The organism is Enterococcus ureasiticus (assembly GCF_001730285.1).
Lineage (GTDB): Bacteria > Bacillota > Bacilli > Lactobacillales > Enterococcaceae > Enterococcus_L > Enterococcus_L ureasiticus.
In genome coordinates, this window is sequence record NZ_MIJZ01000015.1 from 288,357 (window position 1) to 346,027 (window position 57,671).

Below are 57,671 nucleotides of genomic sequence, written 5' to 3' on the forward strand. Positions count from 1 at the left end.
CGTCGGCCAATTATCCATTTCCTCTAATAATTTTTGCTGACTTTCGTTGCCAAAATAGATATGGAAGTGTGCTGCTTTTGATGGCGCAATTCTATGATCTGAAAATTGAACATACTTATATGGCGTATCTTCCGTTGCTTCAAACAAAAAGCGAACCCCACGATTTCCTGCTTTGTAAGTTAAGATTTCTTTTCCTACATATTTATATTTAGATGAGTATTTTTTATCACCCACTATAAATATCATACTATCCTTACTAATATCGATTCGATCCACATCCGTTTGATAGCCTTTTTGATAATAGTCTTTGTATTCTTCTGCAGTCATTTTTTTCGTTAATTTCTCTTTATAATCAAACACTTGGTCAAACGTGCCCTCTTCCAAATAAGGGAATACTGATTGCCACTCACCTGCATAATCAGAAAGGTCACGATCTTTAACATCCTTATCATCAAAATAGCCATTTGAGATAGTTTTGTTTACTGTCGGCTCAGCTACTTCTTTTTTAGGCGTAACGTCCGTTGATTTTATGAGTGCCTCTAAATTCTCTTTCATTACACTGATATACGTTTTACCGGCTTTCGTATCCTCTTTGGTAAGACCTTCTAATGGATTTAAGACAAGCAATTCAACACCTGCTTCGTTTGCCAAGGTTTTCGCTACTCGGTCATTTGCATTTTCTTCAAAATAGATATAGTTGATTCCTGTTTCTTCAACTAACTTTTTCAGTTCTGCAATTCGTGAAGGTTTTGGTTCTTGATCTGGAGAAATCCCTGCGATCGGTACTTGTTTTAAGTTATAATCTAAAGCCAGATAAGAAAAAGCCGTATGTTGAGTAATAAAATTCTTTTGTTTGGCATTCAGCAACTTTGATTTGTATAACGAATCAAGCTCTGTTAATTGTTTGATGTAAGCCGCCGCATTTTTTGTAAATATCTTTTTTTGTTCTGGAAACTGTTTAATCAATCCATCTCTGATCGTCTCAACTTCTTTGATTGCTCGAAAAGGACTCAACCATAAATGAGGATCATAGTCATGAGAATGCCCGTCGTGATTTTTCTCAGCAGAATGGTCATGATCTTTACCCCCAGGTAAAAGAACCATTCCTTCACTTGCTTTGATACTGGTCACATTCTTTAGTGATTTCTCCATCTTAGGAACCCATGTTTCCATATATTCACTATTGTAAACAAAAGCATCTGCGTCTTGTAAGTTAGCGATATCTTTTGCAGAAGGTTCATAATCATGCGCTTCAGTTCCAGCAGGTACCATTGAAGTGACATCTCCACTATCTCCGACAATATTTCTTGTAAATTCATACATTGGATAAAAAGAAGTGACAATTGTCAGCTTTTTTTTGTCTTTATTCTTTATTTCAGTTTTTGGTTTAGTACAAGCAGTTAAAATAACCGTTAGTAAAAATAAACCTGTAATAATAAGTGTTAACTTCTTTTTCATCCTTAATCTCCCCAATCACTTTATTTATGATCTACTGCAAAAAAATGCATTATTGTGATGAATTTAATCGTTCATCTGACCGCTCCTTTCCGATTCGCATAACCTAAAACGTAATTATTACGTTTTATCCACGTGAAAATATAACAATATTTTTTATCGATGTCAAGAGACAAATAAAAGACCAAAAAAAAACAATTACGTTTTTTTGGTCTTTATATCATTCTATTTTTTTATATTATTCCATATAAGTACTATTTGTAGACACAATCTGTGCACCAAACGGCATCAACGCTAGCTTAGCTAATTTAAATGACTGCATACCAAACGGAATTCCAATGATCGTCACACATAAAAGAATTCCACTGATACAATGTCCTACCGCTAACCAAAATCCGCTGAGAACCAGCCAAAGAATATTCACTAAAAACGAACTCGTACTTGTGCTATAAACAACTCTTTTACCAAACGGCCAAAAACTCAATCCTGCAAGCTTGAAACACTGTAACCCAATTGGGATTCCAACAATCGTAATACACCAAAGAACTCCAGCTAAAAGCCAAGCTAAACCACCAGCGAAACCGCCAAAAATAAACCAAATAATATTTCCAAGACACCCCATAAATGAACCTCTACTTTCTACTTAAATTTATAAAAATAAATTATACTACAAAAGTACAAAACATAAACTCACTCGAAGTACAAATTTACTAAATCATATGAATTTTCTTGTGAACTTTTAAAAACTTAGTTACTATTATTATTAAGAACCTCATGATTAATCACAAAGGAGAGATTTTATGAGCACAGCAATCGTAGTTTATCAAAGTACACCAATGTTTGGAAAAAGTACGTTACCAGACGGAAATATCCTAGGTACGTTTAAACAAAATAAACTAGTAACAAAGTTGAATCAATCGTTGGAAAAAAGAAATAGTCACTGGATCGCTGTTCTAGACGATTCAATAGCAGATATTGACGTGATCGCTCAGGAAGCAGATGCCATTATTTGCGTTCCAGGCTTGCAAAAACAGTTTGAACTAAAAGATTACCCCAAAGAAAAAGTATTCTACTTTGATTCTTTAAGTTATCATGATTTAGCACTGGATAAAGTAATTGATTTTCTAGAATCGATTCAACAATAATTTTCCTAGAAAAATGAGAGGATTGATTTTCGTGCATTTATTAGATTATTTAAAAATCGAAACAACTGAACTATCTAAAGAAAAAGTTATTCTAAAAATGAACATTGAAGATTTTCATAAACAACCTTATGGCGTTTTACATGGAGGAATGAATGGGGTTTTGATTGAAACAGCTTGCAGTTTAGGCGCTAATGAACAACTGGATGAGAATTCTTATGCAGTTGGAGTAGATCTTCAAATCAATCATCTAAAAAGTGTCCCAAATGGAACCTTAACAGTGATTGCGACAGCAAATCGTGTCGGACAAGCAATTCAAGTTTGGGAGGGCAACGTATTTAATGACGCTGGGGAACTAACAGCTGTTGGGCGCTGTACGTTAATGGGTAGAAAATTTGAAAAGTAAAGAGAATCATTGGCGAGACAAAAACAGCTTATTACTTGGAGTTAACGCTTTTGCCTCGACCACTTTCAACTAGATTATTTCACCTGTAATTACTTTCAAATTCATCAGTAAAGAGGTCATTATATCCAATTCTCGTTGATCTACTTCTGAATATTTTTGATTTAAAATTTTTTCTCTTTCTTTTTTTACGAGTAAATACATTAAATTCAATTCCTCTGAAGTTAAATTTGATAAATAAACATGATTCGGTTCAGAGTATGCAAATGCTTCTATTTCGAATGTTTCCGGATTTCTCTTTAGACTCGTTCTGATCTGAAAACCATTTGAGAAAGTGATCATCTCAACATAAAGATACTCTGAAAAAGTAATCGGTCTACGTTCATAAACAGTCGTTTTTCCTCCAAATATTTCCAGTATATTTTCAATAAAGTTAGATAATGCCGTTCCAATATTTAATTGCTTTGAAAAAGTTTTAGATAGTAATAATTTTTCTTGTGTCATCATTTTACCTCTCACTTCTTATTACTCTTATTATAATCATACTTTTTTTCAAAACAAAGCAAAACGATATTATGTTTTTTTTAAATATACAAACTATGCAAAAAAGAACATCTCAGCATTCCGCTGAAATGTTCTTTTTATTTATTCTTCCGTCGTTGTATCTGTTTCAATTGTTTCAGTTTCAACAACTGTTGTTTCTACACCTTCAACTTCTTCAACGATTTCATCTGGCTCCGGCTCTACAACCGCCATCGTCACAACTTTTGCATCCTCTTCCATTCTCATCAAACGAACCCCTAATGTAGCGCGTCCTGTTTGAGAAACTGAATCGACATTGAAACCAGAAAACTTTATATTAAATTACCAATTAAACTCTTTAAGCATTGTAATTCTTACCAAGAGATGTTAAACTTGTATAAAAATCTGAATATTCAGAAAAAAAGAGCGAAGTATTTATGTGTGCTTTAATTATTTTAAATTTTAAAAAATGCAAGGTTAGGCTTACATAAAATAATAGTGGACGGAGCTTTTATTATGAATTCGTCAATAATTGATTTATCTCCTAAGATATTAAAACTTGTGACTTTTTTATTTATTTTCTTAATTGCAGGAAATATTTTGATGGATTTGATTTATAAAAAAGATATTGATACTGGAAATATCTTCTGGATGATTATTTTACTATTTTTCATTAATTAACAACAAATGTAAACTAAAATATTTTAGATATTGGAGGAAAATTTTATGGAGAAGTTCAATTCTTTAAACACATATTGAAGCTAAGTATGACTTACTTGATTCAGATAAAATGTATGATACAAATGGTGCTTAAACTATTGTAATTGCTGGTATTGTCTTTGTTGGTTGGAAAGCAGCCGCTTAGGCTTTTGGAATGGGTATCATGATAATAAAAAATAAGTAGACTGTAGGTGATTAGTATGCTTAAAATATTAAATAAAAATATTAATTTATGGACATTTTCGTACAGTATCGTTTTAATAGTGTCTCTTTTAATTATTGGCTTACAAATAATTTATTATTTTGTTTATGGTAGCAAATTTTTAGATAAATATACTTTAATCGGCTTTGTATTATTAACCTTCTCATACTATAATTTATTTTTAAAATAATTTATGGATCGTTAGGTATCTTAGCAAAGAAAGAATTACAATATATCCATAGAAATTAGAACATTTAGCCTGTACTACACAAAGTTACATGTTCTAATTTTTTCTTGCTAAAAAACCTCGTTTCAGTCTAATGTTGACTGAAACGAGGTTCTTACTTTTTATTCTTCCGTCGTTGTATCTGTTTCAATTGTTTCAGTTTCAACAACTGTTGTTTCTACACCTTCAACTTCTTCAACGATTTCATCTGGCTCCGGCTCTACAACCGCCATCGTCACAACTTTTGCATCCTCTTCCATTCTCATCAAACGAACCCCTAATGTAGCGCGTCCTGTTTGAGAAACTGAATCGACATTGAAACGAATAATGACACCTTTATTGGTAATCACTAGAATATCTTCATCACCGCGAACGGTAGTAAGTCCTGCTAGTGGACCATTCTTCGGTGTGATATTGGCTGTCTTGATCCCTTTACCACCACGGCCCTTCACAGGGTACTCAGAGGCTTTTGTACGCTTACCGTAACCATTTTCCGTCAACACTAGAACTTCCGTGTCAGCGTCGAGTAAAGAGGCTCCTACGACGTAATCTTCTTCTCTTAGACGAATACCACGCACACCTGATGCTGTACGGCCCATATCACGGACTGCTGTTTCAGCAAATGTCACAGAATAACCATTATGCGTTCCGATGATCATGTTTTGTTCGCCATTTGTTAAGACAACATTGACTAGCTCATCCTCTTCTTTTAGACCGATTGCGATCAAACCATTGCTTCTAATATTAGAGAATGCTTTGACTGCTGTACGTTTAACAGTACCTTTACGGGTCGTGAAGAATAGATAATGTCCTTCTTCTGCTTGTCCTTCAACAGCGATGATCGCTTGGATCTTCTCACTAGAATCAATACCTAGCATGTTGATCACAGGGATTCCTTTAGCTGTTCTGCCGTATTCAGGAATTTCATATCCTTTAGCACGGTAGACTTTACCGTTATTCGTAAAGAATAGTAACGTATCATGAGTTGAACAAGAAACTAGGTTTTTCACGAAGTCATCATCATGAACGCCCATTCCCTGAACACCACGACCACCACGGCGTTGTGCTCTAAATTCACTGTTCGCTAAACGCTTGATATAGCCATTGTTTGTTAGTGTAATAACAACTTCAGCTTCTTCGATCAAGTCTTCATCTTCTAAACTTAGGACTTCACCCACTAATAATTCAGTGCGGCGAGCATCGCCATATTTATCATGAATCTCACCTAATTCTGTTTTGATGATCTCAACGACACGTTCTGGTCGAGCTAAGATATCATTCAAATCAGCAATGAATTTCAATAATTCTTGGTACTCATTTTCGATCTTATCGCGTTCCAAACCTGTCAAACGGCGTAAACGCATATCCAAAATCGCTTGTGCTTGACGATCTGAAAATTCAAAACGTTCGATCAAAGAAGCTTTCGCTTCATCATCTGCTTTTGAATTTCGAATAATTGCAATGATCTCATCAATGTGATCTAAAGCAATTCGCAAACCTTCTAAGATATGAGCACGTGATTCTGCCTTTTTCTTATCAAATTCTGTACGGCGTGTAATAACTTCTTTTTGGTGCTCTATATAGTTTTCAAGAATTTCTTTCAGACTTAGAATCTTAGGAATCCCTTTTTCGATTGCTAACATATTAAAACCAAAAGAAGTTTGTAATGCAGTCATTTTATAAAGGTTATTCAAGATAACAGAGGCACTGACATCGCGACGAACGTCAATGACGATACGCATACCTTCACGAGAAGATTCATCACGTAAATCAGTGATTCCTTCAATCCGTTTTTCACGATGTAATTCTGAAATTCGTTCGATCAAACGCGCTTTGTTGACCATATATGGCAACTCAGATACTAAGATACGTTCTTTACCATTCGGCATATCAACGATCTCAACTTTAGCACGAATCGTAATTGATCCTCGACCTGTTTCATAGGCGCGGCGAATTCCTGATTTCCCCATAACTAAACCACCTGTAGGGAAATCTGGTCCAGGCAATACTTCCATTAACTCATTCGTTGTCGCTTCTGGATTTTCCATCAGCAAGCTTGCAGCTTCGATAACTTCAGCTAAATTATGAGGCGGAATATTTGTTGCCATCCCAACAGCGATCCCTGTTGTTCCATTCACTAAAAGGTTAGGGAAACGTGCTGGCAGTACATCTGGTTCTTGTTCTGAGTCATCATAGTTTCCATGGAAATCAACTGTATTTTTATTGATATCACGAAGCATTTCCAACGCAATTTTACTCATTCTAGCTTCAGTGTAACGCATTGCAGCAGCGCCATCACCATCGACAGAACCGAAGTTTCCATGTCCATCAACGAGCATACTGCGGTAACTAAAAGGTTGAGCCATCCGTACCATTGCTTCATAAATGGATGAATCTCCATGTGGATGGTACTTACCCATAACATCCCCAACGATACGAGCTGATTTTTTATGTGGTTTATCAGGTGTTACACCTAACTCATTCATTCCGTATAAAATACGACGGTGAACTGGTTTTAACCCATCACGAACATCTGGTAATGCACGAGCCACAATAACGCTCATCGCATAATCAATGAAGGATTCTTTCATTTCACTGGTCAGATTGACGTCTTGAATGTTCTCTTTCATTTCTTCACTCATGAATTTATCTCCTTCTTAATTAAATATCTAGATTTTTCACGTAATGGGCATTTTCTTCAATAAATGCTCGGCGTGGTTCAACACGGTCTCCCATCAACATTTCAAAAATTTGATCGGCTTCGATCGCATCATCGACACTGACGCGTGACATCAAACGTCTTTCAGGATCCATTGTTGTTTCCCATAATTGATGATCATCCATTTCTCCAAGACCTTTGTAACGTTGAACACTTGGTTTTGGACTAGCTGGTAGGTTCTCTAAAACTTGAGCTAGTTCTTCCTCAGCATTTTTCCCTGGTTGAACATAGGTGATATTTTTCCCTTGTTTTACCCCATATAAAGGTGGTTGAGCGATATATACATATCCCGCTTCAACAACTGGGCGCATGAAACGATAGAACAATGTTAACAATAGTGTACGGATATGTGCACCATCGACATCGGCATCGGTCATGATTACTAATTTGTGGTAACGAGCTTTTGATACATCAAAATCAGCCCCAAAACCTGTTCCCATCGCTGTAAATAATGAACGGATTTCTTCATTCGCTAAAATTTTATCCATGCTGGCTTTTTCAACATTCAAGATTTTCCCACGAATTGGTAAAATCGCTTGGAATTCACGGCTACGGCCTTGTTTCGCTGAACCGCCGGCTGAATCTCCTTCGACGATGAAAATTTCACATTTTTCAGGATCTTTACTTGAACAATCGGCCAATTTACCTGGTAAATTACTGATTTCAAGTGCCCCTTTACGACGCGTCACTTCACGTGCTCTTTTAGCAGCCATACGGGCTTTAGAAGCTAGTAGGCCTTTTTCTACAATTTGTTTCCCAACAGTTGGATTTTCCATCAAGAATTTATTGAAATACTCAGAGAACAAACGGTCCGTAACAGTCCGAACTTCTGAATTTCCTAATTTTGTTTTGGTTTGTCCTTCAAATTGAGGTTCTGGGTGTTTGATAGAAATAACAGCTGTTAATCCTTCACGAACATCTTCCCCTGTTAGGTTTTCATCATTTTCTTTCATGATCTTTTGTTTACGAGCGTAATCATTGATTACACGCGTTAATGACGTTTTAAAACCTGATTCATGTGTTCCGCCTTCATACGTATGGATGTTATTGGCGAAACTTAATAAATTGGTGTGGTAACCATCTGTATATTGCATGGATACTTCAACGATGATGTCTTGTTGTTCCCCTTCAATAAAAACAGGTTCTGGGAATAAAACATCTTTATTCGCATTCAAATGTTCTACGTAGCTCTTGATCCCGCCTTCGTAATGAAATTCTTTCAAGACAGGTTTTTCTTCACGTTTATCTTCAATAGAAATTTTTAGCCCTTTATTCAAGAATGCTAACTCTCTAACACGTGTTGCTAATTTATCAAAATTAAAGACAGTTGTCTCTGTAAAAATTTCTGGATCTGGAACAAAATGGACTGTCGTCCCATGACGCTCTGTGTCACCGATCACTTTTAAGTCATCTTTTACAGCACCTTGATGGAATTCTTGGTAATAAATTTTGCCTTCTTTGTAGACTTTTACGTCTAATGTTGTTGATAAAGCATTAACAACAGAGGAACCTACCCCGTGAAGTCCGCCGGAAACTTTATATCCGCCACCGCCAAATTTTCCTCCTGCATGGAGAACGGTAAAGACTGTTTCTACAGCAGGTCTGCCTGTTTTGGCTTGAATACCGACTGGGATTCCCCGTCCATCATCGACAACAGTAATACTGTTATCTTCTTCAATTATTACTTGGATACTTGATGCGAAGCCTGCCAAAGCCTCATCGATCGAATTATCAACGATCTCCCAAACTAAGTGATGCAAACCTTCCGAACTCGTTGATCCTATGTACATACCAGGACGTTTACGAACCGCTTCAAGACCTTCTAATACCTGAATCTGACTGGCATCATATTCTTGTGCACGTTCTTTCATGTTTTTTTCTTCTTCTGTCATATAGATGCTTCCCTCTCTATCTCTCCCTGATGAACATAAAATATATCTGGTTCAACAGTTAATTTATTGTTTAAATGATCCAAACTTGTAGTTGTTAAAAAAGTCTGAACCTTTCCTTCAATCGTTTCTAGCAGGTGTAATTGTCGTTCATTATCTAACTCACTCATGACATCATCCAATAACAACACAGGATATTCTCCTGTTTCTGAATACATTAAATCAATTTCCGCAAGCTTTACGCTAAGAGCTGTGGTTCTTTGTTGACCTTGTGATCCATATGTTTGGACGTTTTGTCCGTTTACATTAAAAATCAGATCATCTCGATGAGGACCTAAAAAGGTATTTGCCTTAAACAACTCACGTTTTCGGTTATCAAGAAGGCTCTGCAGCAGTTGCTTTTGGATCTCTTCTAGTGAAAAATTTTCTTTATCTAACGGGATACTTGAAAAATAATCGATCGCCAATTCTTCTTTTTCATGGCTAATTTTCTTATGCAGTAAATTCGCCCAGTGCTCTAATTTTTGGATAAATTCTAGACGAGCAAACAAGACTTTTCCGCCAAATTCTGCCAATTGTTCAGTCAAAATATCTAAATAAACAAGATCCGACTGTTTTTTTTCAGCTAACTGCTTTAAATATTGATTACGCTGTTTTAAGACAGACTGATATTGAACCAAATCATACAAATAAATCGGATTGACTTGGCCCAATTCCATATCGATAAACTTACGACGTAATTGCGGTGAGCCTTTGACAAGCGAAAGATCTTCTGGCGCAAATAAAATGACATTCAGCTGACCAATGTATGAACTCAAACGCTTTTGTTCAATATGATTGACCTTTGTCTTGCGGCCTTTGTTAGAAATAATGATCTCAAGCGGCACCGTTCCTGTCTTTTTTTCAATAACTCCGCTGATTCTTGCTGAATCAGAATCCCAATGAACCAATTCTTTCTCGTTACTGGTTCTATGACTACGGGTCATCGCTAAAACATAAATACTTTCTAAGAGATTTGTCTTGCCTTGTGCATTTTCCCCTAGAAAAATATTTAAGGTTTTAGGGAAATCTAAGGTCAGCCCATCATAATTACGATAATGCTGCACCTCGATTTCATTCAGTCTCATCGACTACCTCGCCTTTTTTGACCATAAAAAAAGTACCTTCTTCAGGTATTTCGAGCATCATACCAGCATATAATTTTCTACCGCGGCGATTCTCTAATTCTCCATCTACGAATACACTATTATCAGCTAAGTACCATTTGGCAGCGCCGCCACTACTGATAACGTCGACTTCTTTTAAGACTTGACCGAGTGTCATGTAATCTGTTTCTAAAACAATCGTCTTTTTCAAAATGCATCCCTCTTTTTTGTTTTCACTTTTACTCCAATATTATACTCTTTTTTACATCAAAAAACAAATTTATCCGTCTAATTTTGTTTCTAAGCAATTTTGAAGACAATCGACAAAAAATATTCTAACGATTAAAAAAGGCTTAAAATGCATTTTAGGAATAAATTTATAAGTTTTGCCTTATGTAAATTTTTTTTGAATAAATAATTGACTTATACAGTCAACCGATATACAATTCAATTGTACAGTCAAACTGTATATAATAATTATAAAAAAGGTGTACGATAAATGAATATTAACAAGATTCTACCTCTAACAGAAACAACTTTTTATATTATGATGTCACTAATTGAACCTTCTCATGGATATGCCATCATGCAAAAAGTAGAGGAAATAAGTAATGGTCGAGTACGTATTGCAGCGGGCACAATGTATGGCGCAACAGAAAATTTATTAAAGCAAAAGTTGATCAGTGAGGTTCCAGGAGAAGATAAACGTCGGCGCATATATCAATTAACAAATACTGGTAAAAAAGTTTTAATGCTTGAAGTTGAACGATTAAAAGAATTAGTCAAACTTGCGGATCAGTTATTATAGGAGGGACATATGAAAAAAATAAGAATGTTTGTTGACATGAAAAAAGAAGAGCTATATTTACATGAAATGGCTGAACAAGGTTGGGGACTGATAAAATATAGTACGTGGGGAATCTATACATTTGAAAAAATAATACCAAAAAATTTGAATTACAGAATTGATTATCAGATATTCAAAAAGAAAGCTGATTATCTTGCTTACCTAACTTTGTTTGAAGATAGTGGTTGGCAGCATATCAGTGGGACGAAAAGTAGTGGTTTTCAATTTTTTACTCCGTTAAATAGTAAAAATCAAGATTTAGATATTTTTTCAGATACTTCGTCAAGCAACGAACGCTATAAACGGTTATATGATCAAGCTATTTTATGGGCGACATTAATGTTCCTTTATTTCTTTATGTTGCAACCTTCTTTTGAAAAAATATCTTCATGGTACTTAACCTCAAGTATTTGGGAATATACTGGTCTGCAATTGTTTGGAATGATTGTTATGCAAACATTCTTTTTGATCATCCAGATAATGCCAGTGATGTTTTTTATGTTTGGCGCTGTCTACTTTACGATTATGGGAACCAAAACAAAAAAACTTATCAAGAAGTATGAAGCTGGATAATCATTCCTATTTTAATTTTAGCTACAATAAATATAAAAAGAGTGTGTGAAAAACCAAATTTTAGGTTTTTCATACACTCTTTTATCATAAATTTTCAATACTTTTTGTTTTTTTAATTCGTACGAACTGGCGTAATCAACTGAATAAAGTCTAAATCAGTTTCTGTTGGTTCTAACGTAAATGGGCGAATCGCAGAAATAAATTTAACTGTAATACTCATATCACCAAATGCTCGTAAAGCATCTTTCATATAATCCGGATTGAAAGAAATTTCTAGTGGGTCACCAGTTACTTTTTCATAATTTAACGGTTCTTCTACTTTACCGATTTCTGGCGAGTTTCCGTAAAGAACAACAGAATCAGAAGCAATCGCTAAGCGAACGATATTATTGCGACCTTCATGTGACAATAAAGATGCACGATCGATTGCAGATAATAATTCTGGCACATAAAAATCAATTTCAGTATTAAAACTTGTTGGAATCAAACGATTCGTATCAGGATAATTTCCTTCTAACAAACGAGAATAGAAATACATATTTTGTGTTTTGAACAATACTTGGTTTTCCATGATGCTGATTTCGACCATTTCTTCTTCATTCGTAAATGAACGAGAAAGTTCAGTCAAACTTTTTCCTGGAATGACAATATTGAAATTTTCAGCTGCTTGTTCGATTGGAATGATTCGTTGGCTCAAACGATGTGAATCTGTTGCAACAGCTAATAATTTTTGATTTTCTAAAATAAAATGAACACCAGTTAAAATCGGACGACTTTCATGGAGAGAAACAGCAAATCCTGTTTCATTGATAATTTTTGTCAACAGGTGAACGGGTAATTGAATTTGATTTTTAGCATCGATAACGGGCAGGTGTGGATAATTATCTGCATCTAGTCCATTAACCGTAAAGTCAGCTTTTCCTGAAGTAATCGCGACTTGATTATTTTCCAATACTTCTAAGGTGAACATATCTTCAGGTAATTTACGAATGATTTCACCAAAGAAACGTGCTTGTAAAACAATACTACCTGTAGATTCAATTGTCATCTGAGCTTTTTCGTCTTCTTTACTTAGAAAACTTTCAATAGAAATATCTGCATTACTACCTGTTAATGATAACCCTTCGTCAGTTAAAACGATTTTTACACCTGTTAAAATAGGGATAGTTGTTTTAGAAGAAATAGCTCGTTGAACGGTTTGTAATTCTTGTAAGAAGGTATTTCTTTTCACGGTTAATTTCATAATGATTGAACTCCTTTTTTAATTGATTTTAAAAGTATAAATTTTGCTAAGACAGTTTTGTATTTATATATAAATAAATAATAAAAGTAGTAGGTCCTGTTAATTCTGTGGAAAAGTCAGGAAACGAAATAAAAGATAAGTTTTCCACCTGTGCATAACTTGTGGAAAACTTTTTACTATTTCACTTTTTTATCCACAGGCTACGAATTAAGCAAGTTTTTGATTTCGCCAACTTCTTTTTGAATTGTCGGATCTTTTTGCATTAATTGTTGAATTTTTTCATGAGCATGAATAACTGTAGTGTGATCTTTTCCGCCGAACTCGGCACCGATTTTTGGTAGAGAATTTTCGGTCATCTCTCTGGAAAGGTACATCGATATTTGTCTAGGAACAACAATCGATTTCACACGTTTTTTGCCTTTTAGATCTTTTAATTGGATATGGTAATACTTTGCCACTTCTTCTTGGATTTGTAAAATCGACAAATGATTTTGACTACCGACAGATTTTAAAGATTTCAGAGCATCTGCCGCTAGACTAGTTGTAATATCTTCCCCATTGATCGTGGCAAATGCTTGAACTCGGACCAAGGCGCCTTCTAATTCACGAATGTTGGAATCAATTTGGCCGGCGATGTAACTGAGTGTATCGTCAGGAATTTCCAAGCGTTCTGCATCTGCTTTTTTCCGTAAGATGGCAATTCGTGTCTCTAAATCAGGTGGTGTGATATCAACAGAGAGACCCCAAGCAAAACGAGAAACTAAACGCTCAGGTAGCTTTGGAATATCATTAGGCGGCCGATCACTGGTGAGAACGATCTGTTTGTTTTCATTATACAGATCATTGAAGGTATGGAAAAATTCTTCCAATGTTGCTTCTTTCTCAGCTAAAAATTGAATATCATCGACTAGTAGTAAATCAACATTTCGGTACTCTTTTCTAAATTGTTCAGAATTCTTAGTTTGGATCGAATTGATAAATTCATTTGTAAATGTTTCACTGCTGACATATTTTACTTTTGCATCTGGCCGATTTTGCAGCATTTGATGACCAATAGCATGCATCAAATGGGTTTTTCCTAAACCAACACCACCATAAAAGAATAGTGGATTATAGATAGAACCAGGATCTTCTGCTACAACTAAAGCCGCTGCATGAGCCATTTGATTTCCTTTTCCGATAACGAATGTGTCAAAAGAATACTTTGGATTCAATAAAGCTTTTTTCCCATGTTCCGCAATTTTTTCCTGCGTTACAGGGGCTTTTTTTTCTTCTTGAACCGGCATTGTCTCTTTTTCACCAGTAACAACAAAATGAGGCATCACTTCAGCACCAGTCAATTTAAAGCCGGTTTCGACGATTTTTGCGGCTAAATTCTTTTCCCAATAGTCTTTATGAACAGCAGAAGGAACTTCTAACCATAATTGATTATTCTCCAACTTTAGCGGTTGCGTTGTTTTTATCCAAGCATCAAAACTTGGCGCAGACAAAACAGATTGGTAAGTATCTTCTAGATCTTTCCAGAAACTTTCCATATCGGGCATATGGTGACCTCCTTAGTTTAAAAGCGTAGTGCTAGCCCGGTAAGCTAGATAGTGTACAGAAACAATATTTCGTGTGGCTTCGCCTTGTACCAATTAGTATTAACGTATAACTACGTTGTATTTCTTGGCATGTTCAAAGCAAAAGCGTAACGGATTTGTCCAGTTTCGACAGAAAAATAGAAAAAATGAAGCGGACGTTGTTCACCACAATCTTTTTCAAGTCTTTTTTTCCAAATTTAATCGGAAGCTGATCCATAAAACGGAACAAATTTTTCTATATAAAAAATCAGAACAAATATAAATAGATAAGCAAATAGAATTTTAGCATTTTTTTGGAACTTTTTCCACAGGCAAATTGTGAATTGTGGAAAAAAAATTCACAGAGGGTTATAAACTTATCCACAAACAAGAAAAAAACAGTGGATTTCTTTTTGTTATTTTATTTATCCACAGCAAGTTCTGTAAAACAAACCCAAGCAATTCAATCTTTTTAGGAAGTTATGCACAATTGAAAAATCGAATGTGCATAACTTTTTAACAGCCTGTTTTTTTGTGCAAAAGTGTGGAGAAAACTTAAAATGAAATGTGATGGCTGAAAAAACTATCCACAAGCTATCCATAAATTTTTCTCTTTTGTGGATAACTTATTTTGATAAGAAGAATAATTTATTCCAGAAAATTTATTGACAAATCGACCTAATACTAGGTATACTATCAAAGTATGTCTATGTATTGATGGATAGTTACAATTTCAGGAGGTGGAACAAGAGATGAAAAGAACGTATCAACCAAACAAACGCAAACGTCAAAAAGTTCACGGTTTCCGTAAACGCATGAGCACAAAAAATGGTCGCAACGTATTAGCGAGCAGACGTCGTAAAGGCAGAAAAGTTATTTCAGCATAATTTATGTTGACTTTAAATAACGAATCAAGTTTAAACTAAGAACCCTTTATTATCTTCACAATGTATGTGTGGAAATAATAAAGGGTTCTTTTGTTGTGAATCACTACGACTGGCTTCGCCAGAGTAGATGATGAACAATACTTGGCGAACGTAGTGAGAGAAGTTTCCTAACTAGTGAATCACGAACTCGTTTCGACCGCATCAATCTAAGGACTAAAGCACTAAGAATACAAGGACTAAGCCAGGCTTCGCCAGAGTAGATGATGAACAATACTTGGCGAACGTAGTGAGAGAAGTTTCCTAACTAGTGAATCACGAACTCGTTTCGACCGCATCAACTCTCTAAGGGCTACAGAACAAAGAATACAAGGACTAAGCCAGAATTAGCCAGAGTAGATGATGAACAATACAAGGCGTGCGCAGTAAGAGAAGTTTCCTAACTAGTGAATCACCAAACGTCTAACACTAAAAAAGTAGTACAGTAGTAATGAAAAGCAATAGCAACAATATTAATCAGACAAAGCTAACAGTCATATTCTAAATCACCCCATTTCGATTCGATCTTACCCATTTGTATAACTTAAACGTTAAGAATTAAATCCGCACACGCTAAAACCAGATCAACCTCAAAAAATTCTCTCAATCCCATAAAATAAAGTGAAAAAAAACTAAAAAAATGATAAGATATGAAATTAGGGTCATTATCACCAAAATCTCTGGATATTTTCCTTTAATTTTGAAAAAAAATGACTAAAATATGCTATCATTGTAGAGTGAGTAAAAAAGAAAGATAGAAAGAAACAAAGGGATGCAGATGAAGAAATCCTATAGAGTAAAAAAAGAAAAAGAATTTCAAGCAGTGTTTCAACATAAACAGTCCTGTGCCAACCGAAGATTTGTCGTGTACGTATTAGAAAAACCAGAACAAAAGCATTTTCGGGTAGGAATTTCAGTAGGGAAAAAAGTTGGGAATGCGGTTGTTAGAAATGCTGTAAAGCGCAAGGTTCGTACGTCGATCTATCAATTAAAAGATTCAATCGATCCTACTTGTGATTTTATTATCATCGCAAGGCCTGGCGTCGACAAGTTGAGTTTAGAAGAAATTCATAGCAACGTGACGCATGTGTTAAAACTTGCAAAAATTTTGAAATAAGAGAGGAACAGTTTTGTGAAGAAGTATAAACGTCTATTATTGATGGCAGGTTTACTAGCACTTGTTTTTGTGTTGTCTGCCTGTGGAACAGCCCCGATTAACGCGAGTAGTACAGGAATTTGGGACCGCTACATTGTCTATTATTTCGCTGAAGCAATTAAATTCTTATCCATTTCAGCAAATACTGGTATCGGGATTATCCTATTTACATTAGTAATCAGAATCATTTTATTACCATTGATGCATTTCCAAACGAAAAGCATGCGTAAGACTCAAGAATTACAACCAAAATTAAAAGCGCTACAAAAACAATATTCATCAAAAGATCCAGAGACACAACGTTTATTCCGTGAAGAACAGCAAAAATTGTATGCCGAAAATAATGTAAATCCTTATGCAGGGTGTTTACCGTTATTGATTCAAATGCCGATCATGATGGCGTTGTATCAATCGATTTCACGTGTACCAGAATTGAAGCAAGGAAGTTTTCTGTGGTTGAATCTAGGTCAACCCGATCCATATTTTATTTTACCGATTTTAGCAGCGGCATTTACCTTTGCTAGTACGTATTTGACTAGCATGAGCCAAATAGAATCAAATGCATCGCTAAAAATCATGAACTTTGTAATGCCAGTTATGATCTTTGTAATGGGTATGAGCTTAGCCAGCGGATTATCACTTTATTGGGTGGTTTCTAATGCCTTCCAAGTTGGTCAAACATTATTGATCAATAATCCATTCAAAATCCGTAAAGAGCGTGCAGAAGCAGAACGACAAGTAAAAGAGCGCGAACGAGCATTGAAGAAAGCAATGAATCCTAAGAAAAAAAATAAGAAAAAATAAAAGGAGGTTTTCCAGATGCCGGTATATGAGGGAAACACAATTGAAGAAGCAACCACTAAGGGCTTACACGCACTGAATTTGTCAAAGGAAGAAGTAGAGATCAGCGTAATTACAGACGCTAAGAAAGGTTTCTTGGGTTTTGGTAAAAAACTTGCTCAAGTGTCAATCGAGCCAACTGTCAGCGAACAAATCGCAGAAGCAGTTGCAGAGACCGTCGAAGATATCATCGTGGCAGATGAGGAAGTAAAAGTAGAAACAGCTGTTGAAGAATTGTTAGCTGCTAAAACCTCAGATTCCTCTGAACCGAAAGTCTTGGAAAATCTAGAAGATGAAGAAGCGATCACTGAACTAGCGATGTATTTAACAACTATTTCAAAAGAATTGAATGCACCGGCTTTAGTCCGTTTAGAACGTAAAGATGGTTTGTTGGTTTTCCATTTAGATACAGATAAACAAGGAATCTTGATTGGAAAACATGGAAAAGTCTTAAATGCGCTTCAATATTTAGCACAAGTTTTCGTTCATCGTGTTGCAGAAAATAAGTTATCTGTTGTGGTGAATGTTGGTGATTATCGTGAAAAACGTCAAGCGATCTTGCAACGTTTAGCAGAAAGAACAGCTGAAAAAGTCAAACAAACTGGCCGTCCTGTTTTTCTAGAACCAATGCCAGCATTTGAACGAAAACAAATTCACTTTACCTTGAGTAAAGACGATCATATCAAAACACATTCAGAAGGTGACGAACCTTATCGTTATTTGGTTGTTGAACCTGTGAAAAAATATTATTAAATAGTAAATGCCCCTTTGAAATTATTTTTTTAAAGGGGCATTTATTGTTAAAATAGGATAGTTTTGTAAAAAAAAATACATTGACAAATACAGTTAAACAAAGTATATTTTAAACGAAATCATTCTTATCAACGTACAAAATACGATGATAAAGTAGTTGGAGCATTCGTGCTTCTTCCAGCCTGGTTCTTTTAGAATCAGGTTTTTTTATTTTGCCAAAAATAACAGAGAAAAAAGGAAAAGCTTAATCGCCTTTCCTCTTTGAATAGTATTTAACCAATATTTGTTTGTGTAAACTGAACGACTGTTCCATAAGCAAATATTTCTACGACCCATTTCCCTTGATATTCTACATATTTTTCTTCAAAATGACAATTGATCACAGCATCTGCTTCATATTCAAACGCAATTACTTTCAGCTGACGATAAACACCACTGAAAATATCATTTGGATTGACATCTGGTGAAAATAAGTCTGTCTCGATTCGATCTGTTGCAAAAACAATATCCCGAACGATATATTTTTTACTGACATTTCCTGTAGATAATGTGATTCCACTTAAACGATTTTCTAATTCTTGTTCATTGAATTCATCTTTTTTTGTTCGTTTCATCATAGGAACCTCCTTGCCTTATATATGTTTATTTTAAAGATAAAACAGAAGAAATGCAAAGTTAACGAACGCTTTTATCAAATAAATAATGTTGCGAAAAAAATAAAAATATGCTATTCTATGTCAAGAAATTAATAGGAATTGACGCAGTGAAAGTGCTAGATCCAACCTGAAAAAATAGGGGTGGAGTGGGCGCTTTTTTTGTAGCCAAAAATAGATGCGTACATAGTTTAAAAGAGATAAGAGCGGTTTAACGTAGTAATAATTACACGAAAAAAGCTTAATCTATTAATGAAAGGAAGTCAGTCAACCATGCAACAAATAACGCTAGAATTTGATACAATCGCCGCAATTTCAACACCTCCTGGCGAAGGAGCAATCAGTATTGTCCGTTTAAGTGGTGATGAAGCAATCGCAATTGCAGATAAAGTCTATCGCTCAGGGAGTAAGCAGCTGCTAGATGTGCCTACACATACGATTCATTATGGTCATATCCTTGATCCTAAAGACGATAGCTTGCTAGATGAAGTGATGGTTTCTGTCATGCGGGCACCGAAAACTTTTACCAGAGAAGATGTTGTTGAAATCAACTGTCATGGTGGAATCGTAGTCGTTAACCAGTTATTGCAATTGTTGTTAAGAGAAGGCGCTCGTTTGGCTGAACCTGGTGAATTTACGAAAAGAGCCTTTTTAAATGGTCGAATGGACCTATCTCAAGCTGAAGCTGTGATGGATTTGATTCGAGCAAAAACAGATCGAGCGATGCATGTTGCCTTGGATCAATTGGATGGAAATTTATCTTCTTTGATCCGTTCGTTGAGACAGGAAATTTTAGAAACTTTAGCGCAAGTCGAAGTAAATATCGATTATCCTGAATATGATGATGTAGAAGAATTAACAACAAAACTATTACTTGAAAAAGCTGGATTCGTCAAAGCCCAGATCGAAGGATTATTGACAACAGCGAAGCAAGGAAAAATCTTGCGTGAAGGCTTAAGTACAGCAATCATCGGTCGTCCAAACGTTGGTAAATCAAGTTTATTGAACCACTTATTACGTGAAGAAAAAGCGATCGTAACAGATATTGCAGGAACGACACGTGATGTTATCGAAGAATACGTCAATGTCCGCGGAGTACCATTGAAATTGATCGATACAGCTGGAATCAGAGAAACAGAAGATATCGTAGAACGAATCGGTGTTGAACGTAGCCGTAAAGCATTAGCTGAATCCGATTTGATTTTGCTCGTTCTGAATCAAAATGAGCCACTTACAGACGAAGATCGTCAATTATTAATAGCGACAGACGGATTAAAACGAGTGATCCTACTGAATAAAATGGATTTACCTTCTCAATTAGATCGAGAAGAATTAAAACAGCTCGTTAATGATGAAGAAATATTACCCGTATCGGTTTTATCCAATACAGGGATGGAACAATTAGAATTAAAAATCGCAGACTTATTTTTCGGCGGACAAACTGGGGAAAAAGATGCGACATACGTATCCAATACTCGCCATATCGCATTATTAGATCAGGCAGCTATAGCACTGGATGAAGTGATCCGAGGAATCGAAGCTGGAATGCCAGTCGATCTCGTTCAAATGGATATGACCCGCTGTTGGGACTTTTTAGGTGAAATCGTCGGGGACAGTGTCCAAGATGAACTGATCACCCAATTATTTAGTCAATTTTGTTTAGGAAAATAGAGAGGAAGAGTCGATGAATCAATTTAAAGCAGAATCTTATGACGTAATCGTAGTTGGAGCAGGACATGCTGGTTCAGAAGCAGCTTTAGCATCTGCTCGCATGGGCAGCAAAACCTTACTTTTAACAATCAATTTAGATATGGTCGCATTTATGCCGTGTAACCCATCTGTGGGAGGCCCAGCCAAAGGAGTTGTGGTTCGAGAAATCGATGCATTAGGCGGCGAAATGGGTCGTAATATAGACAAAACATACATCCAAATGCGGATGCTAAACACAGGAAAAGGTCCGGCCGTTCGCGCGTTGCGCGCCCAAGCGGACAAACATGCTTATGCTACTGAAATGAAGCACACGATCGAACGCACGGACAACTTATCATTACGTCAAGGAATTGTGGAACGCTTAATTGTAGAAGATGGGATTTGTAAAGGTGTCATTACAACAACAGGTGCACAATACCAAAGTAAAGCGGTAATCATTACAGCTGGAACAGCACTTCGTGGTGAAATCATCATTGGTGAACTGAAATATTCTTCAGGACCGAACAATTCATTACCATCAATTGGTTTAGCAGATCATTTGAAAGAATTAGGACTTGAAATGGATCGGTTCAAAACAGGAACACCACCGCGTGTGAAATCTAGTACGATCGATTATTCTGTCACAGAAGAACAACCTGGTGATGAAGAACCCAATCATTTTAGTTTCAGCACACCAGATGATGCGTATAATTTAGACCAACGTTCATGCTGGCTGACTTATACGAATGAAGGAACCCATGAAATTATTCAAGAGAATCTACATCGTGCACCGATGTTTACAGGAATCGTTGAAGGTGTTGGCGCGCGTTACTGTCCGTCGATTGAAGATAAAATCGTTCGTTTTTCTGACAAACCTCGCCATCAATTATTCTTAGAGCCAGAAGGACTGAACACAGAAGAAGTTTACGTTCAAGGACTTTCTACTTCATTACCAGAAGATGTCCAAACAGATATCTTACATTCGATTGCAGGGTTAGAAAAAGCTGAAATGATGCGTACAGGATATGCGATCGAGTATGATGTTGTTGTGCCGCACCAATTACGTCCAACCTTAGAAACAAAAGTGATCGATAGCTTATTTACAGCTGGACAAACGAATGGTACCAGCGGTTATGAAGAAGCAGCAGGGCAAGGCTTGATAGCTGGAATCAATGCTGCACTTAAAGTCCAAGGAAAAGAACCTTTCGTGATGAAACGTAGTGATGGTTATATCGGTGTGATGATCGATGATTTAGTAACAAAAGGCACAAATGAACCTTATCGTTTACTAACATCAAGAGCTGAATATCGTTTGATTTTACGCCATGATAATGCAGATCTGCGTTTAACCGAACAAGGGCACGAAATTGGTTTAGTCAAAGAAGACCAATATACAGCGTATCTTGAAAAGAAAAAAGCAGTCGAAGCTGAAATAGCTCGCTTGAACTCAGTTAGAGTGAAGCCTACAGCAGACGTACAAGCGTTTTTAGAAGCGAAAGGTTCTGTTCCGTTGAAAGATGGGGTCTTAGCTGGAGACTTCTTAAAACGCCCAGAAATGAGCTATCATGAAGTGACACAATTTATCCCAGCTTCTGAAGTAGATTTGGATGATAAAGTCATTGAGCAAGTTGAAATTCAACTAAAATATGAAGGCTACATCAAGAAGGCATTGGAAAAAGTCGATAAACTAAAACGGATGGAAGCCAAACGAATTCCTGAAAACATCGATTATGCTGCAATAAATGGCTTAGCTACTGAAGCAAAACAAAAATTGCAAAAGATCCAACCAGAAACGATTGCTCAAGCAAGCCGAATCAGTGGTGTGAATCCAGCTGACGTATCGATTTTGATGGTGTATATTGAACAAGGGAAGATAGCAAAAGTACAGCCTTAAAAACAGTCGTTTTAATAGCTTACAAACCAAAGTAAATAACAGATAAAAAAGAGGGAGCTCATAATGTAGCTGCCTCTTTTTTTGTTTCATGTGAAACATTCTGTATTTCTCCGTTTTAAATCAGGCTTTTTTGGGAGAGTTTTAACAGTAAGTTAAAAGTTAATCGGCATAAATATAGAGTAAGATCAATATATAAATAAAAATCAAAACAAAGGAGTAAAACCTATGCGTACGATAAAAACAATCAACGATTTTTGGGAAGTAATCGATGAAATAAGAATGAAAAAAGAACTCAATTGGACAGAATTAGTTGGAGGAAAAGCTAAATTAGCTGCTAGTCAACGATGGAATCCTCCATTGACATATATTCTTCAAATACAAAAAAAGCTAGACATAGATATCATGAACACATTTGTCTATGAGTTAGTTGAATCTGAACAATTAGTTGATAAAGATCCCGAAACGCCCAATAAAATGAAACTGATACACCAATGGATTCAATCCGACAATTGGATGGAAGACGAAGAGCTCATTCAAAAAGTTCAAGAAGTTGCTAAGACGATTTTATAAAATAACAAATTAAGGGAGTAAAAAAGATGGCGAATATAGAAAATATGATTAAATGGATGACGGACCGCAAAGGAAGGGTCACTTACTCAATGAATACAAGGCTAGGTCCTAATAGCTATGATTGTTCAAGCGCGGTTTATTTTGCTTTGATCAGCGGCGGTTTTTTGACTAGTGGAGTGATGGGTAATACGGATACTCTTTTCTCACATTTGGAAAAGGCTGGCTGGACTCAAGTAACGGCGGATGCTTCCGGTAATTATCCCGCAAAAAAAGGGGATATTTTTATCTGGGGAAATCGGGGAGCATCAGGAGGAGCGGCCGGTCATACAGGTATTTTTATAGATGATCAAGATCGAATTATTCATTGTAACTATGGCTATAATGGCATTACAATCAATGATCATGATACGATTTGGGAATTAAATGGCTGTCCAGCAGTAACTATCTATTCTTACGGGAAGAATGAAAGCAGTCAGCTGAAACCACAGCCAAATCCTCCAAAAGCAAAGCCCGTGCCACAAGAGCAACCATCAGGATTAGTTTCAATGGTAGGTACATTTTATCCAGATAGAAAATTAGCAGTTAGCCGAGATACTGATCCTGATGATACGAAAAGTCCAGCACTTGATTATTATTTGCCTGGTATGGCAATCAACTACGACCACTATCTTCATAGTAACGGTTATGTTTGGATCAGTTATATCAGTCAAGGTGGTGTCCGTCGTTATATTGCTGTGGGACCAGATGATGGACAGACAAAATCGACTTGGGGGACGGGTTTCTTTAATTAATCAATAAGATACAAGCTGGTAAAAGTTACCTGTTTGTAAAAATCGGTAGAATCTTGCTATAATGTTGGAAAAGTGACGATAGGTGGAGTGACAATTAATGAAAACAAATTTTGTAGAGAGTGAATTTGCTCCGTTAAAAAGAGTTGTTTTAGCGCAATCACAATTTTATTTACCAGAAGGGGAAGAGGAATTAGATACAAGTTTTCTATCAGAAGAAAACCTCAATCTTTTCAGGAATAAAGTTGGTGATGTAGGCGATCTTTACCCAGATATGCAAAAAAAATGGGAAAAAGAAAAAGAGCAGATGCTTCAACTGTTGACATCGTATGGTGTAGAAGTGATCAGGCCACGACTGTTAACAGAATATGAAAAGACGTTAGGCAAGGAGAGCGGAAGTGGATATGCTAATTTCTTTTCGAGAGATCCATTTTTTACAATTGGCCATTTCATCATTGAAGGAAACTTGAGATTTGCGCATCGTCGTTTGGAAATATTGCCAATTCGAGACATTTTAACTGCGGAATCAAAACATTCTGATGCTGTTTATTTAGCTGCGCCGCAACCAGATATTTCTGAAGGATTGGATAGTGAAATTGGACCATTTTTAGAAGGCGGGGATGTTTTAGTTTATGGTAAAACAATATTTATCGGGCATTCTGGATTGGCGAGTAATCTAAATGGGATTAATTGGCTGAAATCGCTGTTAGCTCACTGGGATTATGACGTTATACCAGTACGTTTGCATCCAGATATCCTGCATCTAGATTGTGCACTGAGCATGGTGAGAGACGGCTTGATGATTTACTGTGAAGAAGCTTTTTTAGATGGTTTACCTGAAGAGTTAAGTAACTGGGATAAGATAAATATTTCGTTAAAAGAAGCGTCTCTATTGATGGCTAATGGTCTGCCAATTAATGAGTCTGTATATGTTACAGACCAGTCATTTACAAAGTTGATTACAGAGTTGGAAAGCCATGGAATGAAGGTGGAAACGTTAGATTACGAGATCTCAAGAATATTCGGCGGTTCTTTTAGATGTACGACACAAGCATTATTGAGAACAACTAACTAGTCAAAGATTATAAAAATCTAAAAGAAATTCAGATTTTCGGCAAACATTTGTAATAAAGAATCCAAATTTTCAACATAAAATAGTCACAATTTGGAGTTATTATATATTTATACCAAACAAACAACCCTAACAAAACACTTTTTCATTTTTTAACTCCTTTTCCCACTCTTCCCCAAAGAGTGGGTTCTTTGTTGTGAATCACTACGACTGGCTTCGCCAGAGTAGATGATGAACAATACTTGGCGACCAAAGGGAGAGAAGTCTCCCTACTAGTGAATCACCCCGCTTTGTTACGAACACATCAAATTCAAAGTTCTAAAGCACAAAGAATGGAAGGCCTACGACTGGCTTCGCCAGAGTAGATGATGAACAATACAAGGCGTGCAAAGGGAGAGAAGTCTCCCTACTAGTGAATCACCAAAACGCCTACGTCTAAAAAATAGTAGAAGAAAAGATTAACTCAAAAAAGGGAAAATATGTATCATCCTGAATTTGAATCACTAAATATCTTTTTGATATCACCAATTTCAAATAATTGCAGGACTACAAGAGTTAGGTCTTTAAAATAGAAAAACCCTGAGAATCAATCACTTTGAAGCGATTGATTCTCAGGGTTTTTGTTATTCAAATAATTCTTAGAGTACTAAACTATTGGGTAGAAAAAGAGCATTTATTTACTATGTTTTCCTTTTTTTCTCTTCCAGAAAAGAAGTGATCCAGCGGCTCCTGCCATAAAGGTGCCCATTCCTTGTCCCATTGAAGAAGTCTCTGATCCTGTGTTTGGTAATCTTCTTCCAGAACGTGTATTTGGAAGTTTAGACTTTGAAGGATCTGCGACTGTATTCGTTTTAGAACTTGCAGTCATAGGTAAAATCTTTTCTTCTTCCTCCTTCTTAGGAGCTAGTAACGATACAGGCGCTTCGGATTGCTTTCCTGCCACAGGTGCTTCTAATGTTTTAGGTTCTGTTGGCGCAGTAAGTTCAATTGGCTGTTCTACTGTTGGTGCTGCAGGATCCACCGTTTCTGGCGCTGTAAGACCTGGAATAATTGGTTCTTCGACTTCTGGTGCTTTTTCTAGCTCTTTTGGTGGTTCTAATGGATCTACGTTTGTAACATCTTCGAAATTGTTTAATTCAACAGGGGCTTCAGGTTTAATGCTACCTTCAGCTTCGTCACTATCAAATTCTACATTACTCACATCTTCTGAAGTGCCTAATTCTACGATTGAATCAGGGGGAGTAGGTGTGTGTGTTATTGTTAGCATTGGTAGGTTGATTCCTGTGATCTCTACAATTGTTTTTGTAGAGGCTGGAGCAGGTGCAGGAGCTAGAGTTCCTGGTATTGCTGCAGGATCTACTTTTTCAGGTTGGTTAATTCCTACTGGTTCCACAGGAGTTTCAGGCATACCAGGTACTGATGGGATTACTGGAGCTGTGAGCTTTCGAAGTGTCAATGGACGTAAGTCAGTTTCAATTGTTTTAAGTGTAATAGGTGGAATATCGACTAAGTCTTCCATCCGTTGCCCTCCAAGACTGCCGTCGAATCCTGAATAATTATTATTGTACTCGGTAATCCATTCATAAACTGATACACCGCGTTTAGAATAAAGGACATAACGACTTATAGTATCTTTAAGGTACTGTAAATTGTTATTATAAGCAGAAAGGAGTTGATGGTACATGTTAGTTGTATTAGCTGTAAGCATTCCATCATCAAAGATAACCTGAATATCATCCTCATTAACGTTTGTTGCGGCTATAAATTTGGCTATTTCATTTTTTAAAACAGTTTGAGCAGCACTCCATTGTGTATCTACGTCCTTTATATAATTCTCAATATAATCGGAAATATTTGAAAGAGCTGTACTTCCATCTTTTTCATATGTAGCTATAAAAGTTTCAAATTGTTCAACAGTATTCATCATTTTTAATTGTTCGACAGTATAACCTAATAGCTCATAGTTACGATCTTGTATACGCAAAGCATTAATTGTAGGTTGCCAAATAAGCATTAAATTATTTTCTGGATCACCTTGATTTCCAGCTTTCCATTTATTTTTATAATTATCAAAAGCATCTAAATAATCTTCGTATGCTATAAAGTATTGTTGATAAGCTTTGGCAGTATTCACATTTTCTTGCATTGTATCTTGAGCATTTTGAATATAATTTGATAATTTAGTTTCAAAATCAGTAGGATTATAGACACTATCCAGTTGTTGTGAAATATCAATTAGACCGGATTTATTATAAAGAATATTAGCTTTTTGATAATCTTGAATTATAGGCCACGAAGATTCAAATGCGATATTTAATGCTTTTATTGCTGGGTCGTATTTGGCTTGCCATGTATCTAAGTCAGCTGTAATGTTTTCAAGATTGGCTTCTGTGATTTTATCAGCAGGAAATGCATCCATAACTTGATCCATAGTAGTAACCGCAGCATTAATTTTCCCTTCAGCAATTACTGCCTTCTCATAAGCTTCAAGTGCATCCTGATAAGGTTTTCTAGCTGTACTAAAACTTTCTTTTGCAAGATTATACTTTGTTTGTAGATTATTAAAAAGTTCAAGTGCGGTATCATAGTTATCTTTAAGAGTTTTTAGTTTGTCATTGGCAACTTGATATGCAGGATCGGCTAATTTCCACGCATCATTTGCGGCTTTGTATGCTGTATTGACCTCACCATATTCTATATGAAGCGCTGCAAGAGAGTCTTTTAACTTTTCATACTCTTGTGAAACAGCGGTGTACTCTTCCTCATGGGCTTTTTGCTCTTCTGTGACTTCAATTAATGCATCCCAAGTTGCACTATAGATTTTCATAGTTTTTTCATATTTCGTTTTAAGATCAAGATAGTAAGCAGCTAGAGCTTTATATTCATCTTCATGAGCTTCGAAAGTTTCTTTTGCTTTCGAAATTGCTTCAGCTGCGGCTGTATAAGCTATTTTAGCAGTAGTATAGTCCACTCCTAGATCAGAAAATTGCTTTTTAACTTTTTCGTAATCAGCCATTGTTTTAGTATATTGTGTTTTTAAATCAGTGTATTGGTTTTGCGTAGTCTCTAATATTTTTCCTAGATTAGTAAAAGATGTCTCAGCCTTTGAAAGCTCAGTTTTTAATTGTGCTAATTCATTTTTTAGCGTTTGATATTCCGGGAAAAGACGGTCATATTCGGCGCGAGCTAGTTCAAATTTTTGAGTAACTGCTTCGTATGTGTCATTTGCCTCAGTATATTTCGTTTTAATCGCATCAAAAGCTTCTGATCCACTTGTAAATTTACCAAAGATAGTTTCATAAGATGATTTTACCTGAGCAAATTGAGTTTTTACTTCATCAGATTCTTCAAGTGCAGTTTTATGGGCTGTTTCTGTTTCAGTATAGACACTCATTACGTGAGTATAACTAGCACTGATGGTTTGATAGTTTTTTTCTAATTGCTGATAATCACTTTTTGCTTGATCATATTGTGTTACAAGAGAGTCATATTTCTGCTTGATAGACTGGTAGGATTGAGCAATGACTTGATACTCAGTTGTTGCAGTTTCATAAGCTATCGTGACTTCTTTAAATTTAGCAGTTAGTGCATCTGCTTGTTCTTTTACTTGTTGATGTTCTTTACTCACTTCATTGTAGCGATTATTGTTTTCCGTGTAGACTGCTAACGCAGCTGAATATTCTGCAGTACCTTCTTCATACTGTTTTAAAATTGCTTCCGCTGCCGCTCGTTTTTCATTATAGAGTTTTAGATCTGTTTCGTAAGCAGCAAGTTTCGTATCATATTCTGATTTTTGTTGATCATACGCTGTTTTCGCTGTTTCATAAGTTTTTGTTTTTTGATCAAAGGCTGTTTTTTCTGTTTCATATGTTGTGCGTTGTGTTTCATATTGGTTTGCTAATTCTTTTAATTGGCTTGATAGAGTATCATATTCAGATTTTGCTTCTTCATAAGCTTGTTTTGTTGTTTGATACTCAGCTTTGATTTTATTGTACTCAGCCAGTTTACTTTCGTAATTACTTATTGAAGTGTTTAATTCTGACAGATGTTTTTCATAAGCTGCTTTGTCAGTTAAGTAACTGTCTTTTGCTTTGTTATACTCAGCTAGCAGTGTGTTATATTCCTTAAGCGCCTGATCATACTCTTTTTTGATGTTAGTGCAGTCAACTTTAGCTGTTTCAAGTTCTGCTTTTAGCGTGTTATATGATATAGCTGCTAGGTTGAATGCTTTCGCTTTAACATCATAAGTGTTTTTTTTAGTAGTATAGGTGTTAAGTAGATTTTCGTAAGAACTTTTTTGTGAATTATAGTCTTTCAATTGGGTATTATACGTATCTTTCGCTTTGTTATAGGCTGTTTGAATCGTTCTATACGCAGTTGCAGCTTCTTCGTAAACTTTCTGTTTGTCTTCATATGCGATACGTAAGGTTTCATAGTCGGTTCTTTTTTTCTCGGCATCCTCGTTTAATGTTTCATATTCTGCTTGTGCTGTTAAATACGCAGTTTGCTTGTCTATAAATGTGGCTTCTGATTCTTCATAACTCTTTTTTTCTATTTCGTAAGCGTCTTTGGCTGTATTGTAATTTTCAATATGTGCTTCATAATTAGACTTATTTGTTTCATATGTAGCCTTGCTTACGTTGTAACTCTTAGTAGCTTCGTCAAATTTCGTTGACTGCGTTTGATAGGCTTCTTTTAATCCATCTAAAGTTGTTTTAAGTTGATCAGCTGCTTTATACGTTTCATCCGCTGTGCTTTTTAGCGTATTGTAATCGTTTAATGCAGTATCATAACTTGCTTTTGTTTGCTCGTATTCCTCTTTGGCTGTTAAATATTCTTGTAATACAGTCTGATAGTCTTTTTCCAAAGCTGTTTTGGCTGAGTTGGGTTGAGTTACCTGCTCTACAGTTGCGGCCAATCCTGGTATTGAAGTATTAACTGCTATGATAAGCGTACTTGAATACAATAAAAATTTAAACGAACCTTTTCTCCATGAATCATTCATTAAAATACACATACCTTCCTTTTTTGTAATAATGTTCATATAGTAAAAATATAAAATCTTTAAGAAAATTATATTTTCATAAATGTAATTATACAACATGAAAAAGTAATTTATTTATCATAATTTTCTCAACGGTTCTAATTTTTTGATAAATATGGAATAAATAGTAAGTTATATTTTATCGAAATAGATTGAGAATACGTTTAAATTAGTAAAAATAGGCTTTAGTAGGAAACCATTGAGATAGATCAATAAATGTCAGCAGTCAGATCAGATTTACATAGAAGTATTGAAACAAGTAGAGATATAGAACGTATGTTTATTTAAAATATATATCAATTTTTTAAAACAAAAGAGTTTTATTTGGATAGATTTATTATATATAATTTTGATTTAGAAGGAAGTAATATTCGTTTAAATAAGAATTTTTTATACATATGAGTATGTATTTGTAATTTTATGTAAAAAATGATATTATTGTATAGGTTGAATGACAAAAAGAAATGAAAAACACTCTTTGGAATTACCGCTTGTGATATTATGAACAAAACATGATTTTAAAAAAGGAGCGAAATAATGAGGAAAAAAATAATTAATTTATTTATGCTTGTATGTTTAACAATGCCTATTTTCTTAGGTCCGATAAATGCTTATGGAGTCGCTATAGCTGCAGAAGAAATTGGCCTATCTAATGAAAATACTCAAAACTTGTTGGAAAATGAACATCAGCAGGAGGTAGTCGCTGAAAGTGATAAAGAAGTGGAAAATGAGGATAGTCAAATACCGATTCTCAATACTGAAACAAATCATCAGCTTAACATGATTTGGGTATCCGCTGATGGAGTAGAGACAGATCATTTGAGCGAAACGTTTACACAAGAGTATTGGAAAGGACGATTACGTATCAGGGGAAACATTTCCACTAATGAACGTTCTGAATACCAGTATATTATTGATATGGGCAGTGATTTTAATGGAACACTATCTAGTAAAAATCCTGAAATATCAGTACATAATCTACCGCAAACGGGTCAATGGGAAATAAGTAGCTCGCGATTATCCAGTGAAGCAACTGAGTACCTTGAAGAAATCGATGTAGTAATTGAAAAGCCAAATATAGATTCTCAGAAAAATAGTCTTGATTTTAATTCAATCAATTTAATTTATGAAGGAAATGATGAGGTCTCAAAACTAGCTTTATCATTAACAATTCCTACTGAGAATCCAGATTTAATAAAAATCCCTGAATTAAAACCAGATAAACAAGAAACGCCGCCAGCAGCGATTGAATCAAAAAGTGTCCAAAATAGTAACCTGCTGGTAGCGAACCTTTCCGTTTCAGAAGTGTATTCTAATCCTAATCCACTGGCTGGAGAATATTTTGATATGACAGTCCGTGTCAATAGCGGGAGTATCGGTGATTCACAAGAGCAAATAAAACACACAAAAATTGCTGTTACATTACCTGATACTATAGAGATTATTTCATTACCAGAAAGCAATAACTATCAGATAACTACAGAACAAGTGGGACTAGATAAAAGAATAACAATTAACTATTTAAAAGAACTGCCAGTCGGCAAGATGCTTGCTGTTCCATTTGGGTTGCGATTTAAAAAAGGAATCAGTCTCCCTGCAACAACCTTAACTGGACGAATTAATGTCACGGCAAGTAATGCAAATGGGAAAGAAAAAGCACTTGATGGCATTCATCCGAAAATCAAAGAACCAGTTAGTCATTTGATTGCTGAAAAAGATCCAGATGCAGAACCAATCGAAATTCATACATCAAAAATAAAAATTGTTCCAGAATCAGAAATCGGCGGTGTAAATATCAAAAATGGCAACTTGCGTATTGAATTTCCTGCTGAAATCGAATTATATAGTGTAACGTATAAAGGAACGAATTATCCTGTTGAAGGGCCTAAAAACGGTATTTACAGTGTCGATATTCCAGTCGGTGATATCAATGTTGAAAATGCCGAGACCACAGTTGAGTTAACCTATGAATACCCATATTCTACAACTGGAAAACCTAAAATTCATGAAATTAAAGCACGCTTGACTGGTAAAAGGCTAGACGGAACACTTGTAAATGAGGAAGTTCTTTTACCTGAAACAGTTCCAGCAGTTGGAGATTTAAGTGGTTACCCTGGAATCAAATTTTTTACCAAAATCGCTCCTAATAAAGTGCTTAAAGAAAAAGATCAAACCTTAGCCTACACACTCTCATTCTCACCAAAACTGGATATGCGGGATGTTTACTTAGTGGATGATCCGATCCGAAGCACTGATGAGCTGGACTTTTTTGAAGGATTCCGCTACCAAAGTTTTTCTTGGTCAGCGCAAAAAAGTAAAAATCCAGCAATTACAGGATTAGTCAGCACAGAGTTATTCTACCAAACGAAAAACGATAACAATTGGCATTCGATGGGAGCAGCAAGTCCGGCTAATACGATCCAAGTATCAAGTTTAGGCCTATCATCTGGTGATTATATCACTACTGTGAAGTATAAATTTACTTATCAAGGATCAAATAAGCTACCTAAAGATGCTGGAAAAGTCTCGATTTCGGCAATTGGTAAAACGATGGAAGGTGTGAAGGACGCTACTTTGTCATTAGCAGATGGCTTGACGAATACATTGTATATTTACGGTGACCGCAAGCATGCTAACGCACCAGATAGCTCATATGAACCTTTTGTTCAAGGTGGTTATGAAGCGAATCAAGACAATAAAAACAATACCCAAACGGCAACAACGCTTTTAACAGGCGAAGGTGCATTTCCTGGTTATTATGAATGGGGCGCTCCTTTTTCTCCAAGTGTCAATGATATCGGGGATACTTTTATTTACCAAATCGGTGTCAATAATGTCTATGGCTCCGGAGCTTTAAAAGACGCTATTCTTTTTATCACAGTTCCAACGAGCATCAATATTGAAAATGTTGAGCTGGTAAATCCCCAAAATGATCCCAATGCCCAAATTGAGATCAAACAGATCGGAAATTCATTGCAATTAGTGACGATACGTTACAATAACAATTGGCTTAATAATGAAGGGTGGAACAATAATCATGCGATAAGGATTACGGCAAATGGCTCTGAGAGAGTCAAAGGTGTAGAGAAATTCAGTAATTATTTAGTATCAGGAGATCCAAAGCAAAATTATGACGATGGTGTAGCTTGGACGGCAGTTCCTGGGGCGGGAAGTTTTTCAGCAGCACGGTCGCAGAATCTTCCTGTTAACTTCAATCGTTCCGTCGGTTTAGATAGTAAAAAGGAAATTTCGAGCAACGGTGTTGATTTCTCTCGTGTGATTAATCTATTAAACCAAGGTGTAGGCAATGATGTTACTTATCGCATTACAGTTCCAAATAATGGTGATATTAAAATTAATGAATTACATGTTATTGATAATCTTCCTAGCAATAACGATACGATGACTATTTCAGGCGATGGACGTCATTCTACGATTGGAGGACAACTAAAATCCATTTCATTAGCGGATGGTTCGTTATTGAGTGAAAACTATGAATTATATTATTCCACAAATACAAATGCTGAAAATAATCTAACAGAATTAAAGAACCTAACAAATGACCAATCAACCTGGCAAATTTGGGATGGTCAAACACCACTGGATCCATCAGCTTCGGCAATCAAAATTATCAAGAAAGATGGATTAGACGCTAAGCAGTCGGTTTCTTTCCACCTTTCCTACCATGTTCCAGAAACAGCTAGTGAACTTTCCACTCTTTGGAATAGTTTTGCTGTAGGGGGAAGCTACGTGGATGGTGCAACGAAGCCAACTTTAGAAGTCGGTGAACCAGTGAAATCTGGTGCCTATGTTGCGCAAGAAGAACCAACCAAACAAATAGCAGGAATTCTTTGGTTAGATGAAAATGCTAATGGATTAAGAGAAGAGTCAGAAGCGAGAATTCCTGATGCTGAAGTTGCGCTCTATGATTGGAATAACGACTTAGTTGCCACGACAAAAACAAAAGCAGATGGCTCTTATGCGTTTAACCAGTTATACAATAAAAAATATCACGTAATAATCAAGCGCGTAAATTCAACCTTCAATTTAACGTCATATCAAACAGGATCTGAAAAAACGATCAATAATGACTTTTTAGAAATAGATGGAGACGAACAATACGGAGAAGCGGTTGTTGATCTGGCAACAGAAGAAAAACCGTTGAATATCGATGGAGGGTATATAGAACCAACAACAATCGATGGATATATCTGGTATGACAGCGATCGAGACGGTCGGCAAACGGCTGGTGAAGCGCCCGCGAGTAATGTCACGGTTTCTCTTTATCGAGTAGAGAATACGAGACAAGAAACATTTGTAAAAACGGTTAAAACAGGCACAAATGGAAAATATTTCTTCACTGGTTCAAAAATCGTACCAGGAAACTATGTGATTCATGCCGAAATTCCTACTGATTATGCGACAACAATCAAAGGGCAAGCAACGGAAAAACAAGTTTCAAAATTCAATCGTAATGGAAAAACAGATATCATCGAAGTGAAAAAGGGGATCAATAGTGATTGGGACTTAGGTTTAGTCTTAGATTTACCAACCTATACCAAGATTGAAGGGAAAAAAATCTGGAAAGAGGATCAGACGAAAAAGAGTCAACGACCTCAATCAATTAAAATTCAGGTTTTTCAAGATGGAAAAACCTACGGAAAGCCGCTTAAAGTAAGTTCGAATCAGACTGATGAATGGACATTCTTAGTAGATGGACTGCCAGAGTATCGACCTCAAAGCGACCAAAAATATGTTTATACGATCAAAGAAGTAGATATTCCGGTGAATTATACAAGTAAGGTTGATGATGCGACATTCACGATCACGAATACGTATACTGCTAATAGTACAGAAAAAGATCCAGAATCTAGTAAGCCAAAAGAACAAACAAGTGAATCAACAAAAGAACCAACTAGCGGTCATACTGGGTCTAGTGAAACAATCGCAGATCCAAATGACCGCAATATAGTAACGAGTTCATCTTACACAAAAGATAAAAATGTTGGGGCTAGTGGACCCCCAAAAAATAAACTTCCAAAAACAGGGGAGCAAATTCAAAACCATATTTTCTTAGGGATTGTACTAATAGCTGGAAGTATAGGCTTTACGTTAATGCATAGAAAAAAATATGGAGAATTTTGAAGAAATAATGAAAAAAATCCATAAAACAACTAAAAAGTCTAACTTTGACTAAACTATCATGCTAAATAAACCAACCTTTTCACACAAAATAGTCACAAATTCGGGTTATTATATATTCATACCAAACAAACAACCCTAACAAAACACTTTTTTCATTTTTTAACTCCTTTTCCCGCTCTTTCCCCGAAGAGCGGGTGTTTTTTTGTTACCAAAGATTCTGTCATTTTTTCATACATAAAAAATAAAAATTGATGTTCATTTTTCGAAAGAACTTTCTAGGAATCAGCAGTACACTAAAGAGACCAAATGAAGGGATTGAGGATTGATGAACGAAAATAAACCAACACAATTCAAAAATGCACACAGAAAAGACAAACCACTCGTTTTACTAAATATTTGGGATGTAGCAAGTGCCAACGAATTGACAAAGAAAAATATTGCCTTGGCCCCAACTGGTAGTTATGCAATGTCAAATCATTATGGCTATCAAGATGGTGAAAATATGCCTTTTGCTGAAATAGTAGATTATATCAAACAAATGAACCCGGAAACTAATTATATCACCGTAGATATCGAATCAGGTTATGCCGAAAATAGAACAGATTTGGTGAGTAACATTGAATCACTCATAAACACCGGGGGCGTCGGGATCAATATTGAAGATAAACAACCAAACTCAGAAACACTTTATTCCATCGATGAACAAAACGAGAGACTGCATAGTATCAAACAAAAACTCCGCTCCATGAAAAAAGAGCTATTTATCAATGTGAGAACAGATACTTATTTTATCGGAGATATTGCTGAAAACAACCAAAATGAAGATGTATTAACCCAAACAATCACTCGAATCAAAGCCTATGAAAAAACAGGAATCGATGGTATTTTTATACCAGGTTTAAAAAATAAAGAACATATCAAGAAAATAGTAGCTGAAACAGCGTTACCGATCAATATTATGCTAGATATCAAAGAAGATTCAATTGCAGAATATCTAAATACAGGAATTTCAAGAATCAGCTTTGGTCCTTCGATCTATATGATTTATAATGAAAGTGAAAATACTGATTTAGATGCATTTTATACATCGTTACTAGCAGATTTGGCTCAATATGAGGAACAAGATCTTATTGAATTGTTCAGAATAAAATAGGAAGGAGAATGTCCAATGATCAGCGAAAAAGAACAAAAACATTACTATCAAGCACTATTGGCGAAAGATTCTACCTATGACGGTATCTTTTTTGTCGGCATCAAATCAACAGGCATTTTTTGCCACGCAACATGTCCTGCAAGAAAACCGAAGTACGAAAATTGTACTTTTTACGAAACAGCAGAAGAAGCCCTTTTATCTGGTTATAGACCATGTAAACGATGCAAACCGTTATCTTTTCCAAGAGAAATTCCGCCTTTGGTTCAGCAAATGGTGGAACTAGTGGAAGAAAACCCAGAAAAGCGTTGGAAAGACCAAGATTTCGCGGAGTTGGGCATTCACTCAATGACAGCCAGAAGACAATTTAAAAAAGTCTATGGCATGACATTTGTTCAATATGCACGTTCAAGAAGGATGGGAATGGCGTTGAAATCAATCAAAAATGGTGAAAAACGGATCGATACCCAGTTAGATGTGGGGTATGATTCTTCTAGCGGATTTTATGATGCTTTTTCAAAAATCATGGGCAGAAATCCGAAACAATCAAAAGACATCAAGGTATTATCTGCTGATTGGATCGATACGATTCTTGGACCGATGATGAGTATTGCAGATGACGAATATTTATATTTGCTGGAATTTGTCGATCGCCGTGGGTTGGAAAGAGAAATAGAGCGGTTGCGAAATCGAATGAATGCTTCAATCGTTCCTGGAAAAACGAAAATCAATGAGCAAATAAAAGAGGAATTGGATTTGTATTTCGAGAAGAAACTGGATGAATTTCAGACACCTTATATTTGTCTAGGTTCTGACTTTCAGAAAAGTGTGTGGCAGGCTTTGACGGACATCATGCGTGGTGAAACGTCTTCTTATAAAGAATTGGCTACTGTAATCGGAAGTCCGAATGGAATGCGTGCGGTTGGCAATGCGAATGGCGCGAATCAATTGGCGATCATTATTCCGTGTCATCGAGTGATACAGACGGATGGTAGTTTAGGTGGCTATGGTGGCGGAGTTGAGCGCAAGAAGTGGTTGTTGAAGCATGAGCGGGAGTATGATTTGTGAGTAGAATAAAAAGAGCGATAGCCATATCTTAAGACTTGGCTATCGCTCTTTTCTATTTACCAGCCTCCAGAAAAGCCGCCTCCGCCTGATGAACCACCGCCACCCCCGGAAGATCCGCCAGAATCACTACTTCGATAACTTGAGGTACTAAAATATTGTAACGTTTGATAACTTGATAAATTCATGCCAGGTATGGCACCAAGAAATAAGCATTTATCAAGATCCGTGATCGCTTTTTGATAATAGTCAGACTCGATTTTTTTAAAATCCTTCTCACCCTTTTTAAAAGCTTTAGGCAATTCATTTTCAAAATTACCTGCTTCTATTAAAAAATCTTCCTTACTGGTATCTTGACCTTTTAACAGATGATAGGAAACAAGTAAAACCAGTAATTTTTCTTTTTGTTTTGTGTAAAATGATTTTGATACATGTTTTTTTACAAAGACTTGCACAATCTTTCTCGTTTGCATGAAAGCAACTCTGGCTTGAACGATTTTTTGTAAAATTTCTAAGTAGTCACTATCTGATTTTTTCAGTCTTGTTTGTAGTTGTTCATTAGCCTGAGTGATGTTCTGTGGTTCTGTTAGGAAATCACCTAAACTCTGAGAATACGCTTCATAGTACCGCTCACTGATTTCTAAACACATGGTGCAATACGTTAGCTTGTTGGCTGCAGTAAGGTGATGCATACGATATTTACCAAGTTGTGTTGTGTAATCAATGACATCGCTTGTAAATAAAATCTTAGTTAAATAGTGTTGTAAAGGTTTATAGTTATCAAAATTGGCTAGAATCAATATCCTAATAGGTGTTTCTTTGACATAAAGCATAATCGCTTTTTCTCTCACAGCTACTTTACCTAGCCAACGTACTTGTAATTCTTGGATCGAATCAAACAGGGGCTTTTTTAAAAGCCGTTCTTCTAAGAAACTCCTTAAGAAAAGAAAGCCGATAAATAGACTCAAAGCAACCAACGTTGATAGGACAAAATGATCCATGATAAAAGCAAAAGCGCTCCCAATATAGTTTGAAAAATTCTTTTTCGGTTCTACATAGTGATATTCAGAATCGTCATAAGAATTACTTGCCTGTTCTATATCTTGAATTTCCTTTTTCGCTGCTTCGTAATTGCCATAACGTTCATTGACGATCGTTATGATATTGTGGCTGATGATAGTCAAACCTTGATCATACTTTTCCTCACGAAACAATTGTTCCACGCTTGTAGGCACAATGGCACGTTTCATGCTATCTGTGATCACGTCTTCTACACCATACCCAACTTCTAAACGATATTTTCGGTCAGAGACGGCAATGACAAATAGAAAGCCGTTGTTTAGGTCTTTATCACCGATACCTAACGTTTGGAAGGTTTCATTTGCGTAGGTTTCAATCGTTTCGTTTTTGGGTAATTTTTTTATCGTTTTTAGGACGAATTGCGGGCTGCCAGGTAGTTGTTTGAAATCTGATTCGTTTGCTTGGATGATCGCTTGTTTTGTTTCCTCGCTTAATAAACCAGCTTGATCGTCGACGAAGAAACTTTCGGCTGAGCTGGTTTGTGGGGTGGATAGTGTGAATAGAAAGATTGTAGTGAGGAGTAGGATTGTTTTTAAAAAGTTTATTTTGGTAAATTGTGTGTGTTTTTTATGTGTGTGATTTGAGTTCATTTTGCTCCTTTTGATTGTGTTGTTTTAGTTTAGGTGTTTAGAAAAGGATTGCTATTTTTTCTTTGTTCTTTTTTGTATTCCTTAGATTTAGAGCCATACCATATTCCATTATCTACACCAAATTTTTTTCTGAAGTCTTCTGAAAAATAGTTTAGGTAGAATAGCTTTACATAAGATTTATAGATACTCGTCCAAAAAAATCCAGCTACAATAATAAGTATCGGAAAAAACCATAGTAGAATTAAATAGAAGTTTTGTTTCAAAGTACTATTATTTTGAAAAAGTACGCTGTATATCATAGTTACTGAAAAAAGAATCCCGATTAACTCGCGAATTTTTTTCCAATTTTTTGATATAAAATCGTCTTCTTTCTTTTCTCCATACAGCAGTTCATTAATATTTTTTTTTGTTTTAAAAATGATTAGAAAAATACTTATAATGAACAATATAGAATAAAAGTAACGTAAAATTTTGATACTGATAAGAAGTTGACTAACAATAAAGGATAAAGCATACAAAAATATAGTTATTGCCATTAGCCACTTTGCACTGAACAGAGATAATTTTATATTAAGTCTTTTTCTATAAAAGGTACCACCAAAAACCAAAGTGAAAAAAAGTATACTAGAAAGTATAAAAACTATTGACATGGGAGTAACAAAATATTGGTACTCATTAGTAGAATCTAAGGTAATAGTGGCAGAGTGAAAATGTGTAATGGCGTATTGAGAGAAAAACCCTAACATTAATAGTAATGTAGAGAAAAATCCTCCTACAAGAAATCTTCTGAAAAAACTGAATTTTTCACTCATTTCACAACATTCTAAAGCAAAATTTTTGGTTATTATTTCTTCTATAGCATTAAATTCTATTTTTTTTGTAGTCATATGAGATTCTCCCTCATTAATGTTTTATCAAGCAAATGATTTATGTAAATCATTTCAAGTATTTGATCAATTAATTTCATGTTATTAAGGCTATTACTTATGGGATATATAAGCTAAGTTACTAATTATTGTTTCTAGTTTTTTTGTATTCTCTGGATTTTTTACCATACGAAGTACGGATAGAAAAATTACTTTCATTTCTAAATTTTTCTTGATTACGAAGGATTTTTTTAAATCTACCATTCGTTCTAATTGATATCCTGTATAGAAAACCAGTGCAACAACTATAAATAGCGGTGATAAAATTGCTATGAGTGAGAAATTTCCATTATTTAGAAAAATAAAATTCGACACCCATCTAATTATGACTATTAGAAAAAATATAATCGCCCCAAATTTTTCGCTTGTTCTTGTCGAGAAAATTTTTTCTTAATATCAAAAGTAACTTTTAAAACCCCTAATAGGTAGGGAAGAATTAACAGAACTTTAGAGAAATAGTCATTAATAAATAAAACTATACCAAAGTACATACCTGATAATAAAACCAAAAGCAAGATTCATTGTGTAAAATCAAAAAGTATTAAGGAAAATATTTTCTTCTTTTCTTTTAAATTGTAAGAGATAAAAATTAAAAGAAAGAATACTATTTCTATACCAATCAAAATGTACTGCCAAATTTGTAACCACATAAGGGATTGAAAATGTGGATAGGTATCTTTCATTGCTGATATAAAAATAAGAGGAATTCCTATACAGAGAAAAGATAAGCTTAAAAAAGTTGTAAGGAAATACTTGGTATTTTGAGAATTATAAGTTTCGATATAACTATTTATTTTCTTCTTTTTCATTATGATATTACCTCATATTCATTATCCAATTTTAGTTTAAGAATTTTGGGGCAGAACAATGTTACTAATAAAGTTAATTTTAACATAAAGAGTGAACCAATATTTTCATTCAAGAGAAAAAGTCAAAGATTACTTGAAAAAGTAACTTCTGACTCTGAAAGGTAAAAAGTAATTAAATTTTTTCTTTTCGGCGTAGTTCTTCAATTTGATTTTCCATTTTGGGAATAGTCTGTAAAAAATCAGATTGAAAAGCTGAAAAAATTTTAGAACAGGCATAATAGTCACTAGCGATTTTCTTCTTGTTCACGGGGCGTTTTTTGTCACTGAAAAAATCATTCAATAACTTTAGTGCAGCTTGCCATGAATTAAGTTGTTCCAACATGTCATGCAGAGAGTATATTTCCTGATGACTTACCATTTTAATAGGTTGATTATTTTTTGTCTCTAGCTTTTTAATTTCCATAATGTTCCTCCTTTTTCACGGCGATGCTTATAAGAGCACCACTTCTTTTTTTATTATACTATATGATGTTCGTATGAGCAACAAAAGGGTGGAGGAAATTTTATGGAAAGAAAAGTAGAAATTTGTTTGAAACAATTGGTTAAAGATAGAGGTATATCATTAAGAGAGCTTGCACGTTTATCTGATATTGAGCCTTCAATTGTTAACAAATTAGCAAATAATAAAAGAGAAAAGATTTATTTACCGCATATCGAGAGGATAGCCGATGCTTTGGATATTAGTGATATATCTGAGATAATTCGGTTGAAGTAAAAAATTGTGCAAATATCGCATTTCTGATATTTGCACAATTTTTTATTCTATATTTCTACTTTTGTTATTTTAGTCACCTTATTATCTTCTAATTCTATAGATAAAGATAGATACCCTTTTTCTGATGTATCATCCCATCGCAATACAATTAGTCCATCTCCATTTTGTCTCATTTTGTCTGGTTCACCAAGTTCATTCATAACCTTATCAAATGAATCTTCTTCTGCTATGTTTTTAATCTTCTTTTCTTCAGGCATCGTTAAATCATTGCTATTCATTTTAATAAACGATAATTCATTTTCTTCAGGAGAGTATATTAAATTTTGAATATAGTCCTTTGAAATAATAGAAATTTTAGAAACATTCTTATCTTTACCTTCTTGGAAAATATACTCATTTTTTTCAGCAAATCTTTTCAATGTTTCAATATTGGATTTTTCATTTTTTGTGGAAACATCCATTGTTTTAAAAATGTCTGGAAAAGAGTTATATGTTTTCTTATTGGAAGATACGAATAGCCATCCTCCAATGATAGCAACAAGGGAAACGCTAATTAAAATAATAATAAAAACTTTTTTATTTTTCAATATTCTCTCCGTTCTGATTTAACAGAAAAGTTTATGTTAGATTACCTATCTCTTGAATAAATTGAAATTTTCTATTCGATAATTTCAGGTTTTCTAATTGGTAAGAGTTATTCTTCCTGTTGTTTGTTCTTTTTTTCTTCGTATTCTATCCGAACAGCTTTTATATAAGAGTAGTGACGAAATAGAAAAACAATGCCACATATAATTAGTATTAATTCTAAATTTCCCCAAGTAAACGAACTATAACTAGAAAAAATATTAGTAAAACCTGAAGCTAAACAGCAAACAAATATCCACCAAGCAGTTGAGTTTTTTGGAAATTTCTTTTCTTTATTTACTAACCAAAACATTACGATAGTTTGAATAACCGCACGAATAAGCATACCACTTAAGAGTAGTCCGTATAAATAGTATTGACTACCTGCCCAAAATCCAAAAATAACATTAAATATTGTCATTATTACTTGGACAAAAAGAAGAATATTAGCTATAGTATCTAGCTTATCTCCGGGATGTTTACTTTGCACTATCTTGTAGCTCCTTTTCAGATAATTCATCTATATCATAGTCTATTTCGTTACAATAGTGAATGACTAATTGGTAGTTATCGTTTGTTAATTCTTGATTATCGTATCGATCGTTTCCGAAATCGATTAAATCTAATCGCACATCATTTGGTGGAAGTTCTTCATAGCAATTTTTATTAGTTCTTAAAGCACCTTTGAAGTATTCTTTTCCAAATAAAGATAATGTAACGCCAAATTCAATTTCTTTGACTGGTTTCTCAGTTTGATTGAGTAGAGCATACTCTAATACCATATTTTCATTTTTAATGGTCATATTTCCAGTAATGATTACTAAGTCATTGACAGGAAATTTTTCTTTATTCTGTTCTAGAAATTCTTTCCAAGCTGCAATGTAATTTTTGTCAATGGTCATTACGTCATATTCAGGTGTTTCCTGTAGGTACTTTGCCCATTTAATGTTCATTGGTGTTGTCCACCTTCTCTCCATTTATTTCTAAATCTGTTATTTTAAAAGTGATATCTGGACCTTTATTTTCCATTAATAAATCTGCTGATTTTAAAGGAGCATCTCCAGAGATAGCTAATGTAAAAAGACTTTTAGGTGGTAGTTCAACCAAATCATCACCCTCAAAATTAGATTTTATAGGTTCTACATCTCCAATATTTTTGAATGAAGGAGTAAGGGTAAAACTTAATTTTTTGATAGTCGTATTTGTCGTATTTATTAGAAATGTTCCTAAGGTGTAGCGTTCTTCTTCAGGAGAATAATGCAATCCGTATAATATAATATTTATTTTTTTAGATAAATCTATATTGTCTTGTATTTTTTGGAAATTTGCTTCAAAAAAGTTGTTATCAATGAAAGTTTGTTTCTCATTTTTTTTCTGATTTTTTGTTAATAGGAGTTTGTAATCTCCAATTTGATAGCCGTTTTTTAGATAATCTTCTTGCTCCTTAGTAATTGTTTCTTCGCTTGCGCTATTTGAAATAACGGTATTAGTAGTATTTTTACAACCAACAAAAAATACACAAGTGATAATTAATATAAGTATAGAACCTATTCTTTTTTTAAAAAAATGCATGACACCATTCTTCCCTTCAAATTAAAGATCAGTATCTAAATCTATTAGGTCAACTTTTTTCCCAGAAACACCGATACCAATTAGACCAAGAGTACCTATCTCTATTCCATCTGAAGCTAAATTGGCTTTAATTTTGGCAGATATTATGGAGATGTCAAGTTTACCCACATATCTAGACTGATCATCTTCCCAAAAAGTAACTTGCATACCTATCTCTGCCATATTTCCGCCGAGAGATACTTCAGCGCCATCCTTATTGACAGAGCCTTTAAGTTCGGCATTTCCTATTGACCAGTCAACTTCATCTAAGGTTCCGCTAACAGCACTTGCTTTCATAGACCCACTTGCCCCAAGTCCTGATTTTACTGAATTTTTACTTTCTCCATTCAAATCAACATTTGAATTCAATCCCGGTTTCAATAAAGCGCCTTTCATAGAACCTTTGACATTAAAGAAATCTAAAGTAGCGTTGTTTACGTACTTAATTATATACTGTCCATTCTCATATAATAACACAGCATCTCTTCCCATTGTAGACGGTGGTCGGTTTATTAGAGGCCATGATTTCATATTTTTAAAGGTATAGTATTCACGCAAAACTTTAATTTGTTCATCTGATAAATTGCGATATAATTCTCTGATTTTTTCTTCTATTTGTTCTGGGGATAATAATTTGTTCATTTTGACTTCGTGTTCTAATCGTTTGTGACGTCCTTCATTGACACCAGGAATTTTATCAATGTTCCCAGCCTTACCTATTGCTTTTAAGCTAGAATTAAGACCGGGTGAAGTAAGAGAAGAAGCACTTTGGATTTGGCTTTTATATTGGCTTATTATATTCTTAAGCTGTTTCACTTCATCGGAGCGATTAGAGATATTTTCTTTCAATTTTTGATCGTTAGTTTTTGATTTTTCCTCTGCTTCTGTTAAAGCAACTTTTATTTTTCTAAATATCTAGGGAAGATGATTCTACAAGATCGTCTGATTTTTTAGATTAGATAGCATCTAAAATGATAGATACTATTCTTGAGTTTGTTCCTCTTTATATTCTTTAGACTTAGAACCATACCATAATTTTTTGTTTACATTGAATTTTCTTCTAAAGTTCTCAGAAAACTTATTTAATAAAAATAACCGTGTAACGGATGTAAATAACCACGGAAAGGCATAGATGCTAAAAAAACCAAAGAGGATAGGCAAAGCAGGTATAAGAGAAACCAATACCTTTCCTTCTAAATTTTGATTAGGAGTATTGTTTGAAAAAATATTAAAAATCATTGAAGTGATAAAGAGAACCCCCAGTATTGCTTTTATTAATTTTTGATTTTCAGTTGTAAATTTAGTAAATCGATCCAAGTCTTGATTTTTTTTTGTAATGTTTTTTGATTTTTTAATCGATTTAAAAATGCTATATAAAAAGCATACTGAAACCACTATTAAATTAACTAGTCTTAAATATCGATTCTCTATGAGAAGCTGTAAATCAATTAATATGAACAAATAAAATACTACAGCAAGTTCTACAAGCCAGATATTAGATTTATAAGCTAACAGTATATTTTTTCTTTTTCTATACATACCACCTAAGACAAGCATGTTAAAAGAAAAGTATAAACAAAATAATAAGACTATCCACCACACAGATGTTACAAATTGATATTCATTATTTTTATCTAAAAATTTTGAATCAGCAACTAAAAAATATCCGAACCAATAGATTCCTTGTAAGGAGCCTGCAAAAAAAATTGAAGCAATCAATCTTTTTCCGAAAGATAAGCTCTCGCTTTTGGTATAACATTCTTCAGCCATTTTTTCTGGAACAATATTCTCTATTTGTTCAAATTGAATTTCTTTTTTCAATGCAATAACCCCATCCCTCTGCTACCAAGCAAATGATTTACACACACCATTCCATGCGTTAGATATATTATTTTTCATGTTGTTAACATTCTTACCTATAGATTTTCCGGTATCATTTAGCCATTTACCCGTTTTATCAGTGATTTTCTGTGCACCATCAGCCAATTTATCTATTCCTCCATTTACAGTTTTCTTTAAATCAGAGTACATATTTGGCCAGAAGAATTGAACCATTTGGTTTGCTCCGCCAATACCTAAGCCGATAGCTACTCCTAATCCTGTTCCGACAACAGGAAATACAGAACCTTTTAAAGATTGAAAAAGGAGAAACAATTCCTCTAAGTACGACTCTTTACGCGATTGCATCTTCATTAGGTACAACAGTAGAGACTCTTTTTAGTGAAAATATTGAGCTTAGTCAGGCTTCTGAAAATATGGTTTTAGATGTTTTGAGGAAATAAGCCTCATTTAATTAACTACATAGAAATATTTTGGAAGACAATAAAAAGAGTGGATTTGATAAAGTAAATTTAGAGAAGGAGAGGAGGCTTCTTCTTTCGGAATTAGATATAAATGATATGAGTAATAAAGAACTATATAAGTTGATCTTGCTAAAGCAAAAAGCTGATTTAACAACCGCTTGCAAAAAAAATATTTAGAAATTAAAATAAATTGTGAAATGTTTTAAACCCTTATGTGTTCATAAATAAAGAGATTTTTGTTTTCTTTTAGCTCATAGCAATAGACAAAGAAAGGTTTAAAATAAAAGAAGATTCCTCAATAACCTTATGAGAAATCTTTTTTATTTTAAGTTAGCTTACAAATAATGATAATGCTAACTCTATAAACCATTCCATTTAGTTTTGTAATTCTTCTTTGTATTCTTTAGAATTTATACCATACCATTCTTTAGTGGACATACCCATTTCTTTTCGGTAATATTCTTGGTTTTTAAATAATTTGACTAAAGTTGAAACTCTTCCAAAAGAATATTCTACTAAAAATACTTCTAGAATAACTATAAGCAGTGGAAACAATGTTCCTATGATAGATACTTTTTTATCCTGACCACTAAGAAAGCCAATAATCCATCTTGTAATGATGACAATTAAAAATAGAATACTTCCATATTTTTCCGTTACTGACATTATCCCCGAAGCTTGTTTTTGCCGATCCTTTTTATTTTTAATATCTTTGTATACTTTTCCGACACCAAATATAAAAATTAAAATTGAAATCATCTGAATCCATATATCTTTAAGTGCCAAGATAAATAGAAAATGAAAATGTTTAAAATAAGTGATTGACTAATTTCAAAAATTAAAAGGGATAAAACTTTTTTTGATTTTTTTAAAGCTATTGCTGTAATGACTCCTGAGCAAAATAGGGCTGCAATAATTATTATCAAAAATTGCAACTGATCCATCCAATTAATTTGAGGATATACATCTTTTATGAAAAGTGTTGCGATGAAAGGGAGCAATGTACAAATTATTAACAATCCAATCATTGAAGTTAGTAAAAATTTAGAATCTTCTTTATCATATTTTTTTAAGTAATTCTTTTTAATGGACTCTATATCCATTTTTTCCACACCCTACTAACAAAGAAGCTTAGTTGTTGCTTTCAATTTCTTTAGACTCTTTAGATTTTTTACCATACCAATTACTGATAGATAAATTACTTTCATTTCTAAATTTTTCTTGATCACGAATAATTTTTTTTAAATGTACTATTCGCTCTAATTGATATTCTGTATAGAAAACTAGTGCAGCAACTATGAATAGTGGTGATAAAATAGCTATGAGTGAGAAATTTTCATTATTTGGGAATAAGAAGCTTGAAATCCATCTGATTACAATTATTAAAAGAAATGCAATTCCACCAAATTTTTCTGTAGCATTCATTAGTCCTTCACTTTGTGATTGTCTAGAAGTTTTCTTCTTCATATCAAAAAGAACTTTTAATAACCCGAATATATAAAGAATTGACAACATAGTTTTTGAAAAATTATTATCTAGAAATAAAACTATAAGAAAATATACTATTGACGAAATCACTAGAATAAATATCCATTGTGTAGTTTCAAATACTAATAGGGAAATAATCTTTTTTCTTTCTTTTAAAAAATATGAAATAGCGATTAAAAGTAAAAACGAAACTTCTATTCCTATTAAGAGCACTTGAATATTTGTTATCCAACTAATAGCATTTAGATGAGGATAAGCATCCCTCATTGCTGCTATGACAATAAGAGGTAATCCAATACCTATAAAAGATAGGCTTAAAAATGTTGTAAAAAAATATTTTGATTTTTGAGTATTATAATTATTAATATAGTCTTCTGTTATTATTTTTTTCATCCTTATAGCTCCAAATTTATTTTTTATGAAAACCAACTATTAGCAACTTGGGCAGAATTAACCTTAGGAACATTAAACCAATTTTTTATGCCACTCCAAGCGGATTTTATGCCGTTTCCAACAGCATCAATGCCGTCATCTATGACTTTCCCTACTACTCGAGCTCCTTTTTTTACAGAATTTTTTATATTGGCATGCTCCTCTGGCCAGAAAAATTTGGTTATTTGATTTACTCCACCTGCGATACCTCCAATTACAGCAACTCCCACATTTCCTGTTGTCGCCCCTAATAAAAAGCCATCAATAGGACCAACATTAAATATAGCATCTACACCGGCATCTGTAATAGATTGTCCGATCTTTCCTTTCGTTTCACTTTTGTCACTAAAGAAGTTTCGTGCTCCTTTTAGCCCGATTTCTATTCCCAACATACCCCATGGACCAGGTAAAACTTTACCCAGTTTGCTTAAAGGTTCCTTTAATTTAGAAGCATAACTTAATAAATCTCTTTTTAATGCTGGGGATATCCAACCGTCCACTTTTTTAAGAAAGCCACCTGCCTTTGTAAAAACTTCTACAGCTGTTTTACTAGCAGGATTAGCTTCTATAAACATCGCGGCACTTGCTAAGAAACCAGCAAAAGCGTTTCTAAATTTGGGGCTTTTTTCTAGCAGTTTTAGAAAATCTGGTGAATTAGCTAGGCTTTCCATTGCTTTTTTGGGATTCAATTTTAAAATAGCCATTAATCGACTATATTCATTTGAATCTAATACCCCTTTTGCCATTTCTGAAATAGAATCATAAAATTTATCAAATTGTATTGCTGAATACTTATTTGTAATAGTTTGATTTAAACTATTCAATCGGTTAGTAACTTCTGCGCTATTCGTCCCATTAGCTATCGCATTAAACTGTGAAGCAAACTCTTTGTCATTATTTTCAATCGCATATAACGGATTCTGACCATTAAAACTAGACATATTATTTAAGTTTTTCATATGTGTTTCTGTTAGCTTGGTATAAAGTTTTTTAGCAGAAGTATATGCACTACAACCTTCTAAGAAACTTTGATCTTGACTATCTAATTCACTAATATTATCAGATATTTTTTGAAAAAAGTTAGATTGAACACTTTCCGTAACTTCTGTAACACTATCTTTTAGACTCTTTGATTTGCTATAATACTCACTCATTGGAATGGTATAACTTCCTGCACCCATATTTAATAATACCCCCTCTTAATAGATTTTTCCACCTTTACCTTGACTATAAGGTTCTTGACCTTGCATTACTCTCTTAGCATTTCTATCACTTTCGACAAAAGCTTTTCCTACTTGTCCAGCATTGTCAATTACAATAGACCAATCCTCTTTTTCTTTTGTTAATTGACTAATTTTTTGTTCTAAAGCGGACTGCAAAGCTGTCGAAGCTTCCCCTTTAAAATCGGAACTCACAACACTTTTAACATTTTTATATGCTGCTGTTAACTCATCAAAGTTTGTTTGTATCTCAATCATTATATTTTTTAATTCAGCATGTTTGGTTGGATCATATTGTATTTTATCTGCCATTTATCTTCACCTTTCTTTAACTAGGAAACGAAACAGATGATTCAGAATCTGTCATAGTGTTATTGTAATGATGTATTTTTTCAGATAGAATTTCACATTCGACAACTAATTTTTTTTGCGCATCAATTTTTTTCGATACTTGTGTTAACAATTCATCGTATCCGCTTCCTAACAAGACCTCACCCATTTCAGTAAAAGACAACTCCGCACGAATTACTTTTTCTTTATATTCTGTAGATTTTTTGTGAGCTTTTTCAGCTGCGACTTTCAAACTATCTTTTTGTATCTTTATTACAGTCAATTTTTATTCCTCCTCACCAAAATTTCTATAGAAAATCTTGTCTGATCTTAGCCTTTACACTGTCATCAATAGATAATATATTTAATTGCTGCCTTTTCTTTTGCTTATCTTTTATTGGGTCGGATTCATGTTTCATTTTGAAGTACCAGCTGTTTAAGTTATATTCTTCGTTAAATTTAGCTTGAATAAAGCTGATTCTTTCGTCAATTTTACTGGTGAAGGAATCACGCTTTCCTGTGATTTTTGCAGTGTCAGCTTTAACTTTATTTACATAGCCATCGTAGCCGTTTTTAGCAGTTTCCCCGCCAACCCAACCAGGAATTTCTGTAGTAAATGAAGCTGCTGAATCTTCAATTGCTCCACCAGAAATACTTGCTTTAAAAGATTCTAGAGCAGAAATACGTTCTTTATAATTCATTACTGTTCACCTTTCTTTTTAGCTAATTAATTTTTTTCTTAGGAATAGTTATGTCACTTTCCCATTCTTCATAGACTTTTACAAATCGCTGTTCTTCTTCATCGGAGAAGCCTTCATGAACAACTTGATCAATATTTTCTTCATTGAAAAATATAGTTTGGTTTGGATCGATTCCCTCAGGATATGAACAGCCCATATAATCTACAAAGACCTCAGATTGTGTTTCTTCATCTTGATAAACTACACCACGCCCTACAACCATGATCTTTTGAGTTCCTTCTTTTAAATAAATAATTGTTCCTAATGGGTATAATTTTTTTTCCATGTTTTTTCTCTCCTCTAAAGTTAGAATTTTATGTAGAAGAGCGAAATAAATATTCACTCTTCTACTTGATGTTATCTGCAACATTTCATTTTGTAGTAGACATTATTGGTATAGAAATAAGCTTCATCCACTTCAAGCAAAGGTTCATTTGCTTGGTATGGTTTCTCAAACAATGTTTGATCTGCTTTTCGTAATCCTAAAATTGCTTGTTTTGTATTTGTTTTGATATATTTTGGAATTGCTTCGTAACCACTTAAGAAATTCAAGTAAGAGTACATCACTAAATGGATACCAACTTTTGGTGCACGTTCGTAAATAGCAATAAATTCATCGTCTTTAATTCCTGACTCTTTCACGAAATTCGCCATATTATCAATTACGACAACCCATGCATCCGTATTGCCATTTTCTTGTCTACGCTCGATTTCAGCAAGTAACATTTCTGAAAATTGTCCAACTTGTTCTCCAGAAACATAAGTTGAAATACGTTCTTGATATTGATTTAATGCACCTTCTGTATCAATGGCTAATAATTTTACATTATCCATTTGACTAACAGTAGAGATCATTTGTTTTTGCAATAACGTTAGAACTTCTTCACGATCACTGAAAGCTACAAGGTGCTTCATTTTAGCTAGGTCAATTGGGACAGCTTCAACCTCTTCATAATCAACGCCTAGAGGGATTAGTTGATTATTCATAGCATATTGAACTGATTTTTTCCGCTTGAAGCTTTCAAAATCAAGGATATCAGGCACCATCGGGATTGGTTCAGGTCTAGCGCCAGTCCAATGTTCATCCATTTGGCTAACTTCCTCTTGAATCGCTTCGATAATTTGTAATGTATCTTCACCATCGGCTGGTAATGCTGCTTGGAACAATTCTGGTTCTTCCAACTTGATCAATCCGCGACCAGGTAGGTCATCGATGGTCAATGTTGTCCGTCCAACGATGGCTCTAGGCTCACTATCATCAATCATTTTCAAAACAATTTGTGTTTTGATATTACTTGAAAGTGTTGCTCTGATAGAGTTTTGTCTACCTGCAGAAAGAAGTAGATGAAGTCCAACACCAGCACCTTCACGCGCCACTTGTGTAATGACCTTTTCAAGGATATCGTTGAATTTTGTATCCTTCATTCCTTCAAAACCATCTAACAGAATAAGGATAATCGGTTCTTCTTTCCCACTAGCTCGTTCATACATATCCAAACTAGCCACAGAAAACTCACTCAACAACTTCTTACGACGTTTCAATTCATCATTGATCCGTCTCGCAAATTTCTCGATTTTCTCTTCTTCATCAATACTCATCGTATCCGCCACATGCGGTAATTTCTTCAACGGCAGTAAACCATTCGTCCCAAAATCAAGCAAGTAAACATTTAACCGCTCAGGATTATGCACACGCGCTAAATCCATCACAACCGTCTGCATAAACGTACTCTTACCATATCCAGGACTACTAAACACAGTCATATGCCCTTCTTGCGTCATATTCAAACGCAAGGTATTTTGTGCCTGCATACTCGGCACATCCACCACACCAAGAACTGGTTCAAGCGGCTGTTTCTCTGTCAACCATTCTTCTCTAAAGTCGACTGGATGCAGCGTAGAAGAAGCAATTCGTTCTTCCAACGGCGGTAACCAAGGTCTCGGTAGTGGGGTGATATTTTCACGTTCTGCCACTTCATGAATTCCATCAATAATGGCATCGAGTTCTGTCGGAATCTGTTTCACATCATCCGCATTTTCCAAGCCACTTAAATCTTCACTTAAAATTTCATACTGACCAAGGTCGTTAACCAAGTAAATCGTATGATCTTCAATCTGTTGGTCATCTTTCTCAGGCTGATAATCGGCACCACTCCACGCACTTTGGAACAATTCATAAATCTCATTATTCCCCACTTGCAAGTACGCACGCCCAGCTTGCGTGATTTCCGCCGCATCTGGCGTTTTCAACATTTCCATCGAATCGGCTTTATCCGCCACTTTCAACGCTAATTTAAATTTCGAGTTACTCCAGATTTGGTCGTTGACCACACCACTTGGTTTTTGCGTCGCAAGAATCAAGTGAATTCCCAATGAACGCCCAATACGAGCCGTGGAAACAAGTTCCTTCATAAACTCAGGTTGTTCAGATTTCAATTCGGCGAACTCATCTGAAATTAAGAAGAGGTGAGGCATAGGCTCTTCAACATCGCCATTTTTATATAATTTTTGATACTGATTGATATGATTCACGTTATTCTCCGAGAAAAGGCGCTGACGGCGTTTTAGCTCGGCATTGATCGAGATTAAGGCACGCATACTTTGAGCGCCATCTAGGTTGGTAATACTTCCTAATAAGTGGGGTAGGTTACGGAACAAGTTCGCCATTCCTCCACCTTTGTAGTCAATCAGTAGGAAAGCCACATCATACGGGTGGAAATTCACGGCTAAACTCAAAATATAACTCTGCACAATCTCAGATTTACCAGAACCCGTTGTCCCAGCGACCAATCCATGCGGTCCGTGGGCTTTTTCGTGTAAGTTCAAGTACACGATATCGTCTTTTCCACGTAAACCAAGTGGTACAGCTAAGGTTTTATGAGGAGAATGTTCTGCCCAACGTTGGGTGACATTAAATTCCTCGAATTTTTCGATGCCGTACATTTCTAAGAAGGTCACGGCTTCAGGAATACTTGATTTCAAGTTCTGTAAGTGATTCAATGGTGCCAACAAACGTGGCAATTGTTCTTTATTAAACGCAGTAGGGAAGTGATCCAATTGGAACGGCGTATTTTTCAATTTCCCTTCTTCCAACAAGAGCACCCCAGTATTACGGTCACGGATATCGATAACGGTTTTGATATTATCCGATAAACTACTCATAACATCTTCCACGAAAATCACGCTACAACCCAATTCACTCGAATCTTCATTGAAGAATTCCATGATCACATGATCTAAAATCAGCTTCTCATCAGTGATCATCACCACATAATGAGGGGAGAAGATCGTACTATCACGGCTATTGCGGTTTTCTTCCATAGAATTTTTACGGTTTTTCAAGATTTGATTCAAACTATTCAATACTTGATCACGACTCCGTTGGTTATAGACAAACCCGCGCACATTCACATCTTGCATTGTTGCATGAGGCAACCAACGCATCCATTCCCATAGGTCTTTTTCTGCTTCTGGGAAAATCGAGATAAACTGTAGATCATGGTAACTATGGAAGACAGATAATTGATTCACCAATAAATGAAGCTGTTCCAACACTAAGTTTCTAGGCCCAATATACCCAACAGGTCCATTGACTAAGTTGGCAACAATCGGCATATCCTCTAGCTCTAAACTTTTCGTATAAAGCTCATACCCACTTTTTTCTAAATCATCCGTTTCTTTGCCACGTTCTTTGTTGGAATAGGTAATTTCACTTGATGAACCAAGCGTTCCCAATCCTAAACGGTAGAACAGAAAGTCAAAGTGTAACGGTGTTTTTTCATAAATTCTTGGGCTATAAGTTTTCGTCATTTCCAACAATTCTGAAACGGTTGGATAATGATACAGCTGCCCTTGTTTTTGTTCTTGATTTAATTGGTGCAATTCCACCGATTTATCGACTAAATATTTTTTATAGCTGACTTCACGGTCGATCAAGCTTTGTTTGTGCTCTTTTTTCCCTTTAAAGTAATTCGTGATCGAGAAAATAATCGTGATCAAGGTCGTTGCCGCACTGGCTAATACGAATAACCCGTTCGGTCTGAAAAAGGCCATTGCAACTGTCACCATCAGCATCACGATTGGTGGTAAAATCGTTTTGATTAGTTGGTCTTGTTGTTTACTATTTGGTTCACTTGGGGCATTAATCATCATTTTTTCTTCTGGTTCACGGTAAATGATTCGTGGTGAACGGTGGAAATCTGGGTAATCTTCATATACGTCATAACGAGACGTATAGATTTCGCATAAATCAGATTTGATGATCGTGCCTTCTGTCGCATGGATTTCATGCGTAAAGACCTTCAATGTGTGGTGCAAGAAAGACAGTTCGTCTCCTTTACCAAGTAAATACTCTGTGCTGGTAAATAGCTGATTATTGATCATCAACTCACCAGAAAGGACTGTCAACAACCATTGATCATCTTGTTTTTTCAAAATAGCAGAAAGAGGCTCAGCTAAATGATCATTCGGTAATTCAAGGGTTGCGCCTTTATCCGTACTTAAAATAATTTCTTTCTTATCTAATAGATCAAACACATGTAGCTTGGTCACAGGTGTTAAAATAACTGTTGCTTGTTGATCATCTGATAATGAAAGAGTGAGGGGAGAGCCAAGGGATAAAACATGTTCTTGACCTTGGTGTGTGATTACCCACTCGTCTTGCTTTTCAATCGTCAATTCGTCAGCCTCTGTCGATGATGGCAAGTGAAGAGAGGCTTGATTATCCGATCCGATTCGTTGCGTCTTTTCTGCATCAAGGATTAGTTGATAGCGATAGCCTTGAAGGTAGATGATGGCTTGTGTCTGGGTCATCTAATTTCCCTCCTGAGCAGTCGATCCTTGTGTTTGTTCCGCTTCTGCTGCAGCATTCACACTTTCGTCACGTTTTTCTTTGTATTTTTTGTAGTCCGCTTCTAATTTGCCGATCGTTTCTTCTTTTTCAGTACCAGTCATTTTCGTGTCTTTTCTAACTTGTTCGATTTTTTGTGTGATTCCATATAAAATCAAATCAGAATCTTCTAAGTTTTTCGCTACATCTAGCGCTTCATCAAGATTTCCACGACCGTTTTCGATCCAGTAATCTAGGTAATTTTCATCAGAACGTAACGTTACGTTGTTTAAAATGACTTTTTTCTGTTGCTCTTGCAATGCTTCACCTTGAATGAAACTAAAGGCTAATTCATATTTTTGTGTGAAAGGAATACTTGCTGTTTTTACTGGTTCTAACGTTGTGATCACGGCTTCATAGTCATTTTTCAAGAAAGCTGTGTCCGTATTTTGCATCCGATCTAAGAATGGTAAACGGAAAAACAGTAAATAAACGAGTGGAACCACTAAAATAGCAGATAAGACTGTCATCCAAATCGATAATTGTTTCATCACTTGGAATTTCGTTTTGCTGACTTTTTTGATTGTTTTTGCCGCATGTTCTACGGTTTGATCGTACATTTGAACCAAGTATTGTCTGATATCTTCAAAGCTTTCTTGTTTCAGAATCGTTTGGATAAATTCAGAGCCTTTTTTGATTTCTAATTGGCCTTCATAGAGTTTAGTAAAGTCATCTTTTTTCTCGAATAAGGCGATGATCAAGCTTTTGTATTGTCTTAGTAGTAAGTCGTTATTTGTCACTTTCGGCGGCATTTTTCCGTCTAGTCCGCGATAAGCGATTTTTGGCTGTAAGTTATAATCAAACAGCAAATTTTCAGGATGGATAAAGAAGGTAAGAGGTAAGTCTAATAGTTGTTCAACTGCGGCCATATTTGCCATGGCACGAAGTTTATCTTCTTTTGTTCCAGCTTTTAATTCGTTAAAGGTAATGCGTTCTTTTGGTAATTCATAGGTGAACGTCACCGCATCTTCTTCCCAGTGGATGCTTGTTTCCATCAATAGTGGATGAGCAACTTTTAGTAAAGCCAAATCCTTTTCTTCGTTGACTTGAACTTCTGATTTTCTTAGTGCTAGTTGCCAGTTTTCTAGTGTTTTCTTAAATTCATACGTATGTTTTTCAATTATTACAGCAACAGTTGTTTCCTTCATAGTTTCCATCATTTACTCCCCCAACACTTCAATTATATCTCCGTCAGTAATCGGAAAATCTTTTAGTTTTTGTTCTTCATCTAAAAGAAGTCCCTTATTCAAAACTTTGATTTGGTATTTTTTTACATCTTTTTCTTTGCCAAAAATTTGGTTCAATTCTCGAATAAATCTAAAAACAGTAATGTTATTTGGAATTCTTAAATCGACCATTTTTTCTTTATTTTTTTGATACAACAACGTTACGTTGATATGTTCTGTATTATCTGCCATGATTCTGTCCTCTTTTTCTGTTGTGATACAAAAGTAAGGTGACAACGGTCACCAACGCTAAGCCTAAAATTAATGGAAATAACGCAGGAGGAGAAGAAACCGTTGATTCAGTTTCTTCTCTTTTTACTGCTGCTTTGTTATTTTCACTTGCTGTAAATAGCTGAGTAGGGTCTAATTCTTTTACTTTTGCTCCTTTTGTTAGGAAGAGCTTAGACATGTCTTCTTGTTTTTGTTTTTCTTCCAATGCTTTTGCATCGGTCGTTTTTTTGATCATTTCAGTTTCGAATAAGCGGTCTTCTGCCACAAAGCTTTTGGTTTTTCCATCGTCCACTTGCTCTTTATTTAAACGATCTGTTTGTAATTCTAAGTTGTTATCAAGTAACGTTTCTTCAGCGTTGGTTACGTCAGAAAAGGAAAGGATACTGATTCCTAGTAAACTTAAGAATAGTAGCTTTTTCATTTCGACATCACTTCCTTCGCTTTCCGTTTGGGTTTCCAGATGAAAATATTGAATACGATCAAGGCTGCAATTGCTAATAGATAAAGAATGATCTGAACAATATTTAAGGCATTATTTGCTAGAATATCTGCTAAGTTATTTTCCCCGATCGATAGTGGATTGATCGAGCGAATAAGGTCGACCATCGGATTGTTTCCTTTGGTTTTACCGATTGCATTGGTGACAAAGACATAACTGATAAATAGGAAGAGACTCAGAGCAAAACCTGCGATATGGAATTGTTTCATGGCATAGTGATTTAATAATGAGAAGATCAGCATGAACAATACGACCATCATGCCCCAAACGATTTGGGATTCTTTGACGATACTTAATTCACTGATACTTAGCATACTTAAGATCAAACCAATGCCGATAGCACTTAAGCTGAGCAGCAATGTTTCTAGCATGTTGTCTTTTAGCCATAGTTTTTCTTTTTTAAATTTGTTTTTGACTTTTCTGGCAACGGGCTGTGTTGCAAACAGGTAAGCGACAAACAAACTTAAGGTATACATGATCAAGATCCAAGTGAATGGTTCATTGACTTC

The 57,671-nt window shown here is 35.0% G+C and carries 53 protein-coding genes and 1 pseudogene (2 of these 54 cut by a window edge); 18 read left to right on the plus strand and 36 right to left on the minus strand.

From position 1 onward, the window contains the following. Together BCR21_RS13920 and BCR21_RS13925 are read right to left on the minus strand one after the other, a co-directional pair. On the minus strand, positions 1–1,458 hold the 5' portion of the coding sequence (locus BCR21_RS13920; RefSeq protein WP_069647063.1) for a zinc ABC transporter substrate-binding protein AdcA. 57 nt of this gene lie to the left of the window's left edge; only the first 1,458 of its 1,515 coding nucleotides appear in the window; the start codon lies at positions 1,456–1,458; the stop codon falls past the left edge of the window. Positions 1,459–1,693: 235 nt separating this feature from the next. Further along, the gene (locus tag BCR21_RS13925; protein WP_069647064.1) at positions 1,694–2,077 is read right to left on the minus strand and encodes a YccF domain-containing protein; all 384 of its coding nucleotides are present in this window, start codon (positions 2,075–2,077) and stop codon (positions 1,694–1,696) included. Positions 2,078–2,255: 178 nt separating this feature from the next. On the opposite strand from BCR21_RS13925, the gene BCR21_RS13930 reads away from it, so the two are divergent. Together BCR21_RS13930 and BCR21_RS13935 are read left to right on the plus strand one after the other, a co-directional pair. Next, positions 2,256–2,600 carry a hypothetical protein gene (locus tag BCR21_RS13930; RefSeq protein WP_069647065.1) on the plus strand — a complete coding sequence of 115 codons (345 nt, stop codon included), beginning with the start codon at positions 2,256–2,258 and terminating at the stop codon, positions 2,598–2,600. Between the two features lie 31 nt (positions 2,601–2,631). Further along, positions 2,632–3,003 carry a PaaI family thioesterase gene (locus BCR21_RS13935; protein WP_069647066.1) on the plus strand — a complete coding sequence of 124 codons (372 nt, stop codon included), beginning with the start codon at positions 2,632–2,634 and terminating at the stop codon, positions 3,001–3,003. Between the two features lie 69 nt (positions 3,004–3,072). Here the strand turns inward: BCR21_RS13935 and BCR21_RS13940 are convergent, their stop codons facing one another. Next, positions 3,073–3,504 (minus strand): hypothetical protein, encoded by a 432-nt coding sequence (locus tag BCR21_RS13940; RefSeq protein ID WP_069647067.1) that lies wholly within the window; start codon positions 3,502–3,504, stop codon positions 3,073–3,075. A 141-nt stretch (positions 3,505–3,645) separates the two neighbouring features. Beyond that, positions 3,646–3,843: pseudogene (locus BCR21_RS16710) on the minus strand (DNA gyrase C-terminal beta-propeller domain-containing protein); the annotation flags it as partial. 195 nt (positions 3,844–4,038) lie between these two features. Here BCR21_RS16710 and BCR21_RS17050 point away from each other — a divergent pair. After that, positions 4,039–4,203, plus strand: coding sequence for a hypothetical protein (locus BCR21_RS17050; RefSeq protein ID WP_167351791.1), 165 nt, complete (start codon positions 4,039–4,041; stop codon positions 4,201–4,203). A 589-nt stretch (positions 4,204–4,792) separates the two neighbouring features. On the opposite strand, the gene gyrA is transcribed toward BCR21_RS17050, so the two are convergent. From gyrA to yaaA, 4 genes are read right to left on the minus strand one after another with little or no spacing between them, the layout of a single operon-like run. Then, positions 4,793–7,312 (minus strand): DNA gyrase subunit A, encoded by a 2,520-nt coding sequence (gyrA, locus tag BCR21_RS13945; RefSeq protein ID WP_069647068.1) that lies wholly within the window; start codon positions 7,310–7,312, stop codon positions 4,793–4,795. 19 nt (positions 7,313–7,331) lie between these two features. Continuing rightward, positions 7,332–9,281, minus strand: a complete 1,950-nt coding sequence (gene gyrB, locus BCR21_RS13950; RefSeq protein WP_069647069.1) for a DNA topoisomerase (ATP-hydrolyzing) subunit B — start codon at positions 9,279–9,281, stop codon at positions 7,332–7,334. Next, positions 9,278–10,405 carry a DNA replication/repair protein RecF gene (gene recF / locus BCR21_RS13955; RefSeq protein WP_069647070.1) on the minus strand — a complete coding sequence of 376 codons (1,128 nt, stop codon included), beginning with the start codon at positions 10,403–10,405 and terminating at the stop codon, positions 9,278–9,280. The genes gyrB and recF overlap by 4 nt, the downstream gene beginning before the upstream one ends. After that, positions 10,392–10,634 carry a S4 domain-containing protein YaaA gene (yaaA, locus tag BCR21_RS13960; RefSeq protein ID WP_069647071.1) on the minus strand — a complete coding sequence of 81 codons (243 nt, stop codon included), beginning with the start codon at positions 10,632–10,634 and terminating at the stop codon, positions 10,392–10,394. Before yaaA ends, recF begins: the two co-directional genes overlap by 14 nt. 288 nt (positions 10,635–10,922) lie before the next feature. Between yaaA and BCR21_RS13965 the strand changes: the two genes are divergently transcribed. Beyond that, positions 10,923–11,231, plus strand: a complete 309-nt coding sequence (locus tag BCR21_RS13965) for a PadR family transcriptional regulator (RefSeq protein ID WP_069647072.1) — start codon at positions 10,923–10,925, stop codon at positions 11,229–11,231. 9 nt (positions 11,232–11,240) lie between these two features. Further along, on the plus strand, positions 11,241–11,843 hold the full coding sequence (locus BCR21_RS13970; protein ID WP_069647073.1) for a DUF2812 domain-containing protein: 603 nt from the start codon (positions 11,241–11,243) through the stop codon (positions 11,841–11,843). 112 nt (positions 11,844–11,955) lie between these two features. Here the strand turns inward: BCR21_RS13970 and dnaN are convergent, their stop codons facing one another. Further along, positions 11,956–13,086 carry a DNA polymerase III subunit beta gene (gene dnaN / locus BCR21_RS13975; protein ID WP_010766631.1) on the minus strand — a complete coding sequence of 377 codons (1,131 nt, stop codon included), beginning with the start codon at positions 13,084–13,086 and terminating at the stop codon, positions 11,956–11,958. 200 nt (positions 13,087–13,286) lie between these two features. Beyond that, positions 13,287–14,630 (minus strand): chromosomal replication initiator protein DnaA, encoded by a 1,344-nt coding sequence (gene dnaA / locus BCR21_RS13980; RefSeq protein ID WP_069647074.1) that lies wholly within the window; start codon positions 14,628–14,630, stop codon positions 13,287–13,289. 770 nt (positions 14,631–15,400) lie between these two features. Here dnaA and rpmH point away from each other — a divergent pair. The 4 genes from rpmH (at position 15,401) to jag (ending at position 18,320) form a co-directional block, all read left to right on the plus strand. Continuing rightward, positions 15,401–15,535 carry a 50S ribosomal protein L34 gene (gene rpmH, locus BCR21_RS13985; RefSeq protein WP_010762140.1) on the plus strand — a complete coding sequence of 45 codons (135 nt, stop codon included), beginning with the start codon at positions 15,401–15,403 and terminating at the stop codon, positions 15,533–15,535. Between the two features lie 814 nt (positions 15,536–16,349). After that, entirely contained in the window at positions 16,350–16,688 is a 339-nt protein-coding gene (gene rnpA / locus BCR21_RS13990; RefSeq protein WP_069647137.1) for a ribonuclease P protein component, read from the plus strand. Positions 16,689–16,703: 15 nt separating this feature from the next. Then, positions 16,704–17,531 (plus strand): YidC/Oxa1 family membrane protein insertase, encoded by an 828-nt coding sequence (locus tag BCR21_RS13995; protein ID WP_069647075.1) that lies wholly within the window; start codon positions 16,704–16,706, stop codon positions 17,529–17,531. 15 nt (positions 17,532–17,546) lie between these two features. Beyond that, entirely contained in the window at positions 17,547–18,320 is a 774-nt protein-coding gene (gene jag / locus BCR21_RS14000) for an RNA-binding cell elongation regulator Jag/EloR (RefSeq protein ID WP_069647076.1), read from the plus strand. A gap of 272 nt (positions 18,321–18,592) precedes the next feature. On the opposite strand, the gene BCR21_RS14005 is transcribed toward jag, so the two are convergent. Beyond that, entirely contained in the window at positions 18,593–18,934 is a 342-nt protein-coding gene (locus BCR21_RS14005) for a hypothetical protein (protein ID WP_069647077.1), read from the minus strand. A 312-nt stretch (positions 18,935–19,246) separates the two neighbouring features. Between BCR21_RS14005 and mnmE the strand changes: the two genes are divergently transcribed. The 5 genes from mnmE (at position 19,247) to BCR21_RS14030 (ending at position 24,989) form a co-directional block, all read left to right on the plus strand. Next, positions 19,247–20,644: a tRNA uridine-5-carboxymethylaminomethyl(34) synthesis GTPase MnmE gene (gene mnmE / locus BCR21_RS14010; RefSeq protein ID WP_069647078.1), complete on the plus strand. Its 1,398-nt coding sequence runs from the start codon at positions 19,247–19,249 to the stop codon at positions 20,642–20,644. 13 nt (positions 20,645–20,657) lie between these two features. Beyond that, positions 20,658–22,556, plus strand: coding sequence for a tRNA uridine-5-carboxymethylaminomethyl(34) synthesis enzyme MnmG (gene mnmG / locus BCR21_RS14015; protein ID WP_069647079.1), 1,899 nt, complete (start codon positions 20,658–20,660; stop codon positions 22,554–22,556). Positions 22,557–22,781: 225 nt separating this feature from the next. Next, positions 22,782–23,126, plus strand: coding sequence for a hypothetical protein (locus BCR21_RS14020; RefSeq protein ID WP_069647080.1), 345 nt, complete (start codon positions 22,782–22,784; stop codon positions 23,124–23,126). A gap of 26 nt (positions 23,127–23,152) precedes the next feature. Then, positions 23,153–23,917: a peptidoglycan amidohydrolase family protein gene (locus BCR21_RS14025; RefSeq protein ID WP_069647081.1), complete on the plus strand. Its 765-nt coding sequence runs from the start codon at positions 23,153–23,155 to the stop codon at positions 23,915–23,917. Positions 23,918–24,014: 97 nt separating this feature from the next. After that, positions 24,015–24,989: a dimethylarginine dimethylaminohydrolase family protein gene (locus BCR21_RS14030; protein WP_069647082.1), complete on the plus strand. Its 975-nt coding sequence runs from the start codon at positions 24,015–24,017 to the stop codon at positions 24,987–24,989. A gap of 670 nt (positions 24,990–25,659) precedes the next feature. On the opposite strand, the gene BCR21_RS14035 is transcribed toward BCR21_RS14030, so the two are convergent. Further along, the gene (locus tag BCR21_RS14035; protein ID WP_084013328.1) at positions 25,660–29,991 is read right to left on the minus strand and encodes an LPXTG cell wall anchor domain-containing protein; all 4,332 of its coding nucleotides are present in this window, start codon (positions 29,989–29,991) and stop codon (positions 25,660–25,662) included. A 576-nt stretch (positions 29,992–30,567) separates the two neighbouring features. On the opposite strand from BCR21_RS14035, the gene BCR21_RS14040 reads away from it, so the two are divergent. The 3 genes from BCR21_RS14040 to BCR21_RS14050 all read left to right on the plus strand — a co-directional run bounded on the left by BCR21_RS14040 (position 30,568) and on the right by BCR21_RS14050 (position 37,393). Then, complete coding sequence (locus tag BCR21_RS14040) at positions 30,568–35,175, plus strand: SdrD B-like domain-containing protein (protein WP_069647084.1); 4,608 nt, start codon at positions 30,568–30,570, stop codon at positions 35,173–35,175. Between the two features lie 325 nt (positions 35,176–35,500). After that, positions 35,501–36,328, plus strand: coding sequence for an isocitrate lyase/PEP mutase family protein (locus BCR21_RS14045; protein WP_069647085.1), 828 nt, complete (start codon positions 35,501–35,503; stop codon positions 36,326–36,328). A gap of 15 nt (positions 36,329–36,343) precedes the next feature. Further along, the gene (locus BCR21_RS14050; RefSeq protein ID WP_069647086.1) at positions 36,344–37,393 is read left to right on the plus strand and encodes a bifunctional transcriptional activator/DNA repair enzyme AdaA; all 1,050 of its coding nucleotides are present in this window, start codon (positions 36,344–36,346) and stop codon (positions 37,391–37,393) included. Between the two features lie 56 nt (positions 37,394–37,449). Here the strand turns inward: BCR21_RS14050 and BCR21_RS14055 are convergent, their stop codons facing one another. The 4 genes from BCR21_RS14055 to BCR21_RS14070 form a co-directional block, all read right to left on the minus strand. Further along, positions 37,450–39,060 (minus strand): TPM domain-containing protein, encoded by a 1,611-nt coding sequence (locus tag BCR21_RS14055; RefSeq protein WP_069647087.1) that lies wholly within the window; start codon positions 39,058–39,060, stop codon positions 37,450–37,452. Positions 39,061–39,089: 29 nt separating this feature from the next. Next, the gene (locus BCR21_RS14060) at positions 39,090–39,947 is read right to left on the minus strand and encodes a hypothetical protein (protein WP_069647088.1); all 858 of its coding nucleotides are present in this window, start codon (positions 39,945–39,947) and stop codon (positions 39,090–39,092) included. Positions 39,948–40,504: 557 nt separating this feature from the next. Beyond that, the gene (locus BCR21_RS14065) at positions 40,505–40,795 is read right to left on the minus strand and encodes a hypothetical protein (RefSeq protein ID WP_069647089.1); all 291 of its coding nucleotides are present in this window, start codon (positions 40,793–40,795) and stop codon (positions 40,505–40,507) included. Positions 40,796–40,967: 172 nt separating this feature from the next. Further along, a complete protein-coding gene (locus BCR21_RS14070) occupies positions 40,968–41,258 on the minus strand; it encodes a hypothetical protein (protein WP_084013329.1) in 291 nt (96 codons plus the stop codon). A gap of 102 nt (positions 41,259–41,360) precedes the next feature. Here BCR21_RS14070 and BCR21_RS14075 point away from each other — a divergent pair, with 102 nt between their 5' ends. Next, positions 41,361–41,570, plus strand: a complete 210-nt coding sequence (locus tag BCR21_RS14075) for a helix-turn-helix domain-containing protein (protein ID WP_069647091.1) — start codon at positions 41,361–41,363, stop codon at positions 41,568–41,570. A gap of 47 nt (positions 41,571–41,617) precedes the next feature. Here BCR21_RS14075 and BCR21_RS14080 read toward each other — a convergent pair whose 3' ends face one another. The 20 genes from BCR21_RS14080 to esaA form a co-directional block, all read right to left on the minus strand. Further along, positions 41,618–42,157, minus strand: a complete 540-nt coding sequence (locus BCR21_RS14080) for a hypothetical protein (RefSeq protein ID WP_069647092.1) — start codon at positions 42,155–42,157, stop codon at positions 41,618–41,620. 107 nt (positions 42,158–42,264) lie between these two features. After that, positions 42,265–42,684, minus strand: coding sequence for a hypothetical protein (locus BCR21_RS14085; protein ID WP_069647093.1), 420 nt, complete (start codon positions 42,682–42,684; stop codon positions 42,265–42,267). Next, a complete protein-coding gene (locus tag BCR21_RS14090) occupies positions 42,674–43,147 on the minus strand; it encodes a hypothetical protein (RefSeq protein WP_069647094.1) in 474 nt (157 codons plus the stop codon). Before BCR21_RS14090 ends, BCR21_RS14085 begins: the two co-directional genes overlap by 11 nt. Beyond that, positions 43,137–43,766, minus strand: coding sequence for a hypothetical protein (locus BCR21_RS14095; RefSeq protein WP_069647095.1), 630 nt, complete (start codon positions 43,764–43,766; stop codon positions 43,137–43,139). The genes BCR21_RS14090 and BCR21_RS14095 overlap by 11 nt, the downstream gene beginning before the upstream one ends. Positions 43,767–43,787: 21 nt before the next feature. Then, positions 43,788–44,654, minus strand: coding sequence for a hypothetical protein (locus tag BCR21_RS14100; protein ID WP_069647096.1), 867 nt, complete (start codon positions 44,652–44,654; stop codon positions 43,788–43,790). Between the two features lie 132 nt (positions 44,655–44,786). Further along, positions 44,787–45,626 (minus strand): hypothetical protein, encoded by an 840-nt coding sequence (locus tag BCR21_RS14105; RefSeq protein ID WP_069647097.1) that lies wholly within the window; start codon positions 45,624–45,626, stop codon positions 44,787–44,789. A 21-nt stretch (positions 45,627–45,647) separates the two neighbouring features. Next, a complete protein-coding gene (locus BCR21_RS14110; protein WP_139125664.1) occupies positions 45,648–45,998 on the minus strand; it encodes a hypothetical protein in 351 nt (116 codons plus the stop codon). 485 nt (positions 45,999–46,483) lie between these two features. After that, positions 46,484–46,867, minus strand: coding sequence for a hypothetical protein (locus BCR21_RS14115; RefSeq protein ID WP_069647099.1), 384 nt, complete (start codon positions 46,865–46,867; stop codon positions 46,484–46,486). Then, entirely contained in the window at positions 46,864–47,211 is a 348-nt protein-coding gene (locus tag BCR21_RS14120) for a hypothetical protein (protein WP_069647100.1), read from the minus strand. The genes BCR21_RS14115 and BCR21_RS14120 overlap by 4 nt, the downstream gene beginning before the upstream one ends. A gap of 28 nt (positions 47,212–47,239) precedes the next feature. Beyond that, positions 47,240–47,989, minus strand: a complete 750-nt coding sequence (locus BCR21_RS14125; protein ID WP_069647101.1) for a hypothetical protein — start codon at positions 47,987–47,989, stop codon at positions 47,240–47,242. A gap of 23 nt (positions 47,990–48,012) precedes the next feature. Further along, positions 48,013–49,209 carry a hypothetical protein gene (locus tag BCR21_RS14130; protein WP_069647102.1) on the minus strand — a complete coding sequence of 399 codons (1,197 nt, stop codon included), beginning with the start codon at positions 49,207–49,209 and terminating at the stop codon, positions 48,013–48,015. Positions 49,210–49,227: 18 nt separating this feature from the next. Continuing rightward, complete coding sequence (locus BCR21_RS14135) at positions 49,228–49,560, minus strand: hypothetical protein (RefSeq protein WP_069647103.1); 333 nt, start codon at positions 49,558–49,560, stop codon at positions 49,228–49,230. Between the two features lie 16 nt (positions 49,561–49,576). After that, on the minus strand, positions 49,577–49,861 hold the full coding sequence (locus BCR21_RS14140) for a hypothetical protein (RefSeq protein ID WP_069647104.1): 285 nt from the start codon (positions 49,859–49,861) through the stop codon (positions 49,577–49,579). 25 nt (positions 49,862–49,886) lie between these two features. Then, complete coding sequence (locus BCR21_RS14145) at positions 49,887–50,279, minus strand: hypothetical protein (RefSeq protein ID WP_069647105.1); 393 nt, start codon at positions 50,277–50,279, stop codon at positions 49,887–49,889. A 22-nt stretch (positions 50,280–50,301) separates the two neighbouring features. Next, positions 50,302–50,604, minus strand: coding sequence for a DUF4176 domain-containing protein (locus tag BCR21_RS14150; protein ID WP_069647106.1), 303 nt, complete (start codon positions 50,602–50,604; stop codon positions 50,302–50,304). Between the two features lie 71 nt (positions 50,605–50,675). Further along, positions 50,676–55,130: a type VII secretion protein EssC gene (gene essC / locus BCR21_RS14155; RefSeq protein WP_069647107.1), complete on the minus strand. Its 4,455-nt coding sequence runs from the start codon at positions 55,128–55,130 to the stop codon at positions 50,676–50,678. Beyond that, on the minus strand, positions 55,131–56,363 hold the full coding sequence (essB, locus tag BCR21_RS14160) for a type VII secretion protein EssB (protein WP_167351792.1): 1,233 nt from the start codon (positions 56,361–56,363) through the stop codon (positions 55,131–55,133). A 3-nt stretch (positions 56,364–56,366) separates the two neighbouring features. Continuing rightward, entirely contained in the window at positions 56,367–56,624 is a 258-nt protein-coding gene (locus BCR21_RS14165; protein ID WP_069647108.1) for an EsaB/YukD family protein, read from the minus strand. Beyond that, positions 56,614–57,084, minus strand: a complete 471-nt coding sequence (locus BCR21_RS14170) for a hypothetical protein (RefSeq protein WP_069647109.1) — start codon at positions 57,082–57,084, stop codon at positions 56,614–56,616. Before BCR21_RS14170 ends, BCR21_RS14165 begins: the two co-directional genes overlap by 11 nt. Continuing rightward, positions 57,081–57,671, minus strand: the 3' portion of a protein-coding gene (esaA, locus tag BCR21_RS14175; RefSeq protein WP_069647110.1) for a type VII secretion protein EsaA. Its footprint extends 2,757 nt past the window's final position; only the last 591 of its 3,348 coding nucleotides appear in the window; its start codon lies beyond the right edge, outside the window — the gene reads right to left on this strand; it ends in the stop codon at positions 57,081–57,083. Before esaA ends, BCR21_RS14170 begins: the two co-directional genes overlap by 4 nt.

Coding starts and splice junctions, on each gene's coding strand:
- BCR21_RS14060 (WP_069647088.1), bottom strand. CDS start 39,947: ATGACTACAAAAAAAATAGAATTTAATGCTATAGAAGAAATAATAACC.
- BCR21_RS17050 (WP_167351791.1), top strand. CDS start 4,039: ATGAATTCGTCAATAATTGATTTATCTCCTAAGATATTAAAACTTGTG.
- BCR21_RS14115 (WP_069647099.1), bottom strand. CDS start 46,867: ATGATTTCAATTTTAATTTTTATATTTGGTGTCGGAAAAGTATACAAA.
- BCR21_RS13965 (WP_069647072.1), top strand. CDS start 10,923: ATGAATATTAACAAGATTCTACCTCTAACAGAAACAACTTTTTATATT.
- jag (WP_069647076.1), top strand. CDS start 17,547: ATGCCGGTATATGAGGGAAACACAATTGAAGAAGCAACCACTAAGGGC.
- BCR21_RS14075 (WP_069647091.1), top strand. CDS start 41,361: ATGGAAAGAAAAGTAGAAATTTGTTTGAAACAATTGGTTAAAGATAGA.
- gyrA (WP_069647068.1), bottom strand. CDS start 7,312: ATGAGTGAAGAAATGAAAGAGAACATTCAAGACGTCAATCTGACCAGT.
- BCR21_RS13940 (WP_069647067.1), bottom strand. CDS start 3,504: ATGACACAAGAAAAATTATTACTATCTAAAACTTTTTCAAAGCAATTA.
- BCR21_RS14170 (WP_069647109.1), bottom strand. CDS start 57,084: ATGAAAAAGCTACTATTCTTAAGTTTACTAGGAATCAGTATCCTTTCC.
- BCR21_RS14090 (WP_069647094.1), bottom strand. CDS start 43,147: ATGAACATTAAATGGGCAAAGTACCTACAGGAAACACCTGAATATGAC.
- BCR21_RS14130 (WP_069647102.1), bottom strand. CDS start 49,209: ATGGGTGCAGGAAGTTATACCATTCCAATGAGTGAGTATTATAGCAAA.
- BCR21_RS13930 (WP_069647065.1), top strand. CDS start 2,256: ATGAGCACAGCAATCGTAGTTTATCAAAGTACACCAATGTTTGGAAAA.
- gyrB (WP_069647069.1), bottom strand. CDS start 9,281: ATGACAGAAGAAGAAAAAAACATGAAAGAACGTGCACAAGAATATGAT.
- mnmG (WP_069647079.1), top strand. CDS start 20,658: ATGAATCAATTTAAAGCAGAATCTTATGACGTAATCGTAGTTGGAGCA.
- BCR21_RS14120 (WP_069647100.1), bottom strand. CDS start 47,211: ATGGATATAGAGTCCATTAAAAAGAATTACTTAAAAAAATATGATAAA.
- essC (WP_069647107.1), bottom strand. CDS start 55,130: ATGACCCAGACACAAGCCATCATCTACCTTCAAGGCTATCGCTATCAA.
- mnmE (WP_069647078.1), top strand. CDS start 19,247: ATGCAACAAATAACGCTAGAATTTGATACAATCGCCGCAATTTCAACA.
- BCR21_RS14070 (WP_084013329.1), bottom strand. CDS start 41,258: ATGGAAATTAAAAAGCTAGAGACAAAAAATAATCAACCTATTAAAATG.
- BCR21_RS13925 (WP_069647064.1), bottom strand. CDS start 2,077: ATGGGGTGTCTTGGAAATATTATTTGGTTTATTTTTGGCGGTTTCGCT.
- BCR21_RS14020 (WP_069647080.1), top strand. CDS start 22,782: ATGCGTACGATAAAAACAATCAACGATTTTTGGGAAGTAATCGATGAA.
- BCR21_RS14040 (WP_069647084.1), top strand. CDS start 30,568: ATGAGGAAAAAAATAATTAATTTATTTATGCTTGTATGTTTAACAATG.
- BCR21_RS14165 (WP_069647108.1), bottom strand. CDS start 56,624: ATGGCAGATAATACAGAACATATCAACGTAACGTTGTTGTATCAAAAA.
- BCR21_RS13970 (WP_069647073.1), top strand. CDS start 11,241: ATGAAAAAAATAAGAATGTTTGTTGACATGAAAAAAGAAGAGCTATAT.
- dnaA (WP_069647074.1), bottom strand. CDS start 14,630: ATGCCCGATATGGAAAGTTTCTGGAAAGATCTAGAAGATACTTACCAA.
- BCR21_RS14065 (WP_069647089.1), bottom strand. CDS start 40,795: ATGAAAAAGAAGAAAATAAATAGTTATATCGAAACTTATAATTCTCAA.
- dnaN (WP_010766631.1), bottom strand. CDS start 13,086: ATGAAATTAACCGTGAAAAGAAATACCTTCTTACAAGAATTACAAACC.
- BCR21_RS14055 (WP_069647087.1), bottom strand. CDS start 39,060: ATGAACTCAAATCACACACATAAAAAACACACACAATTTACCAAAATA.
- essB (WP_167351792.1), bottom strand. CDS start 56,363: ATGGAAACTATGAAGGAAACAACTGTTGCTGTAATAATTGAAAAACAT.
- rpmH (WP_010762140.1), top strand. CDS start 15,401: ATGAAAAGAACGTATCAACCAAACAAACGCAAACGTCAAAAAGTTCAC.
- recF (WP_069647070.1), bottom strand. CDS start 10,405: ATGAGACTGAATGAAATCGAGGTGCAGCATTATCGTAATTATGATGGG.
- BCR21_RS14135 (WP_069647103.1), bottom strand. CDS start 49,560: ATGGCAGATAAAATACAATATGATCCAACCAAACATGCTGAATTAAAA.
- rnpA (WP_069647137.1), top strand. CDS start 16,350: ATGAAGAAATCCTATAGAGTAAAAAAAGAAAAAGAATTTCAAGCAGTG.
- BCR21_RS14030 (WP_069647082.1), top strand. CDS start 24,015: ATGAAAACAAATTTTGTAGAGAGTGAATTTGCTCCGTTAAAAAGAGTT.
- BCR21_RS14145 (WP_069647105.1), bottom strand. CDS start 50,279: ATGAATTATAAAGAACGTATTTCTGCTCTAGAATCTTTTAAAGCAAGT.
- BCR21_RS14045 (WP_069647085.1), top strand. CDS start 35,501: ATGAACGAAAATAAACCAACACAATTCAAAAATGCACACAGAAAAGAC.
- BCR21_RS14005 (WP_069647077.1), bottom strand. CDS start 18,934: ATGAAACGAACAAAAAAAGATGAATTCAATGAACAAGAATTAGAAAAT.
- BCR21_RS14095 (WP_069647095.1), bottom strand. CDS start 43,766: ATGCATTTTTTTAAAAAAAGAATAGGTTCTATACTTATATTAATTATC.
- BCR21_RS14110 (WP_139125664.1), bottom strand. CDS start 45,998: ATGAAGATGCAATCGCGTAAAGAGTCGTACTTAGAGGAATTGTTTCTC.
- BCR21_RS14035 (WP_084013328.1), bottom strand. CDS start 29,991: ATGAATGATTCATGGAGAAAAGGTTCGTTTAAATTTTTATTGTATTCA.
- BCR21_RS14125 (WP_069647101.1), bottom strand. CDS start 47,989: ATGAAAAAAATAATAACAGAAGACTATATTAATAATTATAATACTCAA.
- BCR21_RS14025 (WP_069647081.1), top strand. CDS start 23,153: ATGGCGAATATAGAAAATATGATTAAATGGATGACGGACCGCAAAGGA.
- BCR21_RS14150 (WP_069647106.1), bottom strand. CDS start 50,604: ATGGAAAAAAAATTATACCCATTAGGAACAATTATTTATTTAAAAGAA.
- BCR21_RS14050 (WP_069647086.1), top strand. CDS start 36,344: ATGATCAGCGAAAAAGAACAAAAACATTACTATCAAGCACTATTGGCG.